42 protein-coding genes and 1 tRNA gene (1 of these 43 running past the window's edge) are annotated in these 57,671 nt (G+C 25.3%); 17 read left to right on the forward strand and 26 right to left on the reverse strand.

Annotated elements, in window-relative coordinates; translation table 4 throughout:
* The first annotated feature begins 197 nt into the window (after window positions 1-197).
* From JXZ92_RS00005 to JXZ92_RS00015, 3 genes are read left to right on the forward strand one after another with little or no spacing between them, the layout of a single operon-like run.
* Window positions 198-1,733: a hypothetical protein gene (locus tag JXZ92_RS00005; protein WP_205851666.1), complete on the forward strand. Its 1,536-nt coding sequence runs from the start codon at window positions 198-200 to the stop codon at window positions 1,731-1,733.
* 14 nt (window positions 1,734-1,747) lie between these two features.
* On the forward strand, window positions 1,748-2,902 hold the full coding sequence (gene thiI / locus JXZ92_RS00010; protein WP_205851668.1) for a tRNA uracil 4-sulfurtransferase ThiI: 1,155 nt from the start codon (window positions 1,748-1,750) through the stop codon (window positions 2,900-2,902).
* A gap of 49 nt (window positions 2,903-2,951) precedes the next feature.
* Window positions 2,952-3,875 (forward strand): site-specific integrase, encoded by a 924-nt coding sequence (locus tag JXZ92_RS00015; protein WP_205851670.1) that lies wholly within the window; start codon window positions 2,952-2,954, stop codon window positions 3,873-3,875.
* A 34-nt stretch (window positions 3,876-3,909) separates the two neighbouring features.
* Here JXZ92_RS00015 and JXZ92_RS03995 read toward each other — a convergent pair whose 3' ends face one another.
* The 4 genes from JXZ92_RS03995 to JXZ92_RS00035 form a co-directional block, all read right to left on the reverse strand.
* Window positions 3,910-7,497: a DEAD/DEAH box helicase family protein gene (locus JXZ92_RS03995; protein WP_205851672.1), complete on the reverse strand. Its 3,588-nt coding sequence runs from the start codon at window positions 7,495-7,497 to the stop codon at window positions 3,910-3,912.
* Between the two features lie 15 nt (window positions 7,498-7,512).
* Window positions 7,513-8,856 carry a phospholipase D-like domain-containing protein gene (locus JXZ92_RS00025; RefSeq protein ID WP_205851674.1) on the reverse strand — a complete coding sequence of 448 codons (1,344 nt, stop codon included), beginning with the start codon at window positions 8,854-8,856 and terminating at the stop codon, window positions 7,513-7,515.
* 205 nt (window positions 8,857-9,061) lie between these two features.
* Window positions 9,062-9,310: a DUF2188 domain-containing protein gene (locus JXZ92_RS04000; protein WP_205851676.1), complete on the reverse strand. Its 249-nt coding sequence runs from the start codon at window positions 9,308-9,310 to the stop codon at window positions 9,062-9,064.
* A gap of 2 nt (window positions 9,311-9,312) precedes the next feature.
* Window positions 9,313-9,753, reverse strand: coding sequence for an RpiB/LacA/LacB family sugar-phosphate isomerase (locus JXZ92_RS00035; protein WP_205851678.1), 441 nt, complete (start codon window positions 9,751-9,753; stop codon window positions 9,313-9,315).
* Window positions 9,754-9,868: 115 nt separating this feature from the next.
* Between JXZ92_RS00035 and JXZ92_RS00040 the strand changes: the two genes are divergently transcribed.
* Window positions 9,869-10,561: a pseudouridine synthase gene (locus JXZ92_RS00040; RefSeq protein ID WP_205851679.1), complete on the forward strand. Its 693-nt coding sequence runs from the start codon at window positions 9,869-9,871 to the stop codon at window positions 10,559-10,561.
* A 57-nt stretch (window positions 10,562-10,618) separates the two neighbouring features.
* Window positions 10,619-11,719, forward strand: a complete 1,101-nt coding sequence (locus JXZ92_RS00045) for a DUF3137 domain-containing protein (protein WP_205851680.1) — start codon at window positions 10,619-10,621, stop codon at window positions 11,717-11,719.
* 130 nt (window positions 11,720-11,849) lie between these two features.
* Here the strand turns inward: JXZ92_RS00045 and JXZ92_RS00050 are convergent, their stop codons facing one another.
* A complete protein-coding gene (locus JXZ92_RS00050) occupies window positions 11,850-12,215 on the reverse strand; it encodes a hypothetical protein (protein ID WP_205851682.1) in 366 nt (121 codons plus the stop codon).
* 45 nt (window positions 12,216-12,260) lie between these two features.
* Entirely contained in the window at window positions 12,261-13,397 is a 1,137-nt protein-coding gene (gene metK, locus JXZ92_RS00055) for a methionine adenosyltransferase (RefSeq protein WP_205851684.1), read from the reverse strand.
* A gap of 223 nt (window positions 13,398-13,620) precedes the next feature.
* On the opposite strand from metK, the gene JXZ92_RS00060 reads away from it, so the two are divergent.
* Window positions 13,621-13,694 (forward strand) — tRNA-Trp (locus tag JXZ92_RS00060).
* A gap of 88 nt (window positions 13,695-13,782) precedes the next feature.
* Here the strand turns inward: JXZ92_RS00060 and rplT are convergent.
* The 5 genes from rplT to whiA form a co-directional block, all read right to left on the reverse strand.
* Entirely contained in the window at window positions 13,783-14,133 is a 351-nt protein-coding gene (rplT, locus tag JXZ92_RS00065; protein WP_205851686.1) for a 50S ribosomal protein L20, read from the reverse strand.
* 60 nt (window positions 14,134-14,193) lie between these two features.
* The gene (rpmI, locus tag JXZ92_RS00070) at window positions 14,194-14,382 is read right to left on the reverse strand and encodes a 50S ribosomal protein L35 (RefSeq protein WP_174892773.1); all 189 of its coding nucleotides are present in this window, start codon (window positions 14,380-14,382) and stop codon (window positions 14,194-14,196) included.
* A 1-nt stretch (window position 14,383) separates the two neighbouring features.
* The gene (gene infC, locus JXZ92_RS00075) at window positions 14,384-15,070 is read right to left on the reverse strand and encodes a translation initiation factor IF-3 (protein ID WP_205851689.1); all 687 of its coding nucleotides are present in this window, start codon (window positions 15,068-15,070) and stop codon (window positions 14,384-14,386) included.
* Between the two features lie 150 nt (window positions 15,071-15,220).
* Window positions 15,221-16,084, reverse strand: a complete 864-nt coding sequence (locus tag JXZ92_RS00080) for a hypothetical protein (RefSeq protein WP_205851690.1) — start codon at window positions 16,082-16,084, stop codon at window positions 15,221-15,223.
* A 187-nt stretch (window positions 16,085-16,271) separates the two neighbouring features.
* Window positions 16,272-17,126 (reverse strand): DNA-binding protein WhiA, encoded by an 855-nt coding sequence (gene whiA, locus JXZ92_RS00085; protein ID WP_205851692.1) that lies wholly within the window; start codon window positions 17,124-17,126, stop codon window positions 16,272-16,274.
* A 383-nt stretch (window positions 17,127-17,509) separates the two neighbouring features.
* On the opposite strand from whiA, the gene JXZ92_RS00090 reads away from it, so the two are divergent.
* Window positions 17,510-21,466 carry a hypothetical protein gene (locus JXZ92_RS00090; RefSeq protein WP_205851694.1) on the forward strand — a complete coding sequence of 1,319 codons (3,957 nt, stop codon included), beginning with the start codon at window positions 17,510-17,512 and terminating at the stop codon, window positions 21,464-21,466.
* Here the strand turns inward: JXZ92_RS00090 and JXZ92_RS00095 are convergent.
* The 4 genes from JXZ92_RS00095 to upp are packed head-to-tail and all read right to left on the reverse strand — an operon-like array spanning window position 21,461 to window position 28,562.
* A complete protein-coding gene (locus JXZ92_RS00095) occupies window positions 21,461-22,954 on the reverse strand; it encodes an APC family permease (protein ID WP_205851696.1) in 1,494 nt (497 codons plus the stop codon). The genes JXZ92_RS00090 and JXZ92_RS00095 overlap by 6 nt on opposite strands.
* Window positions 22,947-25,586: an endopeptidase La gene (gene lon, locus JXZ92_RS00100; RefSeq protein ID WP_241006851.1), complete on the reverse strand. Its 2,640-nt coding sequence runs from the start codon at window positions 25,584-25,586 to the stop codon at window positions 22,947-22,949. Before lon ends, JXZ92_RS00095 begins: the two co-directional genes overlap by 8 nt.
* Window positions 25,587-25,598: 12 nt before the next feature.
* Window positions 25,599-27,926, reverse strand: a complete 2,328-nt coding sequence (locus JXZ92_RS00105; protein WP_205851698.1) for a class I tRNA ligase family protein — start codon at window positions 27,924-27,926, stop codon at window positions 25,599-25,601.
* A gap of 9 nt (window positions 27,927-27,935) precedes the next feature.
* Window positions 27,936-28,562 (reverse strand): uracil phosphoribosyltransferase, encoded by a 627-nt coding sequence (gene upp, locus JXZ92_RS00110; protein WP_205851700.1) that lies wholly within the window; start codon window positions 28,560-28,562, stop codon window positions 27,936-27,938.
* A gap of 203 nt (window positions 28,563-28,765) precedes the next feature.
* Here upp and JXZ92_RS00115 point away from each other — a divergent pair, with 203 nt between their 5' ends.
* The 8 genes from JXZ92_RS00115 to JXZ92_RS00150 all read left to right on the forward strand — a co-directional run bounded on the left by JXZ92_RS00115 (window position 28,766) and on the right by JXZ92_RS00150 (window position 40,263).
* On the forward strand, window positions 28,766-29,995 hold the full coding sequence (locus JXZ92_RS00115; protein ID WP_205851702.1) for an MFS transporter: 1,230 nt from the start codon (window positions 28,766-28,768) through the stop codon (window positions 29,993-29,995).
* A 189-nt stretch (window positions 29,996-30,184) separates the two neighbouring features.
* Window positions 30,185-32,458 (forward strand): P68 family surface lipoprotein, encoded by a 2,274-nt coding sequence (locus JXZ92_RS04005; RefSeq protein WP_205851704.1) that lies wholly within the window; start codon window positions 30,185-30,187, stop codon window positions 32,456-32,458.
* A gap of 77 nt (window positions 32,459-32,535) precedes the next feature.
* Complete coding sequence (locus tag JXZ92_RS00125) at window positions 32,536-33,879, forward strand: thermonuclease family protein (RefSeq protein WP_205851706.1); 1,344 nt, start codon at window positions 32,536-32,538, stop codon at window positions 33,877-33,879.
* A gap of 38 nt (window positions 33,880-33,917) precedes the next feature.
* The gene (locus JXZ92_RS00130) at window positions 33,918-36,002 is read left to right on the forward strand and encodes an ATP-binding cassette domain-containing protein (RefSeq protein WP_205851707.1); all 2,085 of its coding nucleotides are present in this window, start codon (window positions 33,918-33,920) and stop codon (window positions 36,000-36,002) included.
* Window positions 35,992-37,035 (forward strand): carbohydrate ABC transporter permease, encoded by a 1,044-nt coding sequence (locus tag JXZ92_RS00135; protein ID WP_205851709.1) that lies wholly within the window; start codon window positions 35,992-35,994, stop codon window positions 37,033-37,035. Before JXZ92_RS00130 ends, JXZ92_RS00135 begins: the two co-directional genes overlap by 11 nt.
* Window positions 36,983-38,023, forward strand: coding sequence for a carbohydrate ABC transporter permease (locus tag JXZ92_RS00140; protein ID WP_205851711.1), 1,041 nt, complete (start codon window positions 36,983-36,985; stop codon window positions 38,021-38,023). Before JXZ92_RS00135 ends, JXZ92_RS00140 begins: the two co-directional genes overlap by 53 nt.
* A gap of 3 nt (window positions 38,024-38,026) precedes the next feature.
* Window positions 38,027-38,302 carry a hypothetical protein gene (locus JXZ92_RS00145; RefSeq protein WP_205851713.1) on the forward strand — a complete coding sequence of 92 codons (276 nt, stop codon included), beginning with the start codon at window positions 38,027-38,029 and terminating at the stop codon, window positions 38,300-38,302.
* Window positions 38,303-38,304: 2 nt separating this feature from the next.
* On the forward strand, window positions 38,305-40,263 hold the full coding sequence (locus tag JXZ92_RS00150; RefSeq protein ID WP_205851715.1) for a hypothetical protein: 1,959 nt from the start codon (window positions 38,305-38,307) through the stop codon (window positions 40,261-40,263).
* Window positions 40,264-40,390: 127 nt separating this feature from the next.
* On the opposite strand, the gene JXZ92_RS00155 is transcribed toward JXZ92_RS00150, so the two are convergent.
* From JXZ92_RS00155 to secG, 11 genes are all read right to left on the reverse strand, one after another.
* Window positions 40,391-42,064 (reverse strand): hypothetical protein, encoded by a 1,674-nt coding sequence (locus JXZ92_RS00155; RefSeq protein WP_205851716.1) that lies wholly within the window; start codon window positions 42,062-42,064, stop codon window positions 40,391-40,393.
* A 209-nt stretch (window positions 42,065-42,273) separates the two neighbouring features.
* Entirely contained in the window at window positions 42,274-43,395 is a 1,122-nt protein-coding gene (locus JXZ92_RS00160) for a YhjD/YihY/BrkB family envelope integrity protein (protein WP_205851719.1), read from the reverse strand.
* Complete coding sequence (gene gatB / locus JXZ92_RS00165; RefSeq protein ID WP_205851721.1) at window positions 43,376-44,803, reverse strand: Asp-tRNA(Asn)/Glu-tRNA(Gln) amidotransferase subunit GatB; 1,428 nt, start codon at window positions 44,801-44,803, stop codon at window positions 43,376-43,378. Before gatB ends, JXZ92_RS00160 begins: the two co-directional genes overlap by 20 nt.
* Entirely contained in the window at window positions 44,804-46,120 is a 1,317-nt protein-coding gene (locus tag JXZ92_RS00170) for an amidase family protein (protein ID WP_205851723.1), read from the reverse strand.
* On the reverse strand, window positions 46,120-46,422 hold the full coding sequence (locus tag JXZ92_RS04010) for a glutamyl-tRNA amidotransferase (RefSeq protein WP_308699347.1): 303 nt from the start codon (window positions 46,420-46,422) through the stop codon (window positions 46,120-46,122). Before JXZ92_RS04010 ends, JXZ92_RS00170 begins: the two co-directional genes overlap by 1 nt.
* A 7-nt stretch (window positions 46,423-46,429) precedes the next feature.
* Window positions 46,430-47,272, reverse strand: a complete 843-nt coding sequence (locus JXZ92_RS00180) for an RluA family pseudouridine synthase (RefSeq protein ID WP_205851725.1) — start codon at window positions 47,270-47,272, stop codon at window positions 46,430-46,432.
* Window positions 47,273-47,379: 107 nt separating this feature from the next.
* Complete coding sequence (locus JXZ92_RS00185) at window positions 47,380-47,664, reverse strand: antibiotic biosynthesis monooxygenase (RefSeq protein WP_205851727.1); 285 nt, start codon at window positions 47,662-47,664, stop codon at window positions 47,380-47,382.
* 11 nt (window positions 47,665-47,675) lie between these two features.
* On the reverse strand, window positions 47,676-49,220 hold the full coding sequence (gene metG / locus JXZ92_RS00190; protein ID WP_241006852.1) for a methionine--tRNA ligase: 1,545 nt from the start codon (window positions 49,218-49,220) through the stop codon (window positions 47,676-47,678).
* Window position 49,221: 1 nt separating this feature from the next.
* Window positions 49,222-50,037, reverse strand: a complete 816-nt coding sequence (locus tag JXZ92_RS00195) for a tRNA1(Val) (adenine(37)-N6)-methyltransferase (RefSeq protein ID WP_241006853.1) — start codon at window positions 50,035-50,037, stop codon at window positions 49,222-49,224.
* A complete protein-coding gene (gene rnr, locus JXZ92_RS00200) occupies window positions 49,985-52,204 on the reverse strand; it encodes a ribonuclease R (protein ID WP_205851729.1) in 2,220 nt (739 codons plus the stop codon). The genes JXZ92_RS00195 and rnr overlap by 53 nt, the downstream gene beginning before the upstream one ends.
* Before the next feature lie 4 nt (window positions 52,205-52,208).
* The gene (gene secG / locus JXZ92_RS00205) at window positions 52,209-52,442 is read right to left on the reverse strand and encodes a preprotein translocase subunit SecG (RefSeq protein ID WP_205851731.1); all 234 of its coding nucleotides are present in this window, start codon (window positions 52,440-52,442) and stop codon (window positions 52,209-52,211) included.
* 694 nt (window positions 52,443-53,136) lie between these two features.
* Between secG and JXZ92_RS00210 the strand changes: the two genes are divergently transcribed.
* Both JXZ92_RS00210 and mip read left to right on the forward strand, forming a co-directional pair.
* Window positions 53,137-55,494 (forward strand): putative immunoglobulin-blocking virulence protein, encoded by a 2,358-nt coding sequence (locus JXZ92_RS00210; protein WP_205851733.1) that lies wholly within the window; start codon window positions 53,137-53,139, stop codon window positions 55,492-55,494.
* A 9-nt stretch (window positions 55,495-55,503) separates the two neighbouring features.
* Window positions 55,504-57,671 carry the 5' portion of an Ig-specific serine endopeptidase MIP gene (mip, locus tag JXZ92_RS04015; RefSeq protein WP_205851735.1) on the forward strand. Its footprint extends 829 nt past the window's final position, so 2,168 of the gene's 2,997 nt are visible here — the first part of the coding sequence; the start codon lies at window positions 55,504-55,506; its stop codon lies beyond the right edge, outside the window.

Below are 57,671 nucleotides of genomic sequence, written 5' to 3' on the forward strand. Positions count from 1 at the left end.
TGTAGTAATACATTTAGCTGACCATTACTAATAAATTGATAGGTTTAGAAGTTAAGATGTATTTAAGACATTTTAATAAATTATTAATTACTATTCAGTTTTCAAAGAATAAGCCCAGAAGGGCATTTTTTTATTCTATTAAATTCAAAAATATAATTTATAATTTAATAGCGTAAAATAGGAGAAATAAAAAAAGAATGGCATATATTTTATTTACTTTATTTAGTATATTATTGATATTTTTAATTATAGTTACTATTTTTTTTATAAAATCAATTTATATTGAAGTAAGTTCAAAAAGAAATCGAAAAATAACAGATGAGATTAGCAGATCTATGTATGAAAATGAAACGAATTTAACTAGATTAAAACTATTATCAAAAAATAACAATACATATGAAAAAATGTATAGTGAATTAAATGTTTATTATAATACTTTAACTAAATATTCAAGTATTTTGAGAGTTAATTTAGAAAGTTCAAATAATTATATTAGGGATAGGAAAACCAAAGAATTATTTAAAGTAAATATTACGCTTAAAAAAAAATTAAAAAAATTTAAAATTAATCAATTAAAGGCTAAGAATATAACTACTGATTTTCAAAAAACATACGAAAATATTGATGAATCTGTATCTAGAATAATTCAAGTTTGTGAATATTTGATAAAACGATTAGAATCTTTTGCTAATTTAGAATTTAAAACTGTTAATTATATTTTTAAAGAAGTTTTAAATCTTAAACGTGAAACAAAAGCTATACTTGATAAAAAAACCAATTCTAATATAAATGATTTGTTTACAATTGCAAGCGAAAAAGAAAAACATCTTTTAGAATTATTTAAATTAGAAAATAATCATTTAGCTATAGAATATATGCTTTTTGGTCCGTTATTAACTTTTATAAAATCACAAAATGTATTTAGTAGTGAACAAAATAAAGTTATTGAAAAACATCTTAGGGAAATAAAAGAAATTTGAGTTGATAATAATTTTAATACCAAACTATTAATAGAAAAAATAAGAAGTTTATATTTTTATTTGAGTAATGTGTTTTTAGAATTTAAATTTAAATCCATCATTGACAATTTTAAAAAGAAAAATAATGAATCTATAATTAACTATATTTTTAATTTAATAGAGTCTAAAAGCAGGGAAATTTCCAAATTAAATCTTGAGTCTAAAAAAAGAATTAAAGATGAATTAAGTTTTTATTATGAAAAATTAAAAATATTCACAAAAGAAATAGATAATAGTTATTATTTATCTAGTTTAGAAGATTTAATAAATTCATTTAAAGAATTAGAAAGAAATGTTTATTTAATTTTGTTAGAAAATAAAAAAAATAGTACATGCGATATTAGGGACGAATTAAGTAACATAGAAAATTTATATTATATTGTGATTCAACATAAGTTTTTGCCTAAAAACAATAATACATTAGCAATTACAGATAACTTAGAAAATTTATATAAAAATATTCAAGTACAAACAGACAAAAATAAATTGAATGACTGAATAATTAATATTGAAAAGTTAATTATTTTTATTGGTGAAAACATTGAATATAAACAAATGTACGAGAAAATAATAGAATATGTTATTGATAATAAAAAATATAATGATAAAATTCAAGTATTAAAAAGTTTTTTGTTAAGTGCAGAAAATAACATTAAAAATTCAGACTATAAAGCCGCTTATAAAATAATGAAAAAATTCATTTTAACACAATAAAAAAGAGGAGAAAAATGTATAAAAAAATTTTAATTAGATATGGAGAATTAGTTTTAAAAAAGAAAAATAGAAAGACGTTTATAAATCAATTATCAAATAATATTATACATATAGTTGGTCAAAAACCTAAAGTTGAGTTTGATAGAATGTATTTAGATTATAGTGAATTAGCCTTAGAAAGATTGCAATTTGTATTCGGGATAAGTTCTTACTCTCCAGTTATAGTTACCGAAAATAATATTGATAATTTTAAAGACGAAATTTTAAAATTGGTTAAAAAAGATTCTAAAACTTTTAAAATTGAAGCAAGACGTAATTTTAAGGGTTTTGAATTTAATTCATCTAATATAAATAATATTTTAGGTACTCATGTTCTAAAAAATACAAGTTTAAAAGTAGACGTTCACAATCCAGATCAAATTTTTTATGTTGAAGTTAGAAAAGAACAAACATATATTTTTTCTAACTATATCGAAGCTTTAGGGGGATTACCAGTAGGAGTGTCAGGAAAAGTGTTACACTTAATTTCAGGTGGATTTGATTCTCCTGTAGCTGCTTTTGAATTAATGAAAAGAGGTTTAAAAGTAGATTTTTTAACTTTTATGACACCACCACAAACTGATCAAAGAACAATCGACAAGATAAATACTTTAGTTAAAACTTTATCAAATTATCAAGTGACCTCCAATTTATTAATTGCTGATTATTCGTTTTTAATGAATTATATTTCTTTTGTTTCTAATGAATCTTATAAAATAACTTTAATGCGTCGTAGCTTCTATCGTATTGCTGAGCAAATTGCTAAAAAATATAATATTTTAGCAATTTCAAATGGAGATAATTTAGGACAAGTAGCATCTCAAACTTTAGAATCAATGTATACAATTGGTAGCGAGAGTTCTTTACCGATTTTGAGACCATTATTAACATTTGATAAGAACGAAATTATTAAAATTGCCAGGTTGATAAAAACACATGATATTTCAATAATAAAAGCTAATGAGACATGTGAGTTGTTTGCTCCTAAGGAACCAGTTACTAAACCTAAAATAGGAGTAGCTTTAAAATTAGAACAAGAACTTAGTCAAATTCCTGCTTTAGAATCAGAATTATTAGAATCTAAAATTGAACATATTAAAATTTCTATTAATTTAAATAAACCAAGCTAGCACTTGGTTTATTTAAATTTTTTCTCTCAAGTGGGTTAAAGGAGGAAAAATGAAAAAAACTGATCTTACATTTTCTGAATATTTTAAAAATTGAATTATTGTGTATAAGAAAGGTTCAATAACTAATATAAGTTACAGAAAATATGAACTAACATTAAAGTGAGTTAATAGAATTTCGCCAAATTTAAAAATGGAAGATTTAAATAGATTAGAATATCAAAAAATACTAAATGAATACGCTTTATATCATGAAAGACAAACAACCATGGATTTTCATCATCACTTAAAAGCGTGTTTGTTAGATGCTTTTGACGAAGGTTATCTAAGTAATGACCCAACACGAAAAGCAGTAATTAAAGGTATTCCGGAGAGAAAAAAGAAAATAAAATTTTTAAGTCAATTTGAATTACAATCTTTAATAAAAAAACTAAAAATACAAGGTTCTATTAACTATGATTGATTAATTTTACTTATTGCAAAAACAGGGTTAAGGTTTTCAGAAGCTTTAGCATTAACTCCAGCTGATTTTGATTTAAATAAACAATTATTAAACATAAATAAAACTTGAAATTATAAAGAATCTAAAGGCTTTGCACCAACTAAAAATAAAAGTTCTATTCGTAAAATTCAATTAGATTGATTGACGACTTCACAATTTGCTTTTATGATTAAAAATCTGCCAAGTGATAAACCTATTTTTATTAAAAAAAGTGGAAAAATATTTAATTCAACAATAAATAATATTTTAGAGCGACGTTGTAAAAGTGCTGATGTACCAGTAATTACGGTTCATGGACTTAGACACACTCACGCTTCTATATTATTATATGCTGGAGTTTCGGTAGCCTCAGTAGCAAAACGATTGGGTCATGCTAGTATGAATACAACTGAAAGAGTTTACTTACATGTTATTAGTGAATTAGAAAATAAAGATATTGATTTAGTTATGAGATCAATATCTAATCTTTATTAATTTTTTTAAAACCCACTAAAAAAGTAACGTTAAGTTACTTTTTTATAATTGTTTCTAAAAAACTTTTAATACATTTTTTAGAGTTAATACCTGAAATTTTATATTTATTACCACCTCTAACGTCTTTTTTAAAGTTAAGTTCGCAAAAACTATAATATTCATTTAATATATCACTATCATCCTTTAAATTTTCATTTATCGCATTATAAATATCATTTAATTTTAAAAGTTTGTTACCGTCATCGGCATTATTATAATCGCTTATTAAACTTGCTATTTGTTCAATACTTAACCCAGTAGCCCTAGAAAATGAATTATATTTTTCGTTTATTTCGCTTTGAGCTCTTTCATTAAGTTTTTGTGAAACAACATTTTGAAGTTCGTATGTATTTTTAAAACTATATACATCTATATTTGATTTTATATAATCTTGGTCGTTATAATTATATTTAGATAAAAAATAATCAATATCTTCGATTTTATTTTTTTCATCATTCTCATTTTTTGATATTTTTTGCTCCAGAAGTTCGTAATCATATGTTTCGTCCGGTTTTTCTGAGAAAAATGATTCACTAGGACTTTCTAAAAAATAATCATTAGTTACATTATAAATATCATAATAATCATAATCATTAGATGTGTCAGTTATTTTAAGGATATCTCTAATTTCTTTTGCTCTACTTCTTATCGTGTCAATTCTTCTTAAAATTTTACTTGTGTCATCCAAATTAAAAATATTTTTAATATCGTTAATAATTTTGTTTTTATCTTCAATATCAAGATTACTAAATTTAATTCATGTTTTTAATAATATATCAGCATAATTTTTGAAGTTTTTAGCTTCCTTTATTATTTGAGTTTCTTTTTTTGTTTGCATATATTCTTGAATAGCTTCATTTAATCGTGTTGGAATTCTGTTATAATCATTTTTAAAGCCGATTTTTTTACTAATTTCATTTATTTTAATAAAGTTTATTTCGATTTGCTCTTTTATTATATTAGGTTTTAACTCTAAAAATCATATATTACTCTCATCGCCGCTATTTTGATTTGCATACTTTTTAAAAGCTTTTTCTAAAAGAAATTTCATATTTGCACCTTGTCGGAAAAATCTTATTTTACCATACTCTTTAGGTCTTCATATTTCTTTTTCTTTTTGGGTTTGTAATAAAACTCTATTAGTTCTAGAGATTGCTTGTATAAGTAAGTAGTCTTGGTTTATGTTTTTGTCAAAATAAATTGTGTCTATGTATTTTGAATCATAACCGGTCAATAATTGATCAACAACAATTAATAAATCTAATTTTTTAGAATAATCATCTTTAGATCTTACTTGATAATTTATACCTTCTTGTTTCAATCTTTTTAAAATATCTTCTTTATACTTGTCTTTTATTTGGTCTATTTTAAAATTTGTATTGAACATTTTATTATAATTTTTCAATAATTTATCGTAAAATTCGCTTCTTTCAATAACACCTTTTTCTGTGTTGGGTTCACTAAAATCAAATAGTAAAGTAAAGTTAATTTTACATTTAAATTCTTTTAGTTTTTCTTCGAATATATTATAGTATTCTATAGCATCATCTTTACTTTCTACTGCAAAAAGCGAACTATATAAACCACCATGATTTTGTTTATTTTGTATTGTTTTTTTAATTAATTCTTCTACTATTCAATTTTTATAAGCTTTATTGTTATAAAAATTATTTTCATATAATTCTTTTTCTATTTTTAATGATTTTTCCATATTATGATTATTAGTATTAATTAATATATCATATTCATCTGCATCTACATCATTATAATTTTTAAATTTAATGTTATATTTATCTTCTATTATTTTTTTGCTTTTTTCAATTTCTTCAAGGTCATCTAACCCTGATTCGTTTTTCTCGATTAATTGTTTGTATTCATGATAAAGTGATTGTAAATCATATTCTTTGGTTTTATTTTTTTGTATATCTAGAATATTAGATGTATTTGTAAAGAGTTTGACTAGATATTTAGGATAATCAACAAATATTCTAAATGGTAAAACCTTCTTATCTTTTATTCCATCCTTAATTGTATAACTATGTATTAAACTACCAAAAATATCGTTAGTAGTTTGTTTTTCAAAATTATTGTTAACGTCATCATTAATTATGGGTGTACCAGTAAATCCGATAAATTTAGAGTTTGGAAACATTTCTTTGAAACTTTCAAACTGTATACCATCAGTAGATCTATGTGCCTCATCAAATATAAAAATGAAATCTTTACTTTTTGCTTTATTACTTTCTATTACCGAGTCTTTTTCGCTTTCGTACATCTTTTTAATTTTTTGTATTGTGGTTATTATTATTTTTTGATTATTAATAAACTGATAAGAGTTGAAATCGTTTTTACCTTTTACTTCTCTTTTTAGTTTATTAGTATTTTTTGTTGATACTATTTCGATATCTAATGAATTATTTGAAAATTTTTTGTATTCATCGTTAGTTTGGCTAGATAATGCTATTCTATCGACAACCATGAAAATTTTTTTGTTATTATACTTTTGTTTTAAAAGTTGAGCTAATTTGAAACTTGTTAGTGTTTTACCAGAACCTGTTGCATGTCAAACGTAACCTATTTTATTTTCGTCATCATTATTTCGGTATGATTTATCCATTCTTTCTAAAATATTATGAATTGCGTGGTATTGGTAACTTCTGAGTAAGAATAGTTTGTCATTTTCTAAGTTTTCAACTGTATATTTAGATACCATATCATGTATGGTTGGAATGTTAAAAAAATATTTAACTACTTCATGCCACTTATGAACTGGTTTATTTTCTTTATCCTTAGAATTTCAGGTTGTAAAATATAATCAATCATTAATAAAATTATCTGGAATATTTTTTTCATCAGTTTGGTTTGGGGTATAAAACATTTTATTTTCCGACATAACAGAAAGTATTTGAACAAAATTAAGCATTGTCATTTTTTTCTTTATTGAATTAAAATTAGATATACGTTTTTTGTAATTTTTGATTTGTTGGACTGCGTCTTTTATATTAGAACTTCTTAGTTTTAATTCAATTAGTAAAACTGGAATTCCGTTAATTAATAACATTATATCCGGTATTATTCCGTCAATATCTTCAAACTTAATTTGTCTTGCAATTTGATAAATTGGATCTTTAGTATTTAAGAAATTTCCTACACTATCATTATTTCCTATTATTTTTTGATTATTACCACCATTTTTAAATAAAACTAAAGAATATTTTTTATTATTTCCTTCATCTTTAAAATAATCAATTGGAGGCAATGAACCGTATTTTAATATTCCGTTTGTTATTTCTGTTAATTTCTTATCATGTAATTCTTCTAGAATTCTATCAATGTGTTTAATTGTTAAATTATATCCATTTAAGTAATTTTTATTTATACTATTAAGAATATTACACCAGTTTTGTTTTAAATCTTGTTCGGTTTTATTGTAAATTGTCTTAGTATATTGGTTAGAAGTTTGATTTAATGATTCTGTATTTTTGTCTACCCTATAATTGTATTCAAGCTGTTTTATTATTGCCTCTTCTAATTCTTTTTCTGAATTAAATCCAATTATATTCAAATTGTCATTGTCATTCATTTTTTCCTCATCTTTCTAAATTGTAGGTGATGTTCATATGAAAAAAAATCTTTCAAAAATGGTCCCTTTTTTCATTAATTCATGATTATTTTGTATATCTGTCGAATTTTTTTTATATTCGTTAAAAATATAAATAATGCTTTTTACAGATGGTCCTGAAATTATATCCATTGTTTCATATTGTGAAAACATGCTTCTTGCATCTAAATTACTTGTGCCTACTCATGCTATTTCGTCGTCGATAACCCCTGATTTTGAGTGTAAAAAGTGATCGTTATATATTTTAACTTTCATACCCAATTCCACTAATTGTTTAATCTGTCATAAACCAACCTTATAAACAAGTTTTTTATCTGGTAATCCAGGAAAAAAAATGGTAACATCAATGTTGTTTTTAAGTGCTAAAACAATTTCTTTAAACATTGCTTCTGTTATTGAAAAATATGGTGTAGCAATCTTAATAGATTTTTTGGCCTGACTAAAAAGTTTTATCCAAACTCTTTCTGCATTAGAATAGTCACATGATGGAGAATCAAAAATTAAAATAGATTCATTTTGTCCTTTTTGTTCCTTGTTAAATTTATGTATATAATTATTAATATCTAATTTTTCTCTTGTCACTATTTCTCAAAATTTAATAAAATGAATGTTGTAAGCGTTAACGTATTCTCCGGTTATTTTGTAATTTAAGTCAATTCAATGCCCGTATTTTGGAGATAATGATGCATATTCATCTGATATATTATTTCCTCCAGAAAAAACTTTTTTAGAATCTATTATTATGAATTTTTGATGATTTCTATAAAAAGACTTGTGAGTTATGAAAGGGTAATATATTTTTGCTATAAAATGTACTTTAACGCCAACTTTATTAAGTTTTTTTAATTCTTTCTTTAACTTTGGAAAAGCGCCAAAATCATCAATTAATCACTTAATTTCTAACCCTTCTTTCGCTTTTGATTTAATTAAATCTATAAATTCTCTTGAAATTTCACTTTTTTTAATTATATAAGTAATTATTAAAATGCTTTTTTTTGCGTTTTTTATATTTTTTTCTAAAGAATCATAAAATCTATAACCTTCTTCATAAAATTTATAATCAGCATTAAAAAGGGTATTATCGGTTATATTTTTTAATTGATTTAAGATGGAGTTATTACTTTTAATTTTATCTATCTGATCTATTTTATTTAAGTTATAACTATCTTCTTCAATTACTTTTAATTCGTTTTTATTTGGTTTGATTTTTCCTAAAGTAAAAAATATAGCTACACTAAAAATAGGTAATATTATCATTAAAAATAGTCATGAGAGCTTAATTTGAGAATTTCTTTTTTGAAATGCTATAACAAGTACCATTACTACATTTAATAAATAGTTTGTTCAAATGAATAAATGAACATAATTTGAGTTTATGTTATAAATTAAGAAAGAAATACCAACAAAAAAACAGCTTATGAAAATAAATTGAGAAAATATTATTAATAATCTATATAAATTTAACTTTCATATCATATTTATATTATATAAAAAAATAAACTATTAATTAGTTTATTGGTATAGTTTATTTCTTATATCCTTTTCCATCACGAATTCTACCGTTTTCTCCATGAATGTAATATGTTCCATTGTATTTTTTAGCTAGGTCTCTAGCGTATGGTATAGCTTCTTTTTGGGTATCGAAAGTTATAGTTGCTTTTTCAGCGCCTTCTCTATATACTCTTCATTTACCCTTTTCTCTATCTAATGTAATGTGTCAAACTGGTTTTAATTCTTTTTTTGCTGTTTCGCTTGTTTTTGTTTCTTTAGCCATTTTTATTTATCTAACTCCTCTATTCTTTCGATGTGTCTTCCACCTTCGAAATCTGTTTTTAAATATTCATCAATCATTTTAATTGCATCTTCAGTTTTTAGTTGTCTACCACCAAACACTAGAACATTTGCATTATTATGTTGTTTTGCTAAGTGAGCATCTTCAACTGAAGTAATTCTAGCAGCTCTTATATGTTTATGTCTGTTTAAAGCATATGAAATTCCGAGTCCTGTACCACATACTCCAATTCCAAAATCAGGTTTACGAGAGTTAATATATTCAGCTAATTCATTTCCTTGAGTTGCGTAACTAACTTTATTAACTCCGTTGTCCGGACCTAGATCTACTGTATCATAACCCAAAGATCTAACATATTTTTTAAGTTCTTCTTTAAGTTCGAAACCTGCATGATCAGAAGCTAAGGCTACTACTTTTTTACTCATATTTGCTCCTTTTATATTTTAAATCAATTAATCTTTTTAATTATACTAAATTAATCTTTTAAATTATTAATAAATTATTTTATTTTTTTCCATTTTTAAATAAAATAAGTTAGAAATGAAAATTAGAGTTGAAAAATTTTTATCAGAAAATACAAGTTATTCTAGAAGAGAAATAAAGAAATTTATATCAAATAGAAGAATAAAAGTTAATGACATAGTAATAAAAAAATCAGAGCAAATTCATTTTGATGATGTTGTTAAAATTGATAATCACATTATAAAAAAACAAGAACAATTTATTTATTTACTTTTAAATAAATCTTCAGGATATGTGTGTGCAAACATAGATAAAATAAATAAAACTGTATTTGATTTAATAGATTCTAGATATTTAAGTTACAAAGGAATTCATACGGTTGGTAGGTTAGACAAAGATACCGAAGGTCTTTTGTTAATTACAAATGATGGGGAATTAACTCACGAACTTTTAGCGCCTAAAAAACACGTTATAAAAAAATATTTTGTAAGATTGAACGGCAACCTAGATAACAGTCTAATAAAAATATTTGAAAAAGGATTTGATATAGGCGAAAAAAATATTACTAAACCTTCTACATTAGAAATTTTAAATAATAATGAGTGTTTTTTATCTATAAACGAAGGTAAATTTCATCAAGTAAAGAGGATGTTTTTGAAGTTTGGTTTAGAAGTTATTTATTTAAAAAGAGTTAAATTTGCTAATTTAAATTTACCAAAAGATCTAAAAAAAGGTGAATATATAGAAATAAAAAGAGATCAAATAATATAAATGATTATTTAATATAATATAATTTAAATATAATAACATATTTAATAAAGGAGTTTTATGAAAATAGTTGAAGATTATATGAATTTTAATTCTTATAAGTCTATAACAGATCAAACAGTTTATCCTATTTTTAAAAGCGCAATTGAAGAAGCGTTTTCGGACGAATCATCAATAAATAAAATGAGAAAAAACAGAAAAATATCAATAATACTTTTCATACTTTCTACATTTTCGTTTTTACTTGGTGTTTTGTTGCTTTTTGTAATTGGTTTTCAAAATGGAAAAAGTACTAATTTTATTGTCTTTTTAGTTTTTCTAATCTTAAGTTTTATATTAATGTTTGTTGGCATTGTTATATTTTGAAAATATAAAAAAACCTTAAACATGATAATCTCTAAAATAAGGAATTCAATTGACGTTGAAAAAATATACAATAAATCATTCAAAAAGGTAAATAATGGAATTAATTATTTATCTACAAAGGCAAATGTAGAATTTTTTTTAGATACCAAACAATTTAGTAAAAAGGAAATATTAGATAGTTCGCTTGATAGTGAAGAAATTATTACTTTTAATTTTGGTGTTCCAAATGATGCTAGAATTGTTAAAAAGTCTAAACAAAAATATTTATTAATTGATAATAGATATCCTGCATCATTTATGAATGTTCTTTATCTTCAAATAGTTAGAAATTCAAAAGGTCAAGTAGTTTCAAGAAGATATTTCGAAAGAGGCGTTTTAAAAATTGATACAAGAAACTTGGGCGATAGAGGTTTCGAATTTACTTTATTTAAAGGGGGATTGTTTAGTAAGAAACCAATAAAATTAGAAAATAAAGAATTTAACAAGAAAATAAGGTTAGTAGCAGATGATGAACTAAAAGCTAGACAAATGTATACACCACTTTCAATGGAGTTATCAGTTAAAAGGGTGGAGGATGTCCATGGTTCTATAGTTAATTCTATGTATGTAACTTCAACAGGTGATTCAATTTATTTTGAGTATTCTGTACCTATGAATTTTATGGAGTTAGATATTATTTCATCTATAAATAAAAATAAAATTTTAAATTCAATGTATAATGACTTTTTATATGATACATATACTTTATATTGAATATTATCGATAATTTATATACCAATTTATTTAGACAAATAAAACAAAAATCCAAATATAGTTTGGATTTTTTAAATAAAAAAACCTTCTTAAGAAGGCTTATTTGACACAAGGAAATTAAATTTCTCTCGATGTCGGCTCAAAGATATTATACTATATTAATAAATTATTTTTAGAATTTTTGAAGAAAATCTTTATATTCTGCTAAAACGTCTAGTAGATCGTAAACACGAGTTTCTTTTTGTTGAATTTCTTGATAAACTTGTTCACTTGTATTTTGTTGCAATATTATTTCTTCTTGTTCTTGAACTAAGTTCTCTTCTTTTGTGTCTACTTCTTTTTCTTGGTAACCAACTCTAGTTTGTTCGATGACTTCATGTTTTTTATCTTCTAGTAATTGGTTAGCTATTTTGTTTGCTATTCCTTCATCTTCACAACGAACTCCGCCAACTGGCTCATATACTTTCTCTTCGCGTGTTTCCATTGTGTTTGAAGCACTAGCTTCACGACATGCTCTTTTGTTGCATTCTCTATTCATGATTTCTCCTTAAAAATGTTTTAATATAAATTAATTTTACTCTTTTTACTGATATTTTTTTAATAATTTTAATATTTGATCTACTTTATTTGTTTTTTCTCATGGTAAATCCAAATCATCTCTACCAAAATGTCCGAAATAAGAAGTTTTAGCATAAATTGGATGTCTTAAATTTAGAGATTCTATTATTCCTTTAGGGCTTAAATCAAACGATTCCATAATTATTTTTTCAATAATTTCTTTTTTAACTGTTTCTGTTCCAAAAGTTTCTACCATTACTGAAACAGGTTGAGATACACCGATCGAATATGCTATTTGTAATTCGATTTTTTTGGCTAATTTAGCCGCAACTATATTTTTAGCGATTCAACGAGCTGCATAAGCTGCGCTACGATCAACTTTTGTTGCATCTTTACCACTGAAGGCTCCGCCACCATGTCTTGATGCTCCTCCATAAGTATCTACAATAATTTTTCTACCAGTTGAACCAGTATCACCAATTGGACCACCTATAACAAATTTACCAGTAGGGTTGATTAAAATTTTCTCAGGTAATTCAAGTTTATACTCTTCTAAAACAGGTTTGATAATATTATTTTTTATAAAATCTTTAAATTCATTTTCAACAAAATTAGCTGAGTGTTGTATGCTAATTAATATAGTATCAACTGTTGTTTTTTTAGGATCAGTATAATCTAGCGTAACTTGAGATTTCATATCAGCTCTAGCTCATTTAAAATCACCACTTACTCTTAATTCTTCAGCTCTTTTTACTAATTTGTGTGCAAGAGTTATTGCTAAAGGCATAAATTCTTTAGTTTCATCAGTTGCAAAACCGAACATAATACCTTGGTCTCCCGCTCCGATTTCATCATTTGATAATTCTACACCTTGCGATATATCCGGACTTTGTTTTTTTATGTCAGTTATAAAGCTTGTCTCGCTTGTATAATAATCAAATGTTTTTAAAATATTTTTAGCAATTTCAATAACATCTACTTCTGCTTGTGAATTAACTTCACCAGCAATAAAAATATTGTGACCACTTGCCATAGTTTCGATTGCTACTTTAGCTTTAGGGTCCCGCATTAAATATGCATCTAAAATTGAATCTGAAATTTGATCACATACTTTATCAGGATGACCACGTCCAACAGATTCACTTGTAAATAGTTTTCTCATTTTTTTTACTTCCTTTTTATATATTATTTAGAAGCATTAGGAATTGTCGCATGTTAAGTTAATTATGAATTAACTTCTGACTGACCACCTTGCTATAATTGTAGGTTGGTAATGGTTTATATCACAGTCTGAACCATTCTCTATATGCTTACGTTAAAGTTCATATATTATAACATAAATAATATTAATTAGAAATTTTAATGTTATAATTATATTATTACGAGGGGGTTTAGTATAATGGTAGTGCTATGGTCTCCAAAACCAAAAGTAAGGGTTCGATTCCTTTAACCCCTGCCAAAAATGTAATTTGTATCAAACTTATTTATATAGTTTGATTTTTTTATATAAAAAAATCAAGTAACAAATACTTGATTTTTGCTATTATCTAAGCTTCCTTAGAGATTTTAATTAACATTGAAAATGTTTTTGGTTCGTTAATAGCTAATTCTGAAAGCATTTTACGGTTAATTGTAACGTTTGCTCTTTTTAAACCGTTAATAAATCTTGAATAACTTAAACCTTCAGCTCTTGTAGCTGCATTAATACGAGCTATTCATAATTTACGGAAATTTCTTTTAACTTGTTTACGATCTCTAAATGCGTATGTTCATGATTTAACAACTGCTTGTTTAGCAACTTTGTAACCGATTGATTTGTGTCCAAAGTATCCTTTAGCTAATTTTAATCATTTTTTACGTCTTGCTCTTGTAACTGTACCACCTTTAACTCTTGCCATAATATATTTCCTTTCTAATTTATGTAACTAAATAAATTTTTACAAAATAAATTAACAAGATTAAAACATTGCTTTAAATCTTTTTAAGTCACTTTTTGACATAAGTGTAGCTTTACGAGATTGACGCTTTTGTTTTGTGGTTTTATTTTGTGCTAAGTGTGAACGGTATGCTTGTTCTCTAAGAACTTTACCTGTTCCTGTAACTTTAATACGCTTTTTTAAAGCGCTTTTAGTTTTCATTTTTGGCATTTTATTCTCCTTCTTTAGAATCGCTATTTGATGAATTTTCATCAGAAACTTGATTCTTTTCTTTTAAATATTTAGCGATTTTAGTTTTATTTGGTTGGAGATTCATATCTAAAAATCTTTCATTCACTAATTTTGGCTCGGTTGTTTTATCTGCAATCGCCTCAACCTTTGAATAAAATCTATCTAAAACATTTATACCAAGATCTTTACGCCCTAATTCACGACCTCTTAATTTAACAGAAACTTTAATTCTATCACCTTTAAGTAAAAATTCTGTTGCCTTTTTACTTTTTGTTAATAAGTCGTTTTCTCCAATCATAGGAGTCAAACGAATCTCACGATTTTGTATATTGGTTTGTTTTTCTTTAAGCTCTTTTTGTTTTTTCTTTCGATCGTATTTAAATTTACCGTAGTCTAAAATACGAGCAATTGGTTTAGGTTCAACGCTAATTAAAACTAAATCCATTTTTTGGTTTTTAGCTCTTTCAATAGCTTCAGAAGTTGACATAACACCAACTTTGTTACCTTCACTATCAATTAAGAAAACTCTAGAATATGGAATGTCTCTGTTTACATAGTGGTTAGATTTTGGTTTTTTTCTTTTGTCTTGAATAATAATAATTCTCCTTAAAATAATAAGTAAAAAAGTTTCATTCGCTCTCGCCAAAAATGTATCAAATAGATACATTTAATTGTAGCAAAACCCAAGGATATAGTCCATCAGGTGAGAAGTGATTCTACTTTCTGCAATTAAATTTTTATATTGCTTATTTATTTTATCATATTATATAAAAAATAAAATTCTAATTTTAATTATTTAAATAGAATTAAGGTATTTTTAATTTTCATTTTTTAATCTTCAAATATCTTTTGTTCCGTCGATTAAACCAGATTTTACATTATCTATTTCAAATGAGTTTAAAAGCATTGGTAATAAATCCAAATGATATGAAATTAAAGCTTTTTTGTATGTGTCGTTTTCTTCAACTTTTAATTTTTTAAATTTTTCTATTAAATTTTTTATTTTTTCTTTTAAAAATTTTATATCATTTGATTTTTTATATTCTTCGCACTCTTTTAAAATTTCTTCATCAATTGGTTTTTCTTCTGGTTGGACTTGCTCATTCTCTTGAATTTCATCTTTATTTTCTTTTTTTATATTTCGATGATCTTCAATCTCTTGTTTTTGTTTGCTTTGAGAATCGAGTTTTTTGTCTTGAACTTTATTTTGCTCTGAAGAATTGTTTTTTAATATATTATTTTGATTTTTATTTTCTTCAGTTGATTTAGATTGTATATTTTCATTATTATTTTGCATTGGATTAGTCTTAATTGTTTTACTATCTTTATTATTTGTATTATTTCTATCTAATGCGCTATTTTGATTATCTATAGTTTTATCGTTATTTTGTTTTGTATTTTTTTTATCATTTTTTTCTATTTTGATATCTTTTTCAAGAATTTCTTTTGTACTTTTTTTGATATTTTTATTAATTGTTTCTTCATTTTTATTTGTTTTGTTAGTTTCTGATAGATTATGATTTATGTCGCTTTGATTATTTGATATTTTATTTTTTTCTTTATTCGAGTTATTTTCTTCTTTTTTTTCATTTTGATTTGAACACGAAATGACGCTAATTAAAGAATATGATGAAAATATAGTTGAACCTATAAAAATAAAATATTTTTTAACTTTATTCATTTACTTTCTCCTTGTTTATTTTTATTTTTGAAAATTATATTAAAAAAAAGGAAGGTCGTAAATTTAAAAAATAATACTTTAAAGTATAAAAAACAAAAAATAAAAGTTTTTAATTAAGTAAAATGCAATTTTTTGTTTTTTAATAAAGATTTTCATTACTAATAAAAAATTAGATCATAAAAATTATTTATTTTTTATGATCTAATACTATATTATTTAATTTTCTTAATCAATGATTTAAACCGCTTTTAGTTATTACTATATTATGCTCTTGCTCCAATTTTTTAACCATTTCATTCATTGAAATTCATGAGTTTTCTAATTTGATTCTAAAGAAAACTAATTGGTCATCATTAAACATATTTATCAAGTTATTTTCGAAGATATAGTTGATATTCTCTATGTGTTTTATGGAGCTATTAGCAATTTTTTGAAGGTTAGAAATATCTATATTATTTATTCTGTTTGAAACATTTTCAATATCTCTGGTTATTTTTAAATTTTGTAATTCAAATCATGATTTTTTTGCACCTATAGCAGATAAAAAATCTAATAATTCATCAATTTTTTTAGTGTAGGCTAAAAATCTATTTCTACGTTTTAATACTTGAAAATTAAAATCATATTTATTTAATTTTTTAATGATCATTTCGGTATTTTGGATAGAATGAGTTGAAATTTCTAAATGATAAGAAGTTGAATTTTTATCAGAAATGCTCCCGCCACCGCAAAAAACACCAGCAAAAAAACTTGTTAACTTTTCTTCTCAATTTTTATCGATTATTTTTTTGTATTCTTGGTTAGAAATATAGATTTTATTTTTTAATATTTTGTAAACGCTAATTTTTAATTTATTTAACCTTGATATAACTTTATTTAAAATATAGTTATTTTTTATTGTTATGATTTGAAAATCATCTTTTTCTATTGCGTTAGAAAAATACAAACCATATAAAAATGATTTTATTTCTTTTGTTTTAGTTATGTTGTTTATTATTTCCTTTTTTATTGTTCAGGAAAATGAGCTTTTATATTTTTCCATTGTGTTTTTATTTTATAATATTTAGTTTTTTTAAAAAGAAAAATAAATTTAATTTAAAGTAAATTAATAAATAATGACAAAATATTGTTTTTTTAATGTAAAATTAAATTGTAAGATTTATATTTTTAAAAATAATGCAAAAATATAGTAAATTAAGAATAAAATTTGTATTAAATATGTTGTAAAAAAACTTTTTAATTTTGAAAATAATAAGAAAATAAACAATCGACATGGTAAGGTCGTTTTTTATTCACATTATTTATAAAAAACAAATTTAATTTTTATAGTTGAAATATATTATAAATAATATTCAAATTTAAGTTATATAATTAAGTACTATTTTCTCAATAATAATATTTGACTTGCAAAAATGAAGGAGATATATGAAAAAGAAATTGTTCTTTTGGTCTTTTATTTCGATATTAACTTTGCCAATTGTTTTATCAAGCAGTATTTCAGTTAACAATAAAACGACTTATTTAAAAAAAAGTTTATCACATATTGATGGACCTGAAATAAATGTTAGTGATTATTTAGCAACTGATTGAATGAAGGATATACCTGATAACAGAAGCTTATTTTCATTGAGCATACCAGGAACACACGATTCAACTATGTATAACGGATGAGGTTTTCTTTGGTCTATTGGAGGTCGTTTATTAGCTAAAACCCAATATTTTAATTTTGAAGACCAATTAAAATTAGGTGTAAGGGCTTTTGACTTAAGAATGCAAAATGATGGTCGTTTAGTTCATGGTAGTATCCCATCGGATCAATTTATAGATAAGGCTTTTCAAGAATATGTGAAATTTTTAAATGAGCATCCTAGTGAATTTATTATAGTTAGAATAAAAGATGAAAATTTTAACGTAAATAACGAAAAATACGCTAAAGAAGCTAATCAAATTTACCAAAAAACTATATTTAGAGACTACTACGATTATATTTATAATCAATCCGGTGAAAATGTAGATACTTTATCTAAAGAAAAAGGTTTCAATATAGGTCAATATAGAGGAAAAATAATAGTATTAAATCACTTACATCATAAAATTAATCGAGATACTGTTGGTGGTTTTCATTTTAGAGCAATTACTGACAATTATGTTGTTCAAGATAAATATGACGGAATTAATTCGAGTGAAGAAAAAGTAAAGCATATTACCGATCATTTTCAAAGAACTAATAATAAAGGTTACCGTGATAATAGATTATATGTCAATTTTACTTCATATGCTAGTGGAAGACAACCTAACACTTCATCAAATGAAGTAAATCAAAAAGTAGCTGATTATATTAATAATCATAACGAACTTTCTACACTCGGTGTTGTATTTAGTGATTTTCCTGGTCCTTCGCTTATACAATCTATTTATAGGACCAACTTTAATTATACGGACACTATAATTAATAATAATGTTTTAGGCCCATTGGTTAACAGTTTACATTTCGACAAAGTATATGATAGAGATAATAAAATAACATTAATAACATCTGATAATCCAAAATCATATCAAAACCTGCATATCGAATTTGATATAGATGGCAATTTAATATCTAAAGTAATTCCTTCCGAATATAATAGTAATAAATTTGAAATAAATATTGAAAATCAACTTAAACACCCTCAAATAATTAAAGTATCAGCATATAAAATGACACCAAATGATGGTTGATTTGCGCAGAGAAAATACAATGAAATAAATATAGATTTACCGGTCGAAACAAATCAATTTATTATAAAAAGAAATGAATTAATTGATGTTATAAATAAACTAAAAATTGACTATGGTTATAATAAAAATTATTCATCTATTGTTAGATATTTAAATGATAAATTTAGCATCCCGCTCGAAAATATAAAAAACAATGATAATTTAAAACTAGCGGAATTAACAGATAATTTTAATTCAATTAAAAATCAAATTAACCAAGAGTTATTATTGTTAAATAATATAGATGATAATTTATTAATTTTAAATACAAAAAGAGATCAAATAAATAATATTTTTTCTAATCAAAAGATAACTGAGATCAATAATTTAAAAAACAATATCATAGAAAAAATAAATTCTTTATTCAATAATAGAGTTAACTATATATCAAGTAGCGAAATGAATAATTTATTTTTAGAAACATTAAAAAAAGATGAAATATCTAAAATTGTGCCTAAAATTATTGATGAGTTTAATAAATATAATTTTAAAAATCTTAAACTAGATTTCAAAAAAGAGAACCCCGATTTCAATTTTGCAAAAGAGCATTGAAATAATAAGATCAACGAAACATTATTGATTCCAGATGAAATAATATCTAAAATTCAAATCTCAACAAGTGTTGATGAAGTTAATTTAATTTCAAAACAAGAATATAATCATTTGAAAGAAAAAGCTAAGTTGATGCAAGATAATATTAATAGTGCAAGGAAAAATATTGTCGAAATTAAAAATTTTTTAAGCAGTGATGGAAATTTCATTTTTAAAGATTTTTTTAGAAATGAAATTATTGATAATATCTCAAATCTTGAATCCTCAAATTTAATAATAGAATTAGTAAATTCATATAAATTAAAATTAAGTGAATTAAAACAAGAAGTAAAAAAAGCAGAAGAATATGATTCGAAAAATAGTTCATTTAATAATCTAAATAATAGAAATTTTCAAAATACATTAAACGAAATTAAAAATAAGATAAATGAGCCAAATTCACTTTTAGATTTAGATTACATAAATAATAAAAAAGAAGAAATAGTTACTTTATTACAAAAAGCTAAAAAATCAAACAATCTTTATTCATATATTATTAAAAGGATAAATGATAGTGATAAGTTGTATGAAGAGTGAAAAGAAAAATTAGTTTCAAGCTTAAATAATATTTTTGATGTTAACGAAAGTAATTTAGCTAATTTTATTAAAAAATTAGATAACTTAGAAGAAGAAAATTTCTTATATAAATTATCTAACTTAGAATATTTAAATTTTTCTCAAAAAAGTCATCTATCCGGTGAAATGAAAAAAATAATTGATATTGATGCTCTAAAAAACAAATTAAATGATGCATCTTTATTAAACAAAAAAATGAATCAATTAAACCAGTTGTTTTATGAGTTTTCGAATTATGATTTAGAAAAAGGTTATGGACTTCTTGAGTATGAAAAACAAGTTGATTTTTCGAATAAATATAACGAAATTAAGCAAAAAATAAGCCGAGATATTGACATTAAAACTGTGAATAGTTACATTAATTTTCTAAACAATTATATGTTAATTTTTAATGGTGAAAAAGTAATATCTAACTTAAGAGATAGAATTGCTAAATCAAATAAACTATATGAATTTGAAAAAAATAATTTAAATACTATTTTGAGCAATGTTGATAATAGCGAAAAGCTTCAAGAAATTAAAGATCAGATAAGTATATTAGAGGAAAAAAATATAAAAAATAATGATGAAAATATATTTAAGCAACTTTCTAATGAACAAAGAAAAAATGCATTATACGAATTGAATAATTCTGTAAATGAAGAAAATTATCTTTCAAATAAACAAAAATATTTAAATTTAGATAATTCTATTATAATTTCTGAAGAACTTTTTAAAAATATAGAAAAAATTAAATTAGAAGATAGGTTTTTGAATAATTATGATGAAATTAAAGATAACCTTTTAAATAAGGTTTCTGAATTAAGAGAAATTTATAAAAAAAGTAATAATTATATAGAAATAGAAGAAAAAATTAGAGATATAAATTATTTTTTAAGCAAATTAGAAGATGAGTCTATAAAATTCAAACACGAGAATTCAAAAGATAATATTGTTATTTCCGAGGATAATAATAGCAAAGAAAACGAATTAGATAATTCAGACAAGATCAATGATGATAATTTAGTTACCATAGATAGTGCTAGTGATAATAACTATAATGATAATAATAGTGATAAAAAAGTAGATTTAGAAGTTCCGAATAATGGAACAAATGAAACTAATGTTGATAGTAATGGACTAGATAATAATAAATCAATTGACAAAAACTCAAACGATGATTCAATCGAATCAATTAACAAAACAAAAAATAATGAATTTAAGGATCAAAATTCAAGTTCAGTTAGTGAAACAAAAAAAATTTTACCTCAGAAAAAAGACAAAATAAGTGACACTAATTCAAAAAAAACAGAAAAAGAAAAAGAATTTGTAATTAATTCGGAGTTTAAAAACGAAGTAAGAAGGTGAAATAATAGTTACTTTTATTTGCTTCTAATTCCCGTTGGGCTATTCATTTTATTGTTAAATATTATTATGATATTGAAACGTAAAAATAAAAAGAAAAATTCAAGTTTATAAAGACTTGAATTTTTTATTATTTTTTTGACTAATTTTTTTATTGTATACACTTCATGTTCACTTAAATAAAAATCCTATTAATATGAAAGAAAAATAAATTACAAAAACAAATGTATTTTCACTTTTTCATGAGTCGTTTATTATGAATGGAAAAATTATAATAGATGTAATTATAAATATTCATATTACATTTATTGTGTAAATAATTTTTTCTCAAAAAGGTATTTTTGGTATTATTTTTTTTCTATCTAACATAAAGGCAACTATGTATGTTAACATATCTTCAATCAATAAAGCTATACTATTAACGATTATAACAGCATTAAAATATGGATTTTCTGAATTTTCATCTGTTAACAATATTGGTAACAATCATAAAATAACCATTGATATAAAAGTAAATATACCAGTGAAAATTATTGCATTATGAAATTCTCCTTTTTTATTTTGCTTAGCAAAAAAAGGACTAATATGATTGTCTTGTGATAGAGGTATTAACTTTCTCGCTGTAGAAACAGTTTGTGAAATTTTATACCCAATATCATTTGAAATAAAACCTACTATGAATAAGATAACCCCGAAAATACCAAGACCTCTTGTATAACTTGTGTAAAAGGAAGAAAAATTACTATACGATGACAAATCTTTTATTCCCATTATAAAAGTATAGAATAATAAGTAAATTATTAACACTATAGAAATTGATCAAAACAATACTTTTCTGAAGTTTTTAAATTTAACATCTTTTGTCATTGAAGCCATATCTTCAATTCCGGCAAACGAAAATATAAAAAGTATTATATTAGTAAAAATTAGTTTCGGAGTAATTCTTATATTGATTGTATTATTTATATTTTCTTTATAGCCTTCTAAATATGTGTTTGTCAAAGCATTATCCATAAAGGTTAAGTATATTAATATTATTAACCCAATCCCTAGAAAAATTCATTTAATTATGCCTGTCAAAAACACTATTTTAGTATTCAATTTCAACCCAAATGTAGATATAGCAATCAATAATGCAAAAAATATGAATGATATAATCCTAATAATTCAGACTATAGTTGAATAATTAGGATTATCTTTCGAAATTACTAACTCAATTATTGTGGAAAGAAATAGCGGTGATATTGAAGATAAAACAGGCGATTGAATAAATTGATTTCATCCAATAAAAAAGTTAAAATGATTTAATAGTTTCTGTTTTTTTGGTATTGTTATCTCTATATTATTTTCTTTTTTGTAAATATCATTTTCTAGTTGTCTACTAAAGGCGTAAGAACCGCCATAGTGTTCTTTGAAAGAATTAGCCAACCGCGAAAAAACTAAAGATGTTCCAAAAATAGTTAAAACGGATATTAATATTATTAAATATCCGTAAAATCCTAGATTTCAAACATTTGCTATTGTAGTTAGAAAACCCAACCCAATTATGAAATTGATTGTAAATAAAGTAAAAGATTTTTCACCAAAATGCTTTTTATTCATTATTTCCAGTTGTTATTACTTTTTTAGGTTTTTTGTTGTTGAAAATTACATCATATATTTCTTCATAATATTTAACAGGGATATATGTTATTTTTTTCTTTATTTCTTCTGGTATTTCTAATAGATTAGATTCGTTTCCGAATGGGATAAATACGTACTTCAATTTTTTCTGTGTTGCTGCAAATGATTTTTCTTTCAAGCCACCTATATTTAAGACTCTACCTCTAAGTGTAATTTCTCCAGTCATTCCGTAATAATGAGGAACAACTTTACCGCTAAGTGCTGAAATTAATGCGGTTGTAAATGTTACACCAGCACTTGGTCCGTCTTTTGGTGTTGCACCTTCCGGTACGTGAATATGAATTGTATTTTTATCAAAATCAAAATCTTTGATTCCGAATTTTTCTGCATTAGCTTTAACGAAAGATAAGGCAATTTTTGCAGACTCTTGCATTACATCTTTTAATGAACCTGTTAACTTTATTTCGCCTTTTCCCGGGTAAGTATTTACTTCGATTTGAAGCGATGTTCCCCCAACTGTTGTGTAAGCTAATCCATTAACAACACCCGGAACTTGATAATTATCTTCTTCATTATCTTTGTAATATTCAGGCCCTAATAACTCTTTTAATGCTGAAATTTCAACTTTATATTTTTTAGTTTTAGTTTCATTTTTATCTAAACTTTTTAAAGTGAATTTACGAGCAATTTTATCTAGAATACGTTTTAAACCACGAACTCCCGCTTCAATTGTATAGTTTGAAATTATATATTCAAGGGTTTTGTCGCTAATATTTAAAAATCCATTTTTCTCACCAACTTGTTCTACAACTTTTGGTAATAAATGCTTTTTAGCTATGTTCATTTTTTCTGAAAGAGTATAAGCTGAAAGCTCAATAACTTCAATTCTATCTCTTAATGCGTGCGGAATTGCATCGTAATAATTTGCTGTGGCGATAAATACAACTTTAGATAAATCGTACTCATGTTCAAGGTAGTGGTCTTGAAATTTACTATTTTGTTCGGGATCTAAAACTTCCAACATAGCTGAAGCGGGATCTCCTTTGTTTGTCGACGCCATCTTATCGATTTCATCTAATAATACAACAGGATTTGAAACTCCGGCTTGTTTAATTCCTTTAATAATTTTTCCGGGCATTGCACCTACATATGTTCTACGATGACCTCTTATTTCAGATTCATCACTAACTCCTCCTAGAGAAATTTTTACAAATTTTCTTTGTAATGATTCTGCAATAGCTTTAGAAAGTGAAGTTTTACCTGTACCGGGTGGACCAACTAAACAAATAATAGGAACATTATTAAATGTTTTTTGGCTTTCTTTTTCGTTTTCTTTAAAAAGATTTAAATCTATTTCGTTATTATTGTCGTATTTAATTTTTTTGTCAACATCTATTTGGTTTTGTTGAATTTTAATTATTACGGCAATATATTCCAATATTCTCTCTTTTACCTTATCTATACCGTAGTGATATTTATCTAGTGTTTTTTTAACATGATTAATGTCTAGATTTTCTATTTCTGTTAATCTTCATGGTAATTTTTTCAATAAACTTACATATGTTTTTGAAATATTAGCTTCTGGAGAAGTAGGCATCATTTCAGAAATTCTTTTTGTTTCTTCTTTGATTAATTCACGAATAGATGAAGGATATCTAAGATTTTTATTTTTGTCTTTCAATAATTTTAAATATTCATCTTCATCTACAGGAACTTTCATTTCTTCAAGTTCGTCTTGGATTGATTTTAATTTTTCTCTTAAAATAAATTCTTTTTGTTGGTTTGTTAGTCTAGTGTTCATCTTGTCAGCAATCATTTTTTCTGTCATAAAATTTTCTGTAATAATTTCTGTAATTCTTAATATTATTGCTTGAACATTTAATCTATTATATTCTAAAAAGAGATCTAGTTTTTCTCTAACTTCTTCATTAACTATTGAAAGAAGAGAATTTAAAAATGTTAGTTTTTCATCGTAAGTTGTTAAATTTTCGCTAATGCCGAAATCTAACATAAATTTTAAAAACTCTTTGTATGTTCATTTTTTGTTTGTTGATCTTCTTGTTGCAAATCAAATTTTTGTTATTTTACTATCTTCTACTATTGTTTGGATTTTTTGCAATTCTTCAGTAATTTCATCATTAGAAATAGTTACGTCAATATTCGTTGATATCGCATCATTATTACTTGATAGGTAAATTATTTCTCCTGAAGAAACGGGTATGTAGTTTTTAGATTGTAGATCAGCGATATTTTTTTTGAAAAATTCAAAATTGACAAAACTGTCTTTTTTTATTTTTAAATCGTTTTCAATTTGTGCAAAACCATAATCATCAAATTCAATGAACGCAAGTGCTTTAAAAACAAATTTAAAGTCATTAGAATCTTCTAATTTTGCGATATCTAATATTTCCGCATAAATACCACGATGTAGTAAATCATCTTCAAAATCTTTAAATGCAAGAGCAATTGGTTTGTTTTGCTTGTAATGTTCGAATACCAATGATTCATCTGACATGGAGTCACTATTTACTACCAATTCGTGGATAGCACTTGGGTAAGTATATAATTGTTCATTTAATACTATTGTTGTGAAATAATTTTTCTTTTTCATAACTCTCCTTATTTATTTAATAACAAAGTTAACAATTTTATTTGGAACAAAAATTGTTTTAACAATTGTTTTATTTTCTAGTCATTTCGACACTTCTTTTTTTGCTAATTCTATTATTTGTTCTTTTTGAATATCTTTATGTACTTTAACTTCGGCTCTAGCTTTACCATTGATTGTTATTCCATAATTAATTTCACTTACAGTTAGAGCGTTTGGATCAATGTTAAAATCTTTTAAGTTTTTTAGGTTAAAAAACTTATCAGATAATTCTCACGATAAGTGAGGAACAAAAGGTTCTAATATATTTAGAATTACATAAAACATCTCGGTTATTAATTCTATGTTTGTTACGTTATCGTATGCATTTAAAGTTTCCATGGCTCAAGAAATAAGTGTATTAAATCCATAGTCTTTATCTTTTTTTTCAAAAGTTTCTATCGATTTGTTTAAACCTGTGTAAAGTTTAAATCTAGCGTTTTTATCCATGTCACTTAATTTTGATATTTCAATATTTTTAAAATTAAAATCTTTAATTGGTTTTATCTCTTTTGAACGTTCAATCAACCTATTTAAAAATTTAAAACATCCATTAATGCCTGCATCGCTTCATTCTAACTCTTTTGTGGGTGGTGCTGCAAAAAATATAAATAATCTACTTGCGTCAGCTCCGTATTTTTCAATAATATCTTTTGGTTCTATTACATTACCCTTAGATTTTGACATTTTAGATCCATCTTTTAGAACCATACCTTGAGTTAATAATTTTTTAAATGGTTCCCTAAAGTTTATGAATTTTAAATCAGCAAGCGCCTTCGTAAAAAATCTAGCATATAAAAGGTGCAATATAGCATGTTCTATACCACCAATATATTCATCCACTTGATTTCAATACTCTATATTTTCTTTAACGAAAATATTATCTAACCTAAGGTTTTTTGGAGTTGTATATCTTAAAAAATATCAACTAGATTCAAAAAAAGTATCTAAGGTATCGCTTTCTCTTGTAGCTTTTGAACCGCAAATATGACAAGTAGTTTTTAGTCATTCTTGATTTGTTAAAAGTGGGTTTCCGTTGCCTGTAAATTCAACTTTTTCAGGTAGTAAAATAGGTAATTCTTCTTTTTTAACCGGAATTGTTCCACATTTTTCACAATGAATAAGTGGAATTGGAGTACCCCAATATCTTTGTCTTGAAATTCCTCAATCTCTTAAATTGTATTTTGTTTCTTTTTTTACTTTTGTAAAATCATATTTTGAACTTTCTTTTGGTTTAACGACATCCAAATTATTAATTTCTATAAAATTTTTGTGATTATCGTTTAAATTAGAAACAAATTTAATTTCGATATTTGAATCATAACTTGCAAAATCTGTTATATATACATTTAATAATTGGTTGTTAGCAGGGTTTATTATTTTTAGTGGAGTTTTAATTGATATTTTATTTTTAAAGTTTTTTGTTGCGAAATTTTGGTCAATTTGATTAATTAAATCTAATTCCTTTTGGCTATAGTAATTATTTTTAATTAAATTTTTTATTAAACTATGTTTGTTGCTTATAGCAACAAAATTAGCGTTTTTAATAATGTCTAAATCTTTTTCTAAGATACTTATGTCTGATTCATCATTATTGTTTATTACTTTTGTGTCAAATTTAAAAAACTCATTTTTACCAATTCAATTACGTTGCATGGAAATTACTTTATTTGGTCAATTTCCTTCTAACTTTTCTAAATCATTTAAAAGTTCTTGAGCATAATTAGTTATTTTTAAATAATATGTATCCATTTCTTTTTTTATAACAGGGTTATCACAGCGTCAACATTTTCCGTCTATAACTTGTTCATTTGCTAATACAGTATTATCATTTTCACACCAATTTAGTTCGCTTTTTTGCTTATAAATTAAATTATTTTTTCAAAATTCTATAAATATATATTGTTCTCATTTTGTATAATCAGGATCACTGGTAATTACTTTTTGATTTCACGCGAATGAAAGACCTAATTTTTTAAATTCTGAATCCATAGAATTAATATTTTCGTATGTTCATTTCTTAGGGTGAATATTATTTTTTATGGCAGCGTTTTCAGCGGGTAACCCAAAAGCATCTCAACCAAATGGGTTAAAAACATTGTAATTACGTCTTTTAAAATATCTTGCAATAGCATCGCTAAGTGCATAATTTCTTGTGTGCCCCATATGTATTTTGCCACTTGGGTAAGGGAACATGCTTACAATATATTTTTTCGGTAATGTAAAATCACTTGAAGGTTCAAAATACTTTTCTTCTTCTCATTTATTTTGTCATTTATTTTCAATTTTTTTAAAAAAATCCATTTTTGCTCCTTATTTAGTTCCGAAAATACGATCTCCGGCATCTCCTAGACCGGGCTCTATATATCCATTTGAATTTAATTTTGAGTCTAAAGATGATAAGTAAATATCAAAATCTGCACCAAAATTTGCTATTACATTATCGACGCCTTTTTGAGCACCAACTAAGCAAACTAATTTAATATTTGTAAATCCATCTTGTTTTATTCTCTTTATAGAATCTACGGCAGAATTACCTGTTGCTAACATAGGGTCAACAACTATGATTAAACTATCCTTTGATACGTTTGGCATTTTATAATAATATTCGTGTGGTGTTAGGTTTTCTTCATCACGATACATTCCTATATGTCCTACACGTGCATCTGGAATTAAATTTAATAATCCTTCTGTCATACCCAATCCGGCTCTTAAGATTGGAACTAAAGCAATTTCTTTGTCAAAAGTTACCCCTTCAAATTCTTTATTAAGTGGTGTTGTAACTTTATGTGGCTTAGTCTTATAATCTCTCATTATTTCATAAACCATTAAAGACGCAATTTCGTTTAAATTACTTCTAAATTCTCGATGATTTGTGTTTTTGTCTCTTAGTTTTGTCATTTTAATTTTAATAAGTGGGTGCTCTAATATCTTTAACATTTGTATCCTTTTTTATTGAATTTTTAATAAATATATAAATTTTATTATATTATACTTTTTTTATTTATTTTTTAGTTGTATTTTTTATTTTATAATCAATTTTATTTTTTAATAAAATTTTTTTATTGTTTTAACATTTAAATGTGGTATAAATTTAATTACAATAATTAGAATTAAACTAAAAACGATAAGAAAGGAAAAAAATGAACAAAAATAATTTTAAATTTAATTCATTTAAATTTATTTCGAGTGTTTTAATTCCCTGGGTTCCTTCGGAATCTTTAAAGATGGGTAGCGCAATGCAAATATATAATTTTACTCATTCATATTGACTTGTCACTACTCTTTTTATGTTGATGCAACTTCCGCTAGTTGTTGTTCAAATTTTTAATGAAAAATTGTTAAAAATAATTAATTTTAAAAAAATTCTAATTATTTTAGATCTTATTAGTGCTATTTTTTTAATTATTCCGATTATTATGTGAAATTTATTTCCATTCAGTACTAATATCGAACTTATTGTTACAATTTTATTAATTTTAAATGTTTTACAATCATTTACATACTCATTGAAAACAATGTGTATTAAAAAAATGACTCAATTTATTTCTTCTAATAATAAAGAATTTAGTATAGTAAACAACATTTTTAATTTAGGAGTTGGTTTATCTTTATTAATATCACCCATTTTTTCGGTAGAAGTTTTCAATAAAGTTACTTTTGATATTTTTATGACTATCAATTTAATTTTTTATTTAATTTCAATATTTTTATTTAGTTTAGTGAAGTTAAACAAAAATTCTTTTGATAATAAAATAAAACAAATTGAAAACGATAAAAAAGTTCATAATAGTATATACCTAATAACATTAATATCATTAAGTAGCTTGTTTTTATTTACTAGACAATCAGGAGTAATTGCTTTTTTTAACTATTATCAATATGATTTTCATTTTTGAAGTTACTATTTAGCAATTACTATGGCTTTTGTGGGTATATTAGGACTTTTAACTTCTTTTGTAATCAAAAAGAAGAAGTTGAATATAAACAACACGTTATTATTATTTATATTTTTTGGTTTAAATCTTAGCTGATTATTTATAAGTCAAATAAGAGATACTATTTTTAGTATTGTTTGATTTTTTGTTATTAATGCAATTCAACAATTTATTATAAATTATGTAAACAATAATATTAGTTTTGAAACTAAAAGTATTAATAATAATCATAAAAAGATTTGTTTAAATATTAATAGATTAATTTTAATTATACCGACTATTAGTTCAATATTTTTTACATATCTATTAACATATGTTTTAGCAAATGTTTCATATTATCACGCATATGTTTTATATACATTGATATTATTAACAATGATTTTATTGTTATATTCATATAGAAAAAAAGAAACACTTAACTCAAAAGACGTTTAATCATTTTTTGGGTTAAGTGTTTTTGTGGTAAAAAATGCATTTATTTCATATTTTTAAAAAAGTTACTCAAAAAAATAATATAATATATTCGAAATTATTTATCTATTTTCGATATGTTTTTTAATATTTAAATTAAAGTTAGAGAATTAATTTCATATATTTATTTTAATTTTAGAGGGGAAATATTTAATGAATAATAAATTTAAAAAATTCGCTTTTGCGTTGTCAGGTGTTTCATCATTTGCCGCATTAAGTGTTGCGATTAGTTGCGGTCAATCGACTGAAAACAAAAGTGGGTCAACTAGCACAAGCGGTACTAGTTCAACTGCAGAAATACCGGCTGAACAACTTGAAAGAGTTACAAATGCATCAATCGGTGCAAATACATCAGTACCAGCAGACTCACGTTTTGACCAAGTTAATGATGGTGTAATTAAAATTGGTACAACATTTAGTGAAACAGGTCCACAAGCAAGAAGTTTAAACAAAACTCTTGAGGCGTATAATGCTTTAGTGGAGAAAAAAGAGATAGTTAGAAAAAATGCAAATCTTACTGAAGAACAAAAGCAAGAAGAATATAAAAAATTAGGAGTTAGTGAATTTGCTCTTCCTGTACAACAACAAAATTTAGGTAGTGGATACGATGCAGGAAAAGATGATGTTTCAAGTAAATTAAATGCAAAAGACACTAATGGTTTTTATAATTTAACAATTAACTATGCTCCTGTAGCCGCTACATTAGCAAGTAAAAATATGTTATTAAGTTTCAATGATCAAGAAACTACAATAAATACAGATATTACTGAATTTGATAAATCATTTGTTTCAAATAATGATGATTTAGAAAATGTTGTAAATAAATCTACATATGTTTTACCATTTTTCAAAAGTACACAAGTTCTTTCTATTAATGCTTCTGTAATGAGTTATATTCTTGAAACAATGGTTCAAAAAGGTGTTACATATGCAAATGATGTATCAAAATTAGAATTTGAAAAAATGATTAATGCAGGTAAAGGCGATAGAGCATCTGTTGAAAAAATTTGAGGTCAACCAGTTTCTAATGCGAGTGAAATTTTAAAAGGTAAAAAATTGAATTTTGATATGTTTAATAATTATGCTGATTTAATTGATTTTAGTATTCTTGCACAATCATTGTTTGATGAATCTGCTAAAAAGACCAATTCATCAGTACATGTTTTTGGTATAGATGACATTGCTGGAGTTTATGAACAAGCTTTATATTCATCATTAAATGCAGATTCTAGATTAATGTTACAAAAAGTTGTTAGAGAAAGTGACGGTAGAACAACAATCAATTTTACAAATATAAAAAACTCTAACCAAAGTACTTACAAAAATTCTAACGCTATCTTTAATGTGTTCTCAAACGCATTTGAAAAAGGTGCAGTTTATGCATTCCCTGGCGGACAATATTCATCAACCACACAAACTGAACATAAAATTGCATTTTCTATAGGTTCTACTGCAGGTTATTCATATAACTTTAAAAAAGCAGGTAAGGCGGTAAGTGTTTATAAAACTGCAGATGGAAAAGTTGTTTTAAACGATGATGATAAAACATTTTTAGAATATGGTTTAACCCCTAAAAAAGGTGAAAAACCAGAAGATGTTATAGGATATATAAGTTCATACAAAAATAAATTGATTAAATCTACAAGCAATGATGAACCTGGAAAATATGACTATAAATCACAATCAGCAGATTCGGATAGTAAATTAAATACATTTTTAACAACCGAAAATGCAAAACTTTTAGTAATTGACAAGAAAGATTTTGATGTTCTAAAAGAAAATGCTACATTTAAACAAAATCAAAGCGAAATCGAAAAGAAATATGTTGAATTAAAAAACGGAAATAAAGATGTAGTTTTAGTTTCAGTTTTAACTTCTGATAAAGCTGAATTCCTTAAAAAATTAGGATTATCATTTGAATCAAGATCAGATCAAGATTACTTAAATGAAAATGAATTAATATCAAGGGTAACACCTACAAAATGAGAATCAAAAGACGCTAAAAAAGTATTGTACTTACAAGGTCCATCATTAATTGGGGTTCACGCAAATGAAGTTGAAGATAATGCAACTAAAGCGTTCGTTAAATGATTAATGAACAACAAAGAACAATTACTTTCATTACAAAAATCAATGAGTTATATTACACCAGTATCTAACTTCAATACATTTACCGAAGAAGAGAAAAAGAAAATTTACGGAAATAATAAATATTTACAAGTTGCATTAGAAGAGTTCGGAAAAGTATCAGAGGATGATGATTATGTTGCTTTCGAAGAACCGGCAGGTGAATATTCAGCTTCATTTAGAAAACAAATTAAAGCTGCATGAGATGCTAGACAAAAAGAATATTCAGATAATGCTGCAACTAAAACAGATTTTAATAAATTTGTAGAAACAATGACTCAAGGTCTAAATGCTCAATAATTAATATAAAATAAAAAATAAATAGGGTTTGCATTGCAAACTCATTTATTTTATAAATTTAATAACAGGATGTTAAAATGAAAAAAAATATTAAAAAATTATTATACGCTTTTCCTATAATTTTAAGCTCTTCATCGCTGGTAGCGACAATTTCATGTTCTTCCAGTTCTAATGATTCTAAACAAGAATCTAACGAAAAAATAGATAAATTAGAGTTAAATACAAAATTAAGAGGAAATGTTTATTATATTGAATATAAATCATCAATACCTAATGAATCTGTAATAAAAACAAGAAACAGATTTAATGAATATATAAATAAATATGTTGATGATATTAAACAAAAAAATAATTTAAATTCAATAATTATTCCCGAACAAAACGGATCAAAATTATTGAGAAATCCTAATCAAATTTCTGGTTATCCAGAATCGTTTGAAAGTAAAATGAATTTAGATGGACAACTAAAAACTATCACTTGAAAATTTTTAGAAACAAAATCTAATCTTGACTTAGGAATTTTAAGTCAAAAAGGTCAAGATGCTAAATCTCAAGAGGCAGCCTTAAACTTAGAAGAGGTTAACAATTACATAACTATAACTTACAAAGCATATTTGGACGATAAAACTTTTTTCAATTTAAAAGATATTGAATTTAGAGTGGAGGCACCAAGAACAACAATTAATCCAATTTTGAGTAAATTACCAACAACTTATGATAAAACAAAATTTAAACCCGCTTTTGATTGAGAAAGCAAAAGTGCTAAAAAAGTTGATTATTTTAGAGCCAAAATAGTTCGTGTAAAAGACGGAGATACATTTGATGTTATTGCTTTAGAAAATAAAGAAAATGTATCGAATGTTTCTGTGGTTAAAGATAAACAATATACAATTAGATTAGCTGGAATTGATACACCTGAAAAAGCGGTTGGTAGCGGTAATAATGTAGTTACTTCTTCACCATTTGAATACGCTTTTGCTCTAATGCCAACACATTTTGCTGAAAGTTTATTTAAAAATTCTGAAGAATATAAAAATGATGTTTATGTTGGTTTTGTTACTGATTTTGACGCTTATGGACGTGTTACAGCAGATATTTTCTTCGGAGATAAACATCAATTTTCATATAACAACGAGGTTGTTAGGGCAGGATTTACTTTGCCATACGCAAATGACGCATGAGAAACAGCTATGAGATCAGAAACACTAGAAAATTCATATATTAAATCAATTTACCCAGAGATGTATAAATCATTTAATGAAGCTATAAAAAACAATAATGGTTTCTTTAAATACTTCGATAGACCTCTTGATGTAACAAAATACATCTATAATATCAAAATTAATAACAAATGACATCCATTTTATGGTGAAAAAAGTGATAAAAATTCCAAAAATATAGGTGATTACATTGATAAATAACATTAAATATAGTAAAATTAGAATAGAAAGGATTATTAATGATTTCACTTAAAAAAATTAAAAATTTATTGTTAGAATTAATATTAACAAACAATAATGAATCAAAAGATCAAATTAAGTCATATTATGATAAGTTTAAAAATGAAAAAGACGATGATATTTCGGCTATTGAACTTAAAAACTTAAATATTGACTTTGGAGAAACATTAGCAGTTGACAATGTTAGTTTTAAAATTCCAGAAGGAAAATTAGTTACATTACTTGGTCCATCAGGATCTGGAAAAACAACCACACTTAATGCTATAGCAGGTTTATTAACAGTAACTTCAGGAAAAATTCTTTTTAAAGGAAAAGATGTTACTGATTTTACTCCACAAAAAAGAAAAATCGGTTTTGTTTTCCAAAACTATGCTTTATATCCGCATTTAAGTGTTTATGCAAACATTGCCTTCCCTCTTAAAAATGATTTTGATTGACAATTCAAAACATTTTTAAAAAAGGAAAAAGCTAAAAACAATATTAGATCATTATATTTAAGAAAACTAGGAGCTTCAGAAGAAGAAATAAACTCATTAATCACTTCTTTTGACACTTGACAAGTACTATCTGAAGAATTGCCACACAAATTAAATGAATATTATGCAAAAATAGTTGATAATTATGAAAAAGCACACACAAATTACAAATTATCAATAGTTCATGAAACTTCAGATATTTCATTGCTTACAAAAAATGTATTAAAAACAAATGAAAAAGTAAAACAAGATTCTAAAAACAAAATTAGAAATATAAAAGAAAAGTTTGTTTCTGATAAAAATAATCATTTATTACCAGAAACATTTACTAAGGTTGAAATTCTTGAAAACTTCGATAAAAATATCTTGAAATACAAGGAAGTTAAAAACGAAGATGACTATAATTCACGTATAAATGAATTACAAGAAAATATTGCTAATTTAGTTTCTGTGGACCTTCACAATTACGATTTAAACGATAGAATAAAAATTGTTAAACTTGAAGAAAAATTACTTAAATTATTGACTAGATATAAATATATTCAAAAACATAAAGAAATTGTTGAAAAATACAAAGTTATTAAAGAAGAAACTAAAGCTCAATATTTAAAAGAAAAACAATTATTTAAAAATGTTAAAAAAACAGACGAAGCTTACAAAACTCTTTTAAAAGATAGCAGAAATTTACCTTTATTAGCTAAAAAAGATTTTTATACTTTAGTTAAAGAAATTGAAACTAAATATAATTTAAATCAAAAACTTAAAGAAGAAAGACAAGGAACTATTCCTTCAATTCTTGATGAGGAAGAAAAACTACAATTAAAAGAATTCTTAAAAGATAATATTTCATTACGTAAAGCAATTCATAATGAAGTTATGGAAGTTGCTAAGCGTGTTGAAATAGTTCCTATTCTTCAAAAGAAACCAACTAGATTATCTGGTGGACAACAACAACGTGTTTCAATTGCTCGTGCTATTGTTAAAAAACCAGAAATTTTATTGATGGATGAACCTCTTTCAAACTTAGATGCAAAATTACGTATCTCAACAAGACAATGAATTAGAGAAATTCAACAATCATTAGGTATTACAACAGTGTTTGTTACACACGATCAAGAAGAGGCGATGTCAATTTCTGATATTATTGTGTGTATGTCTACAGCAAAAGTTCAACAAATTGGTTCACCGCTTGAACTATATAACAAGCCAAGAAACCAATTCGTTGCTCGTTTCTTAGGTATGCCTGAAATGGGACTATTTAGTTCTGAATATAAAGATGGTAATTTATACATTGCAAACAAAAAAATCGATTCAGTTAAAATACCAAATGCTTCAAACTTATCATTAAATGTTGGGGTTAGATCTGAAGATTTTATTTTAACAGAAAAAGACCAAGAACATATGTTTGAAGGTAGAGTTGCAATTCAAGAAAACTTTGGTAAAGAAAGTAAATTAGTTGTTGATATTGAAAATGTAGGAAAAATTAATTTCTTACTTGATAATACATACAACTTCAAAGTTGATGATAAAATTTATTTCAATTTACCATTAAATAAACTACATATCTTTAATGCATCAACAGAAGAAAGAATTGAATATGAATTTTAATAATAGTTTGCATCAATTTATCGCAACTAAAATTCCATTCATTCTAAACTGATCACTTAAAAAACAATCTAAGAAAAAACTTTCTTTATCACACTCAATTTTAGATGAACCAACTCCATTTTGAATACCACTACTACTTTTAGCGCCAGGTTTATTCTTAATCGGTATGTTTACGGTTTATCCTATGATTCTTAATATTAAAGAGTCATTTTATACACCTGATGGTCAATTTACACTTTCTTATTATTCTAAAATATTCCAAGATATCAGATTTGCCGTTGGGGTTAGAAACTCATTCATTTATGGTTTAATTGTTTTACCGTTTGTTATGTCAATATCTTTAACAATTTCATCAGTAATTTCAAGATTACATCGTAAATACGCTAAAGGATTATGACAAACAATATTCTTTATGCCATATGTAACTAATGCGGTTGCGGTTTCTGCAGCATTCATCCAATTCTTTGGTACAAATGGTATATTAAATAATATGGTAGGTGGTAATACACCATGATTATCAACAAATGATCCATATACTTTTAATGCTTTATTCGCTATGTTTATTAATGGTATTTGAAGCGGTTTAGCATTTAATATTTTAATATTTACAACATCAATGTTAGGTGTTGATAAGAATTTATATAAATCTGCTTCAATCGATGGTTGTGCTGGTTTTAAACAGTTCTTTAAAATAACATTACCTTCAATTAAAGGTACAATTAACTTTATTATTACACTTGGTATTATTGGTGGACTTAAAGTATTCCCACTTGCTTTATTCCAAAATAGACCAGAAGATGCATTTACATATGGTGGTGGTACACTTATGTTATATGTATATTTAGTAACAAAACAAGGTAACTTCCACTTAGCTGGAGCGGCAGCCATTTCATTATTCATCATCGGGGTAACATTCTCATCAATAATTCGTGGTGGATTCTTTATGGTTCAATTATCACTAAATAACTTAGGAGAAAGAAATGTTTGAATGAAAGTTAAAGCTTCAAAAGAGATTAATAAAAAGCAAAATTAAGCGCAATCAAGAAAAAGTTACCTCCGAAGTAGTTGATAAAAATTTATCAACAGTTATATTAAGTGGGCTATCAAAATTATTATTACTTTCATTTTTTGGGGTATTAATATTATTTCCGTTTATTTTAATGATTTCTATATCATTTATGACAGATGATGAAGCGTTAAAATTACAAACAGAATTTAGATTTTTACCTTCATTTACAGAAGGTAGAACTTATTTTGTTAATACTAACGCAGATACTGCTGGTGGTTTTTCAATAGCACCTTGAGCAACAGTAGTTGCGAATACATATAAACGTGCTTTTACTTCAGGATTTTGATCATCTGCGGGGTTCACATTTTTAAATGTGCTTATTTCTGTTACGCTTAAGGTTATTATTACATTTTTAATGGGTTATGCATTTTCGTTACGAAATTGAAAAGGTAAAAATATAATTTGATTCTTTGCCTTAGCACTTTTAGTTTTACCGGAAGTTGCCTTACTTTCTGGTCAATATACAGTAGTAGTTAAAACAAACCTAAAAAGCAATTTACTTACAATGTTATTAGGTATTTCTCTTCCATTTGTTGCAAGTGTTTTTAATACTGTTATGTATAAAAATGCTTTCGAAGCAATTCCTGGAAGAATTAAAGAAGTTTCACTTGTAGATGGTGCTTCAGGGTTTAAATACTTATTTAAAGTTGCTTTCCCAATGGTTGTTCCGACAACATTAACAATAGTTATTCTAACAGCCTTAGCGTCTTGAAATTCATATTTATGACCATCAATTATTGCTTCAGACTTTAAAGAAGCACAAGTTATTTCTGTATGATTATTTAAAGCAGGTATTGATCCTAACGATCCTGATTCAACTCAAAATGTACAACAAAATATTAGATTAGCTGCTTCGGTTATCGTTATTTTACCAATGTTTATCATTTACTTAATCTTTAGAAAAAGAATTATGAGTGCAATTAGTAGACAAGGTTCAACAATTAAAGGATAGATTATGGGAAAATATAAAACAAAAATTATTATATGATCAATTGTAACTTTAATTGCTTTTATTGGAATAGTATCTTTATCAATATTAATTAGCAATTTAGAATTTGTATTAAACTTGTCTGAAAAAGTAACATTAGATCAAAAAATAACCGATACATATAAATTTATCAAATCATATTCAATAGGGGGGTTAGCATTTTCAGTTGTAGTCTTCGGGATTGGATCTATCATTTCGTATGCTGGATATAAATCTTGAAAATACGTTGATATGTTTTCATAATTATGAAATTTAAGAAAATAAAATTTTTAATGGGTGGAATTGTGCTTAGTACACTTGCACCTCTTAGTGCTGTATCATGTTTTTATGATAGCGATAATTCAGTAAAATTTTCAGATAAATTTGTAAAAAATAATTTATTTAACAACGTTACTTTTAATCCTAAAGATGGATATTTTAAAAAAGATGAAGCTTACAAACAAAAAGAATTTGTAAAAGATATTATAGAAACTAAAAAACTTATTTATACGTTTTCAAACGTAGATGTTGCACTCCCGAATATTGTAAGTGTTGATAATCAACATTTAAACAAATTATTTAATGACTTTTATGAATTAGACTATAGTTCAATAAAAATTAATACAAATAAAATTAATGATTATAAAAATCAATTTGATGCTGTAAAAGAAAAAATAAAGAAAGAAAAAGATGCATATCCAAACACAGATTCAGATGGTCAATATGTTTGAGATCGTCTTAAATATGTAGAAGAATTATTAGGAACTAATTTTAATAATTTAGAAGCCTTAAAAACTACAATTAGTGAATTAACTAATGAAATACAAGAGTATAAAGAACTTGAACCTAATCAAACACATAAAGATTTATTTAGAATTAAAAGATATATTTTTAATGATAAAAGAGATACAGGTATATTAGTTGATAAAGAAAAAGAAATCCAAAAACGTTTAATAGCATTAGATAATTTCTTTTATTTTGATTTAACTAATATTAAAAATGTTGTTACGGAAGCTGATGTTAAATGAATTGTTAATGCTTTTATAAAAGACACTCCGTTTGCAACTTATGATGTTTTGTCAAAAGAATCAAGTAAAAACGAAACTTCCGCAGAAGAATATTTAAAAATCGGAAATCCAATATTATCACATGACTCATCTTCTTATAAATTTAATGTCTCAATTTCGCCACAAATAGTAGAAGACGCTATTCCTAGAAACGTATTTGAAAAAATAACTGGTAATAATTTAAATTTATTCTTAAATTCACAAAATAAACGTGGTTCAGAATTACTTAAAGAACTTTTTAAAAACTTCATTACTAATTATTCTAATTTTAAAGTAGATTCTTTAGATAGTTTATCAAATGGTATTTCTTTAGGTTTTGGTCCTACCCACTTATTACAAGGTATAGACAGAATTAACAAAGAGAAATCATTTGAATTCCAAATATTCACTTTTGAAAAAGATCAACCTGACAAACAAATAGAATTAGATGCTCAACAAAATGAAGAATTCTTAAAAAATCCTATTGAATTTATAGAATCACATTTATATTTAATAATTTATAAATATAGTTCTGATAGTATTAATGAATTGCGTAATAGAATTAATAAATATGTTAACCTTAATAATACATTAAGAGCACAAATGAGTACTAATCCAAAATCTTCTTCATTAAATTCGAGATTAATTAAAGAAAATGAAGCTAGAATCGTTGAAGCAGAGGTTAAGCTTAAAAAATTCGAAGAAGAAATAGAAGAAGTTGAAAGAATTCAAACTTCTAGAGCATATATAGATAAATTAAACCTACCAGAAAAAGACGAACAATTCTTAACAAAATTTAGACAAGATCATAAAGAAGATATTGATAAAATAATTAATTTTGTTAGAGAAGAAGCTAATATAGCTAAATCAACTCAATTTTCATTAAATGAAATATTTGCTAAAATATTATTCTTATTAGAAAATAAAACCCAAATTATTTTAGGTACAAAACCAAGTAAAACAGACTCAACTCAAAGAGAAAAAACTTATTGATTAGAAGTTCAAGAATCTAGCGAAGAATGAAAAGCTTATGATATTTATTCATTATTTCAAGATACAAAAACAGCTTCGAGTTTAGATAACGTTAATTTTAATGACTACGAAATAACAAAAGAAAAAATAAATCAAGGACAATTTATAATTGATCCAGCATTTGTTAGAATAGCGAATGTAAAATAAATTTAATTATACTAAAGCAAAAAAACACCAAATTTAACAACTTTTTGGTGTTTTTTTATGCTCAATCATATTTTAAATTCTATTATATTAAAAAATAACATCTAAATTAATGTTATTTTAATAGTTATTATTTATTTGAATCTTCCAAGAAGTTGTTTATCTTTTCAACAACACTTATGCTTTTATTTACTTTTTCTATTTCTTTAGCAATATATTTTTTCATTTCATATTTTATTATGGCTAAATTTAAATATGAAGATAAATAAGCTTCTGAATATTCTTTTGCTTTCGCTCTCTTATCGTCTGTCATTGCATTTTTAATTAAAGGGCTAAAATCATTTATTCTTTTTGATAGTTCAGTAAATTCGTTTTCTTTAAATGTTTCTACATTATCAATTTTTTCTAACTCTGTAAATAATTGTTCAACTTTATCATTTATTTTATCAACAGTATCACCATAGTGGGTGTTATTTTGATCTTTATCCCAATTAAAAATTAATCAATTTTCCAGTAATCTTGGGTGTAAACCAATTTTACCATTGTCATTTCCTTCAAAGTGTTTAAAATTATCATAATTTTTGTTATTTAAATTATTTTTATCAATTATATATGAGTTATTTATAAATAAATCATTATAATTTTCCTCATATCCTAGTAATACAGCAAACATATTTTTAAGTCCAGTTGTATCTAATAATTTGTTTTTAATTTCGTTTTTAAGTTCTAATGAAGTTTCGTCATTTAATATACTTAAATATCTTTCTTTATCATCATTTTTTGAAAATGTAACATTATTATCGCCTAATACCCAATTAAAGAATTTGTTTTTAGAATTTTCATCTTTTACAAAATTTAGTTCTCCTGCTTTTTTTAGGTTTAAAGATGCGCTTTCTTTTAGTTGATTTAATTTATTTAAAATTTGATTACTATTATCTACATTTTTAAATTCTTCTTGATGCGAATTAATAACTTCATCTAAAATTTTTGTATCTCTTTCAAAATTATTAAATTCACTTTCGAATGAGATTATTTTTGTTTTTGTTGCCTCTAATTGATTTCTTGTTTGCGAATCATCATTATTGAATGTTAAAAGTTTTGCGCTAACTTTATCTTTTTGTGTTTTATATCTATCATTTAAATTATTATTTTGTTCGTTTATCTTTGATTTAATTTGTGTTATTTCTTCTTTAAGTGATTGAATAGCTTTTTTGTTTTCCTCTTCTATTCTTATTTCTTCATCTTTAGTTCTTACGTCTGATTTAGCCTTGTTTAAGGCGTTTTCGATATTTCTTGTTTCGTTTCTATATGTTTCTTTAGGATGATTATCTTGTTTTTGTATTTTGTCAGATTCATTATATTTATTTTGTAATTCTTGTTTTACTGTTGGATATTTTGTATCATCTAAAGAATCTAGATATTTCTTAATCTCGTCTAGTTTTGATTTAAGTTGTTTTCTTGCGTTGGAAACCAAAACTTTTTCTTTATTATCTTTCGCTTCATTAAATGATGCTATCAATTTTTGAGTTTCATTTTTTAATTCTTCAAGAGTTTTATTATCTAATTGAATTATTTTTTTAGCCTCTTCGACTTTAGATTTTAATTTTTCTTTAATGTTTGAGAAACCTTGATCTGGTGTGGAATTTAAAAATTCGGTCGCTTCATTTATAACTTTTATATATGCAACTTTTTCAGGTGATTCTTCATTGTTTTTTAAACCTAGAACAGTACCAACGGTGATAGCTGCCGCTGCAAAAGGTAAGACTAAAACTAATCCTTTAAATCATTTTGTTTTAAATTTCATTTTTTCTCCTTGTATTATTTGTGGAAATTATTTAGTTTTAAATAAAAAATAAATAATAATTTTATTATTTATTAGATTGATAACTAAACAATATTATTATATATTTTTTTATTTAAATTTTAGTTATTTTTTGAGTTCTGGACCTATCAAGATGTAGAGTTAAAATAAAAAATATCTTGTTTAATAAATAGGAATAATTGCTTAATAATTTAAATCATCAATCAAAAATATACTTTTTTAGGTATTGTACGAGTGCTAATATAATTTTTATAGTAAGCTTCATTAAATGTTATACCTAAAAACATAAAATAAGAAAATCAGTTTATAAAAAATCCAACAGTAAAAAAGAAACCTACAGCAGACCCAAATTTAGAGTATGAAATAACTTTATTTAAATATGTATATATTATTAATAATCCAAACGTTGGAATTGTGGATATTATTGCTCCTCTTCAAATAGATTTAAAATTTAATTTAAAAGAAGGTGTTAATCTAAATAAAACTAAAAAAGACACTAAGAAGAAAACTAGCGAAAAGAATAAGTAAAATACATCTAAAATTCAATGAGTTTTACTTAATCCATTTTTAATCATTGAGGCATATATTAATATATAAATATTACTAAATATAAATAGTAATATAGAAATTGCGAAAACTAAAAACAATCCTTTTAGTTTATTTCCTCAATAAGTTCCTACTTTATCGTGAGAAAACATATAATTATAAGCTGTAATTATTTTTCCATATCCGCCCGCAGAAATGTAAAGCGAAGGTATAGCAATAAAAGAACCAGGTATTAAAGAATATAATTTACTAAATGAATCGTCAATAACTTCAACACCTTCGTTGTTATTAAAATATTGTTGTCCACCAGGAATAAATTTATTAAAAATTATATTGTTAAATAAGCCTTGAAAAATACTTGTATTGTTAGTGTTGTATTCTTTGGTTAAGACTTCAACATGATTTGTTAAAGTTGAAATGTTATCGGTGATCGTCAAATTTAAAAAGTTAATTATATAAATAATTGGAACCACAGAAATGAGAAGATAAAAAGTAATTGATAATCATATAAATGTAAAATTCTGAGTTGAAAAATTTTCATATACTTTGTGAACTACTTTAGTTCTAGTATCTTTTTTTTCAATATTATTTGCTCTAATGAGAATGAAAGCGAAAAAACTAATAATATACTTTATTATTTTTTCATATATTATTGAAAAAATAATAAATTTACTTGGTTGAATTATATTCAAATAAAAAGCTCTTACTATAGAGTTTTTCCCTCTTAATTTTGAGAGTTTTTTATAGTTAATTTTTGTATTTTTCATCTAATACTTTAAGTGCTCTTTGGTTAGATAATTGAGGATTAACTTGTCCGTTAGTTTCTTTCATTAACATACCAAGAATGAATTTAAGAACTTTTTCGGGTCTTGTTATGTATTCATCTGTAATTTTTTGGTTTTTATCAACTATATTAATTATTATTTGATCAATTAGGTTTTGATCTGTTATTTGTTTTAAGTTGTGCTTTTCAAGTAAAATATCAATTTTATCGTTATAATTAACTAAAAGCGGTATTAATTTCTTTAATGATTTACTTGAAATAATTTCTTGATCTAAAAGTTCTATTGCTTGTTTTATGTGTTCTGGTTTTATATTTAATTCATAAGCTTTGACTGATTTAGTATTCGCCAAAGATACTACTTCTGCAAAAAATATTTTTGATAATTTATTTTTATCTAAATATTCGATAGAGTCAAAATAATTAGCCAAATCAATATCATCAATCAAACTATCTACATAAATTTGTTGAACTTTACTATCTAAATATCTTTGTTCTTTTTGGTGTGGTAGTTCATTTATTTTTATCGAATTTATAAAATTGCTTGAAAGTTTAATATATGGTATATTAGGGTCTGGGAAGTATTTGTATTCAACTGTACCCGTTTTCGTTCTCATAACTATATTTGAATTTGTTTTTTCATCAAATCTTTTGGTTTGTTGAAGAATTTTTTCCCCAGTAAGTAATTGTTTTGACTGTGTTTCAATTTCGTTTTCGATTGCTTTTTTGATATTTGAAAGTGAGTTCATATTTTTAATTTCTACTTTAGTACCAAAAATGTTTACACCATATGGTCGCAATGAAATGTTTATATCGGCACGTAATGAACCTTGTTCCAATTTACCTTCTGAAATACCCAATGCTAGTACTGTTTTTTTGATCATATCAACGTATGCAGCTGCTTCGTCAGCACTTCTAATAACCGGGTAAGTAACTATCTCAATCAAAGGCACTCCGGCACGGTTGTAATCTAATTGTGTACTATCGGTGTTGTGGTGTTGTCTTGCAGTATCTTCTTCAAGATGGATTCTTTCAATTTTAATTTCTTTTTTTTCTCCGTTTGGTAATTTAATTTCTAAAGAACCGTTTGATCCAATTGGACGGAAAAATTGAGTAATTTGATATCCTTTTGGTAAATCCGGATAAAAATAGTTTTTACGATCAAAATGTAATTCGTCGTCTATTTTCATTTTTAAAGCTTTCGCTAGGGCGATACCATATTTAACAGCTTGTTTATTAACTAGTGGTAAAGTTCCCGGATATGCTAAGTCTATTTGGTTTGCGTATGTGTTTGGTTCGGCATTAAAATCTATTAATGCGGGAGAAAACATTTTTGTCTTTGTTTTAAGTTCAATATGAATTTCTATACCTATAATGACTTCAAAATTTTTCATTTATTTCCCTCCTAATAATTCTTCAAAATATTCTGCAATCCCTAAAAGCTTTGCATCTGAATATATTTTAGATTCTATTGTCAAGTTATAAGGTAAATTTTTGTGTTTATCAAACGGAATTGTAATCGAAGGATATCCACCTAAATTTGCCGCGGTTAAAATAAATTCTAAAACACCATATTTACTATTTTGATCAAAGTTAGGTGCAACACCTCCAAAAGCTTGAAATATAACAGCATCATATTTTTCATGTAAATCGTTCATGTAATCTTTTATCACACGACGAGCCTTTTGGGCTTTAACAAATATTTCTTCGATATTTTCTGAATAAAGAAAATAACTACCAAGTGATAACCTTTCTTGAACCATTTTCCCAAATTTACTGCTTCTTGTGTTTTTAATAACTTCTTCCCAAGAATCTCCTTCTACTCTAGAGCCAAAAGCGATACCATTTAAGTTCGCTAAATTAGAACTAGCTTCTGAAAAAGAAATTACTTTGTAGACTGGTTTAATTGCATTTAAAATATCCAAATTAGGTTCAATAACATCTACATCAACACCTTCCTTTTTTAAGTTTTTATGAAGTTTTTCAACCGAAACATTAACATAATCTTCTGAAAATTTTGAAAAGTTTAATAAAGCAATCTTTTTAGGTTTTGTCTTAATAACTTCTTTAATCTCGATATCTAAACTAGTCATGTCATATTTATCTTTTCCGAATAAAATTTGCGAAGTTACAATTGCGTCGTTAACATTATGTGTAAAATATGCTACTGTATCTAGTGAAGAAGCGTAAGCAAATAAACCGTATCTGCTAATTGCACCATAAGAAGGTTTAAAACCTACTGCACCGTTATAACTTGCCGGTAATCTAACACTATCACCTGTATCGCTAGCTAAAGCTATTGAAATGTTTTCGTCAAAAGTAGCTATAGAACCTGAAGAAGAACCTCCGGATAATCTGCTAGAATCAAATTTGTTTTTTACTATACCGTAAGCACTATGTGTACCTGTACCACCAAGTGCTAATTCATCCAAATGTAATTTTGCAGGTATTAAAGCTCCTTGTTGAATAAATTTATCAATAACTGTAGCGTTATAATGTGTATTAAATTTTTCTAATATCAAACTAGAAGCGCTTGTTGGCGCATCATTTGTAGCATAATTATCTTTTATTGTAACGACAACATCTTTAAATAATCCAACATTTTTATTTTCGATTTTATCATATACAAAAGCAACGGCGTTATTTTTGTCGTTTTTTAAATTGTTTAATGCAAGTTGTAAATTACCTTTGTTTTTAATAACTCTTTTCATTATTTAACCACCTTTGTAATTGTTACATAGTCCTGGTCAGAAGTTTTTGCGTTTGATAAAATTTGATTTTTATCAATTGATTTAAATTCATTATCAAATTCATCTTCTCTCAATAAATCTATTTTGTATTCCTCGTTTATGTGTGAAAGCGGTTTTATATTATCCAAATTTAATTTATCAAGATTTTTTAAATCATTTTCTAACTCATTTCAATTTTTAATTATATTATTTAAAACTTCCTCACTAGGGTTAAACATTAGCGAACTTACTATTTCTTTAATTTTTTCCTTATTTATAATCATTATACTCCTATCATTTTGGTAATGAGTAAAATTCAAAACCATTTAAATATTTTAAATCACCATTTAAATTCTGTAGTTTTAAGTAATAAGAATGTAACATTAATCTATCTGCTTTTTTACCACCGTATTTTATATCACCATAAATAGGTTTACCTAAAAACTTAAGTGTAAGTCTAATTTGATGTTTGCGACCAGTTAAAATTTGAGCAATTTTTTTATTCTTCTCAACATAAAGTATTGTTTTAGAATACTTAGAATTTTCTTTTTCTTTTGGTGAAACTTTCATTTTTCCTGTCGAATAATCTTTTAAGAAATAAAGTTCAACCTCTTTGTATTGTTCATTAAAATCACTTTTAAACATATATTTTTTATCAAAATTAGAAATTTTATCATTTAATTGTTTAACTGTGTGGTAATTTTTACCATAAATTATCAACCCACTTGTTTCTTTATCTAATCTACCAACATGGCTTGGTTTAAAACTATCTATTTGTTTAAATTTCAAATAAGATAAAACTTGATTATCTAAGGAATTATCAGGCCCGTGAACTTCAACTCCTATTTTTTTATCTACTATTAATATATTTTCGTCTTCGTAGATGATATTAAAATTTTGTTCTACTTTAAAAACTTCTTTTTTTTCTTTTTTATCAAAAATTCCGTAAATTACTATTTGGTCATTTTCTTGAACTATTAAACTTTTTTCGTTTATTCTTTTCCCGTTTATTTTAATATCTTTTTTACGAAATAGACTTTCCAATTTGCTTTTAGGCAAATTGGTTAAATACTTGGCAATTAACTTATAAATAGTTCTACCAGAGTCGTTTTTGGTGGCTAAAATTTCAAACATTTATTCTCCTTATTATAATTATTAATTATACATTAATTATAGTTTAATGTTGTATAAAATAAGATAACGCCATTAATAAATAGAGTTATCTTACTAGTATAAAATTCTTATCTTGTCAATTCAATTTGGTATAAATTTTTTACATTTTTAGACATTTTTTTAAGCATTTTTAATTCTTTTGCAAATTCTTCAATATTAATGAAGTCTTCATAATCTTGTTTCGTAGATCATCTTTGTATTACTAATATTTTTTCTTCTGTCATTAATCCGTATTCATAAGAAAGGTTTTTTTCTTTCATTCTTGTTTTTTGCGTAAAAACATATAAATAATCAATAAAACCTTTTAATTTTTCAGGATCAATTGTGTAAATTGTTGCTTGTGCATATATCATAATTATTCTCCTTAATTAAATTTTAAACGTTTGTATAGAATGAACGATTCAGTTAATTTTTTGTCATTAAATTTAGTAAAGTCTTTAATTTCATCTAATTTAAATTCTTTTAAATCTAGTGCCGTCGCAACTTCTGATACTTTATTTGGTAAAACAACCGAATAGTATGTAGAAAGTGCGTATATTCCGTTTAATAATCTAACTAAAATTTGTTCTAGGCGATCTAAATTTGTAATAGTTCATGGTTTAGTTAAATCAATATATTTGTTTAATTGGTTTCCAAGCTCGTTTGCAATTTGAAAAGCTTTATTTATTCTAAACTCATCAAAGTTATTTTTATATTCTTTAATTGAATTTATTATATCATTTTCGATATCTAAATCTTCTTGATAAGTAGTTTTTGCATATTTTATCGGGTTAGAAAAAGAATTGCTTTTCATTTTTAAAGTACGTGCAATCAAATTTCCATAAGTATTAATTAATTCAGCATTAATTGTATTAACGAATCTTTCTTCATCGAAAACAATGTCATCACCAAGTGCGCTTTGACTAACAAAGAAATATTTTATAATTTCAGGATCGTATTTTTCTAATAATTTATATGGATCTATAATGTTGTTTTTAGATTTTGACATTTTACCAGTAGGGGTAATTATCCATCCGTGCGATTGTATTTTTGAAGGTAATTTTAAATTTAATGCTTTTAAGAAAATAGGTCAATAAATCATATGAAAACGAGATATTTCTTTCCCTATTAAGTGAACAACTTCTGCATTATCATCTTCTCAAAAATATTTAAAATCATCTTTGTGATTGCCGTTAATATCAAACCCTAGTGCTGTAATATAATTAGCAAGAGCATCTAGCCAAACGTAAACAGTATGTGAAGGGTCTTCATTAATTTTAATTCCTCAATCAATTTTGGCTCTTGTTATCGATAAATCTTCAAGCCCTTTTGAAATAAAATTATTAATCATTTCGTTTTCAATTTTTTTCGGAGCTAAAAATTCTTTATTTTTATTTATATAATCAACTAGTCAATCTTGAAATAAATTCATTTTAAAAAAGTAACTTTCTTCAGATACTAAAGTAAGTTCGTGGTCTGAAGTTGGGTGATAAAATTTACCATTTTTTTTAATTGCTTGAGTTTCGGTTAAAAACTCTTCATCAGGAATAGAGTATAGACCTTGATATTTTCCTTTATATACAAATTCTTTTTTTAGAAAATAACTAAAAATATCTTGTATTGTTTTTTTGTGGTATTGTGAAGTTGTTCTTGAGTAATAATCATATTCAATGCGAAAATCTTTTCACATCTGTTGAAATTTTAATGCTAGTTCATCAACGAACTCTTGTGGTTTTACCCCTTTTTCTTCGGCTTTTTGTTGTATTTTTAATCCATGTTCATCGGAACCGGTCAACATTCTTACATCATAACCATCTAACTTTTTATAATTTGCAATAACTCAAGTTAGTGCGGTTGTGTACAAATGACCAATATGTAAATTTCCGCTAGCGTAATAAATAGGTGTAGTTATATAAAATCTCTTTTTCATATTATTCCTTAATTTTAATAGGTTTATAAATATTTTTTATTTCAGGTAAATAATCGTGGTTTAGTTTATCGTTATCAGCGTGCAAATACAAGTTAGGTAAAAAATGTGTACCTCAACCAGACTGAAATCTAGCCTCTATCAATGCAAATTTAGGTTTTTCACTAGATCTTGTAAATACATATTGAACTCTTTTAGGTTCGAAATTATACTTTCTCATTAAGGTAAAAGCGTCAATTGAACGTTCTATAGGGAGAACAATTGTTAAATATCCTTTTTGTTCAATTATTTTAGAACAACCTTGGAATAGTTGTTCTAAATTTAGTTTTACTTCATGAGTTGCTATTAATTTAGCTTCATTTCAATCTTTTTTAATTTTAGTTTTATCAAAAGAATAAAAAGGGGGGTTACAAAAAATAACTTGATATTTTGGTTTAACGTTTTTTGTGTGGTCCTTTCAAAAAATGTTAAAATCTTCATTTATTACATTAATTTGTGAGTCTAAATTGTTAAATTTAATATTAAATTTTGCTAATTCATATGCTTCTTTTTGGATTTCTACTGCATCAATTTTAAGTTTAGAACTTCTAGAAGCAACGAAAATGGATAAAGCACCATTGTTCGCTCCTATTTCTAATGTTCTACTTATTTTTTGATTTAAAGTAATAAAATTCCCTAACAAGATTGTATCTACTGAATAATTAAACATGTCTTTATCTTGGTAAACATATAAATTTGAATCAAACCCAAGAGAATTTTTTATGATATTACGATTTTTTAAAGCGTCTGTTAGTTTCATGGTTTCTTCTAAATTGCTCATCTTTTTCCTTTTTTGCTATAAATTCAGGATATAAAGAAGCTAAACAACAATCAACTTTCCCTTCTACCAAATCTACCCCAAGAATAACAACTTCAACATAATCACCAATTGTAAATGTTTTCTTAGTTTTTGTACCTATAAGTTTTGTCAATGTGTCATTTGCTTCATATAAATCGTCAATTAACGAAGTTTTATGAACTAAACCACTAGCTTTAAAGTCAAATTCAACAAAAAAACCAAAATTTAAAATACTTAAAATTTGAACTTTATATTTTTTTCCAATTTGATTTTTCAAAAATTCTGCAAATTTTAAATCATTAACATTTCTTTCGATTTGAACTGCTTTTTGTTCTGATTTAGTATTTAAATCTCCATAACTTATTATTTTACTTCTGTATTCATCAATCTTATCTTCTTTTTTATCAATAAGAAAGTTTCTAATAACTCTATGGATTACTAAATCTGGATATCTACGTATCGGACTTGTAAAGTGACAATAATATTCTGATGCTAAACCAAAATGACCTATATTTTCAGGAGAATAAATTGCTTTTTGCATTGTTCTCAAGAACATTAATTTAATAAAATCATCATTTCTATGTTCTTTTATTTTTTCTACAATTTTAGAAAAACTTTTAGGCGATAATTTATTGAAATTTAAGTTTTCAGATTTGATTCCTATTGCTTCTAAAGTGTTTTTTAAATTTGTAATTTTCTCCTGGTCAGGTAATTCGTGAATACGATATAAAACAGGTAATTTATTATCGTATAAATATTTTGCTACAGTTTCGTTTGCTCTAACCATAAAGTCTTCTATTAAAACTTCTGAAAACCCACGCTCATTAATTAAGATATGACTAACTCTTCCTTCGTTATCTAATTTTATTTTTGGTTCCACAATTTCAAAATCAACATAACCCTGTTTTATCTTAAAATCATGTAAAATCAAACTTAGTTCTTTTGCATCATTTAACATTAATTTTAGCTTGTCAACATCATTTTTAGGTTCTTGAGTAAAAACTAGTTTATTCTCATTGAAAAATTTATCAACTTGTTTATAAGTTAATCTAAATTTACTTTCAATAATACCTTCAAAAATATCTACTTTAACGTTATTTCCATATTTATCAATTTCCATTTCACATGCTATAACAAATCTTTTTTCGTTTGGGTTCAATGAACAAATACCGTTTGAAAGGCCGAAAGGTAACATCGGTATAACTCTATCGACTAAATAAATGCTTGTGCCACGTTTTAAAGCTTCGTTATCAATTTCTGTACCTTCTTTTACATAATGTGAAACATCAGCGATATATACCCCTAAAAAGTAGTTACCATTTTCTAACTTTTTAACGTAAATAGCATCATCAAAGTCTTTTGTTTCGTCACCATCGATTGTAACAATCATTTTATCGGTTAAATCAACTCTTCTACTTAAATCTTCACTTTCGATTGTTTCGGGGATATTATCAATTTCATTGTCTAAAATTTCAGGAAAACTATTTGGCGCTTTAATTTGTTCTAGGTATGATTTAACATAAACCATTGGATCAGCTTCGTTAGTTATAACTTTAGTTATTTCGATTAAAACGTTTTTAGAATCGTATTTTAAAATTTTAGCAACTACCAAATCGTTAAGTTTAATAGGAATTAAATTAGGTATTATAGTTCATGTTAAACTTTTCATTTTAGCTTCGACTGGAACAAAATAATTAGTATTATTTTTTAGTTTTATAAAACCAACTATTTCATCATTTCCACGTTCGATTATTTCGACTACTACACCACTAGTTAAGTCTGACTTATCATCTTTTGGATTTTTAAAAACCTTCACTTTAACTTTGTCATTATGTAATGCGCTATTAAAGTTAAAGTTTCTAATATAAACGCTATCTTTGGTGTTGTTTACCTCATCGATATTATAGTCAACAAAACCAAATTGTCCTTTATTGTTTACGTTTAATACGCCCTCTATAATATCAACTAAAATTGGTGCATAATATTCATCATTATTATTTTTGAAAATTTTATATTCTTTTTGTAATTGAGATAATATTTTTGTTAATTTATGATTATCTTTAGGGAGTATTCTAAAATGTTTGGCAATACTTAAAAAACTCCTTGACTTTTCGCTTTGTATATATGATACAACTTTTTCTATATCCATTTATTTAACTTAAGATGGCTTTAAGTATTATTGCAGAAGCAAATAAAACAAATCCAAAAAACATCATTGAATATTTTAAAACCTTCTTAATTCCCCTTTCTTTTGAGTTTTTGAACAATTCTAAATCGCCAGAACCTACTAGCGCTCCTGAAAAACCATTTGAATCAGGAGACATAGCAAAGGAAATAAGAATAATTATAAAACTACATAATATTAATACTACTGTTAAAATTGTCATCTTTACTCCTTAAATTTACACTTTATTTAAAGTATAACATAATTAATTTTTTTTAATTTAGTTAATTACTTTTTTTAAATTAAAAATTTAAATATTTATCTGTATAAGATATTTTTCAATTATTTTTTTAAGAAAATAAATCAAATATTAATTTTTATTTTGTGTCCATGTTATAGCTTAAAAAACATAAATACTTTTTAATTTGTTTAAAAGAATATGGTTTCGGATGTTGCTTAGACCTAAAAAAGAGAACGCTTATATAATATTTTGTAAATTATTTATATATTTCTAATGTTTATATTATTTAGAACTAAACACATTTATTCAAAATCTTGTCTATTAATGTTATCAATATATTTCTATATTTTTTTATAGCATTATATTTTTAATTTAGTCTATAAAATGTTTTTTAATTGTAAATTAAATTAAACCTAATATCCTACTAAATGACATTAGCAGAAAATGTCCACATAGCTATTTGTTTTTTCTATTAATACTCAATAACTAAAAATTAATTAAAAAAATATTATAAAAAATATTTATAAATTTTATTTTAACCCTATACCGTAGGTGAAAAAGTTTTTTATATTTTTGTTCCAATTTTTTTGATTAACTTTTAAAGTGCTATAATGTACGTGTCTTATTAATATATATATATATATATGTAAATATATATAAAACTAAGGAGGTGTTAATGCACTTTGCAAAAAGAAAAAAAATAGTGACGCTACTTGTTGTAGCTTCTACTATAGCTTCTAGTAGTGGTGTAGCTTCTTTAATTTACAATTTTTCAAAAGACAATGATAATCCATTTGAATTTGTAAATAAAGAAAGTAAACCGAATTTAATTAATAAAGATCAATTAGAACTTGATAATGATAAGATATTAAATTCAAATGTTGATTTAAATTTACGAGTTAAACCTCAACCAAAAGAAGAACCGGTGATACCAAAACCTAAAGAAGAAGAAAAGAAACCAATAATTATTGAAAAACAACCTGAAAAACCGATTGAAAAACCAAAAATTATTGAAAAACCTATTCCAAAACCGATTGAAAAACCAAAGCCGATTCCTAAACCTATAGAGCCGCCCGCTCCTACGCCACAACCAAAACCGGAACCACAACCTGAAGTTGTTCCGGATCCTACTCCTGGCGTTGCTGATGCTTATATTACTATCGAAGGAGTTAGGGTTAAAGCTAAATTAAAAAACTTTAAAAAGCGTGTTGTATCATCATATGATGTTGAAAATAAAATAGCAAATAGAGAAGAATATTTAGCTAATATAACAGGCGAATTAATTAGCATTGAACCAACAGAAGAACTTAGAAAAAAAGTTACCGATAATGCTGCCGCTGCCGCCCGCACTATTCGTGATCATGAATATTCTACTATTGGTATGGCGTTACAAGTTTTAGATTTGGTCGACAAAGGTAAAATGACAGAAACTAATTTACATTCATTTTTAATTAAAAATGAATTAAATAATTGAAATTGACGAAGAGATTATTATACTTTTCAAGTTTTAATTGAGCACGGTGATTTTCAAAAGTTTTTAACTCCAGAAGCACAAGCTCAATATCCAACAATGCAATTTAGAAGTGATTTACATCGTAAATTATGAATTATTAAAAATTTAGATTTTTCTAAGTTTACAAAACTTGCGCCTGAGGGTGAAAGATTTTTGAGAGAAGGTAAAGTTTTAGATCCTAGAAATGTTTACTTAAATGAAAGAGGTGAGTGAACTTCAAGTAGTTGAAGCGGACCTAAAGAATTTAACGGTGTTATCGCAGAAAGGGAGAGAAATAATAGTCAAAAACGTGCTTTTGACTATGATACTCCTTGGGGTCGTAGTGCCGATGATATTAATAGTGGAACTTATCCAGGGTGAACTAAAACGAAAATAAACCCTGATCAAGATCCTAATTTTAAAGATTTACATATATCAAATATAAATGGACTTGATGTTTTTAGAATGACAAGAAACGGCCAACCTAAAACTGATGGAGATTATGTTAATGATGGATATGTAGTCGAAATTGATGCATCTAAAAGTAATGCTTATGAGCGTACAAAGACATTAGTTAAAGAACTTACTGACAGAAAAGTAAATATTACTTCATATAGAATTAAGCATATGGGTAAAGCCAATGCTGCTCAAAACTTCAAAGAAATACTTCTTGCATTACCTGAAGAATTAAGGCAATTAGAGTTATTCTTTGATGCTAGAGCAACAAATACTTCATCGTTAATTGCTTTAGAAAATAAAAAGATTAAAGAATTATCGTTATACACAGATGGTAACTCACTTTTAGATAGTTGAAGTCTAAATCCTTGAGCACTTAAAGAAACTGCGTGAGTTAATACTCTTGATTATAATGTAAGTAGCGAGTATCCAAGCGATGCATATATCATTACAAGAATAAGATTTGATACTTTAGCTTTTGAGGAAAGTGATATTAATAAATCGTATGCTGATGACGATCCTACAAATAGATTCAAGAGAATTAATGATGGTTTAAGACGTGCTTACTGAGCTAGAAATAATGAAGCTATATTCCAAAGCATGGGTCCAGGTTTAAATCCTGATAATAATGAAAGTGGTAATGGTTATCCTATGGGATTAGATTTTGGTAGAGCACCAAGCGTTAGAACTTTAAGAGGATTGGTTTTTAAAGATATCATCAAACCTCAAAACGGAAGTAGAAAAATACAAAGAGCAAATTTTGCTAATACTGGTCAAAATTATAAATTGAAATTAATAGACTTAAATGATTCCGGTTTTGAAAACTTTATACCAAAAATACCCGGTGTTCAAGAGCCTAAAATTACTTTTAGCAATGGAGATGAAACAAAATATCTTTTTATTGATGATGCTGGACAATTGACAAGTAATGGTGTTCAAAGCATTTCAAAATTCTTTGAGTTAGCAAAAACCTTAAATAAAACCATAAGAGTTAGAAAAGGTAATATACAAACTATTCAATCACTTAGAAATTACGGTTTTGATGTAGAAGAATTTGAAGAAGGTGATGAACTTAATTTTACATAGGAGGCAATTATGAATTTTATTAGTAAGAAAAAAATATTTTTAAGTTTTGCTAGTATATCAATATTACCTATTGCGATATCATGTAGCACAGATAATAATTCAAAAAATAATGGAATCAATAATAATTCTGAACACAAAAAACAAGAAGTTAGAGATATATTAAATGATGATTTTTTAAATATTGATTCTAATAAGAAGCAAGAATTAAATACTCGTTTAGAAACCGCTAATAAGAATACAGTTGTTGATCAAATATTATCTGAAGCGAGAGAATTAAAAAATAATTCTTTAAAAAACAAAGGTATTGAACAAATTAAAACTTATGCACTTGATAAGTTATCAAATTTGAGAAATTTAAAAAATTATGAAGCAAGAATTACTAGCGAGAGTAATAAGGAAAATTTAGTTGATATAATTAAAGAAATTGATTTAGATATAAAAAATCAAGGACAAATAACTGACGCCGAAAAAGAAAAAGCAACTAAAGAGTTTAGTAAGTTAGTTGATTCTAATGGTTTTAAAGAAGTTTCGGTTTTTGAATTACTTAATACAACTCCTTCTTTTACGCCTCAACAAGGACATATAAAAAGCGAAGTTTTACCAACGACTTTTATAAAAAATATTTCAACATGGGTTGCGAAAATAAAACCAAAATATTCATGGTTTTTAAACTCATTTATTACTAATGCTAGACCAGAAGATAGTCTAGCGCAAGCTAATCAAAAAGGCGAGTTATTATTAAGTATAGTTTTTCAAAATAAATTCAATGAAAATCAACAATATACTGAGTCGTATAAAATCTCTGGTTTTAAAATTAATTCTCAAGGTTTAGACGATGATGGAACTATTTTAACTAGTTCTACTGAAAGACTTAAAACACCAGACGAAAAATATGTTTTAATGAATCAAAAAGAAAGATTTAACGCTGATGATTCAAAATATATAAATGTTTTAAAAGAACAACTAAGATTAAATGATTGAAAAGAACTTCGTAAAGATGCAAAAAACGTAACAGACGAAGAAATAGCTAAGTATAATAAAGAAGCTGAAAAAGTTGGATTAAGTTCTTACGAATCTTCTGCTTTAAAAGGGTTTTCTATACCCAAATATAAGTCTGATGGAAGTTTTGAAGGATTTAGTTTGAATACCGAAAGATTAATTCCGATGGGACCCACTTGAGCCGATGCTTTAGGTGGTAGAAGCACTTTTCAAATTGGCGGATTAGGAAGAAGAATAACAAATGAAAATTATTTAAATCTTGCCAAACAAACATATTCCGTTACTTTTAGCAATCAAAGTATTACGGAATTAGAAAGTGAAAGAGTTGAAATTCAAAGAAATTTAAAATTTGTTGATCATTTATCTAATTTTGCTAATAATATTAAAGATCAAACAACTAAAGATAAATATTTAAAATTAATAAACGACGCTGGAGGTCAACAATATTATTTAGAGCCTTACGAATCACAAATTTGGGATATTATAGCCAAAGAAACAACAGATACCAATGCTAGCGATCTTTATAAAAAATATTTAAACGAAGAAAGAAATTTTTATAAAGAGAAAGTTAATAATTTAAAAGTTAGAGAAGAGACAAAGAAACTTTTAAATGAAACAATCGATAACTCTAATTCTTTTTATAATTTAGATAGTTTAGGAAATACAGGTACATCACCTTCAGGAACAATGTGAATTATGGATTATGAAGAGCCTGTTAATGGTCAATATCCAACTAAATTTTATTTTGGTACAAATTTACATGTTGCAGATAGTATTGCTAAAAATAAAAGAATGTTTTCTGGTATCGGCTTAACAAGATTGAACGGTGATAATAATGGTATTTTAAATAACTTTAAATTAATGGAAATGGAAGTAGAAAACGGAACTTTTACTCAATTCACCATGAATCCCGAAACAGTTAGAAGAGTTTTTGATGGTAGAGATTATCTTAAAAGTTCTCCAAGTGAATTTATAACTTCTACTCAAAAAGAAATATTTAAAGATGCGGAAGAATTTTTAGATTTTGCAGTAATTGAAATTGATTTTGGAAAAATACAAAATAATAGAGTTAGTGGCACAGGTTCGTTTCAGCCTTCGTCTATTACTCCACAAAATTTTGCTAAGTGAGTCACTAATGATTATGCAAATTGAGAAGAAAAAGACAAAACAAAATTTAA

Source organism: Mycoplasma sp. CSL10137 (assembly GCF_017116845.1).
Classification (GTDB): Bacteria; Bacillota_I; Bacilli_A; order Mycoplasmatales; family Metamycoplasmataceae; genus Mycoplasmopsis.